General features: G+C 69.1%; 57 protein-coding genes (2 of these 57 only partly in view). 30 read left to right on the top strand and 27 right to left on the bottom strand.

Annotated features, from left to right (window positions below; genetic code table 11):
- Positions 1-222 carry the 5' end (the start) of an ion channel gene (locus tag F804_RS0101135; protein ID WP_040595449.1) on the bottom strand. It extends 222 nt beyond the left edge of the window, so only the first 222 of its 444 coding nucleotides appear in the window; the start codon lies at positions 220-222; its stop codon lies off the left edge, out of view.
- Between the two features lie 72 nt (positions 223-294).
- Here F804_RS0101135 and smpB point away from each other — a divergent pair, with 72 nt between their 5' ends.
- The 3 genes from smpB (at position 295) to F804_RS0101120 (ending at position 2,874) form a co-directional block, all read left to right on the top strand.
- A complete protein-coding gene (smpB, locus tag F804_RS0101130; RefSeq protein ID WP_022705904.1) occupies positions 295-768 on the top strand; it encodes an SsrA-binding protein SmpB in 474 nt (157 codons plus the stop codon).
- A 68-nt stretch (positions 769-836) separates the two neighbouring features.
- Positions 837-1,691 carry a 3-mercaptopyruvate sulfurtransferase gene (sseA, locus tag F804_RS0101125; protein ID WP_022705903.1) on the top strand — a complete coding sequence of 285 codons (855 nt, stop codon included), beginning with the start codon at positions 837-839 and terminating at the stop codon, positions 1,689-1,691.
- Between the two features lies 1 nt (position 1,692).
- Positions 1,693-2,874, top strand: coding sequence for an amino acid aminotransferase (locus F804_RS0101120; RefSeq protein WP_022705902.1), 1,182 nt, complete (start codon positions 1,693-1,695; stop codon positions 2,872-2,874).
- 58 nt (positions 2,875-2,932) lie between these two features.
- Here F804_RS0101120 and F804_RS0101115 read toward each other — a convergent pair whose 3' ends face one another.
- From F804_RS0101115 to ubiA, 3 genes are read right to left on the bottom strand one after another with little or no spacing between them, the layout of a single operon-like run.
- The gene (locus tag F804_RS0101115; protein ID WP_022705901.1) at positions 2,933-3,262 is read right to left on the bottom strand and encodes a hypothetical protein; all 330 of its coding nucleotides are present in this window, start codon (positions 3,260-3,262) and stop codon (positions 2,933-2,935) included.
- Entirely contained in the window at positions 3,259-5,451 is a 2,193-nt protein-coding gene (locus F804_RS15250) for an OmpA family protein (protein WP_084686357.1), read from the bottom strand. The genes F804_RS0101115 and F804_RS15250 overlap by 4 nt, the downstream gene beginning before the upstream one ends.
- Before the next feature lie 60 nt (positions 5,452-5,511).
- Complete coding sequence (gene ubiA / locus F804_RS0101105) at positions 5,512-6,450, bottom strand: 4-hydroxybenzoate octaprenyltransferase (protein ID WP_022705899.1); 939 nt, start codon at positions 6,448-6,450, stop codon at positions 5,512-5,514.
- A gap of 13 nt (positions 6,451-6,463) precedes the next feature.
- Between ubiA and F804_RS0101100 the strand changes: the two genes are divergently transcribed.
- Positions 6,464-7,189, top strand: a complete 726-nt coding sequence (locus F804_RS0101100) for a 16S rRNA (uracil(1498)-N(3))-methyltransferase (protein ID WP_022705898.1) — start codon at positions 6,464-6,466, stop codon at positions 7,187-7,189.
- A gap of 177 nt (positions 7,190-7,366) precedes the next feature.
- Complete coding sequence (locus tag F804_RS0101095) at positions 7,367-7,573, top strand: DUF1127 domain-containing protein (RefSeq protein ID WP_022705897.1); 207 nt, start codon at positions 7,367-7,369, stop codon at positions 7,571-7,573.
- 82 nt (positions 7,574-7,655) lie between these two features.
- On the opposite strand, the gene F804_RS0101090 is transcribed toward F804_RS0101095, so the two are convergent.
- The 5 genes from F804_RS0101090 to fsa all read right to left on the bottom strand — a co-directional run bounded on the left by F804_RS0101090 (position 7,656) and on the right by fsa (position 11,482).
- Positions 7,656-8,522, bottom strand: a complete 867-nt coding sequence (locus F804_RS0101090; protein WP_022705896.1) for a 50S ribosomal protein L11 methyltransferase — start codon at positions 8,520-8,522, stop codon at positions 7,656-7,658.
- Entirely contained in the window at positions 8,522-9,097 is a 576-nt protein-coding gene (gene msrA / locus F804_RS15245) for a peptide-methionine (S)-S-oxide reductase MsrA (protein WP_022705895.1), read from the bottom strand. Before msrA ends, F804_RS0101090 begins: the two co-directional genes overlap by 1 nt.
- A gap of 55 nt (positions 9,098-9,152) precedes the next feature.
- Positions 9,153-10,082 (bottom strand): tyrosine recombinase XerC, encoded by a 930-nt coding sequence (locus F804_RS0101080; protein ID WP_022705894.1) that lies wholly within the window; start codon positions 10,080-10,082, stop codon positions 9,153-9,155.
- Complete coding sequence (locus F804_RS0101075) at positions 10,079-10,762, bottom strand: DUF484 family protein (RefSeq protein WP_022705893.1); 684 nt, start codon at positions 10,760-10,762, stop codon at positions 10,079-10,081. Before F804_RS0101075 ends, F804_RS0101080 begins: the two co-directional genes overlap by 4 nt.
- 66 nt (positions 10,763-10,828) lie before the next feature.
- Entirely contained in the window at positions 10,829-11,482 is a 654-nt protein-coding gene (gene fsa, locus F804_RS0101070; protein WP_028725463.1) for a fructose-6-phosphate aldolase, read from the bottom strand.
- Positions 11,483-11,593: 111 nt separating this feature from the next.
- Between fsa and F804_RS0101065 the strand changes: the two genes are divergently transcribed.
- Complete coding sequence (locus F804_RS0101065) at positions 11,594-13,795, top strand: primosomal protein N' (protein WP_022705891.1); 2,202 nt, start codon at positions 11,594-11,596, stop codon at positions 13,793-13,795.
- A gap of 16 nt (positions 13,796-13,811) precedes the next feature.
- On the opposite strand, the gene F804_RS0101060 is transcribed toward F804_RS0101065, so the two are convergent.
- From F804_RS0101060 to F804_RS15240, 3 genes are all read right to left on the bottom strand, one after another.
- A complete protein-coding gene (locus tag F804_RS0101060; protein WP_022705890.1) occupies positions 13,812-14,750 on the bottom strand; it encodes a lytic transglycosylase domain-containing protein in 939 nt (312 codons plus the stop codon).
- Positions 14,751-14,781: 31 nt separating this feature from the next.
- Positions 14,782-15,636, bottom strand: a complete 855-nt coding sequence (locus tag F804_RS0101055; protein ID WP_022705889.1) for a hypothetical protein — start codon at positions 15,634-15,636, stop codon at positions 14,782-14,784.
- 128 nt (positions 15,637-15,764) lie between these two features.
- Positions 15,765-16,730, bottom strand: coding sequence for a L,D-transpeptidase (locus F804_RS15240; RefSeq protein WP_084686388.1), 966 nt, complete (start codon positions 16,728-16,730; stop codon positions 15,765-15,767).
- 396 nt (positions 16,731-17,126) lie between these two features.
- On the opposite strand from F804_RS15240, the gene F804_RS0101045 reads away from it, so the two are divergent.
- Positions 17,127-18,770: an MFS transporter gene (locus F804_RS0101045; RefSeq protein WP_022705887.1), complete on the top strand. Its 1,644-nt coding sequence runs from the start codon at positions 17,127-17,129 to the stop codon at positions 18,768-18,770.
- A 4-nt stretch (positions 18,771-18,774) separates the two neighbouring features.
- Here F804_RS0101045 and F804_RS15235 read toward each other — a convergent pair whose 3' ends face one another.
- A complete protein-coding gene (locus F804_RS15235; RefSeq protein ID WP_245540286.1) occupies positions 18,775-19,605 on the bottom strand; it encodes an HNH endonuclease in 831 nt (276 codons plus the stop codon).
- Positions 19,606-19,742: 137 nt separating this feature from the next.
- Positions 19,743-21,401 carry an NAD+ synthase gene (locus F804_RS0101035; RefSeq protein WP_022705886.1) on the bottom strand — a complete coding sequence of 553 codons (1,659 nt, stop codon included), beginning with the start codon at positions 21,399-21,401 and terminating at the stop codon, positions 19,743-19,745.
- 132 nt (positions 21,402-21,533) lie between these two features.
- Here F804_RS0101035 and F804_RS0101030 point away from each other — a divergent pair, with 132 nt between their 5' ends.
- On the top strand, positions 21,534-23,012 hold the full coding sequence (locus F804_RS0101030; protein ID WP_022705885.1) for a 2-isopropylmalate synthase: 1,479 nt from the start codon (positions 21,534-21,536) through the stop codon (positions 23,010-23,012).
- Positions 23,009-23,455, top strand: coding sequence for a GNAT family N-acetyltransferase (locus F804_RS0101025; protein WP_022705884.1), 447 nt, complete (start codon positions 23,009-23,011; stop codon positions 23,453-23,455). The genes F804_RS0101030 and F804_RS0101025 overlap by 4 nt, the downstream gene beginning before the upstream one ends.
- Here F804_RS0101025 and F804_RS0101020 read toward each other — a convergent pair.
- Positions 23,434-24,465 (bottom strand): YcjF family protein, encoded by a 1,032-nt coding sequence (locus F804_RS0101020; protein ID WP_022705883.1) that lies wholly within the window; start codon positions 24,463-24,465, stop codon positions 23,434-23,436. The two genes, F804_RS0101025 and F804_RS0101020, sit on opposite strands and share 22 nt — an antisense overlap.
- Positions 24,462-25,832 (bottom strand): YcjX family GTP-binding protein, encoded by a 1,371-nt coding sequence (locus F804_RS0101015; protein ID WP_022705882.1) that lies wholly within the window; start codon positions 25,830-25,832, stop codon positions 24,462-24,464. The genes F804_RS0101020 and F804_RS0101015 overlap by 4 nt, the downstream gene beginning before the upstream one ends.
- A 106-nt stretch (positions 25,833-25,938) precedes the next feature.
- On the opposite strand from F804_RS0101015, the gene hrpB reads away from it, so the two are divergent.
- Entirely contained in the window at positions 25,939-28,350 is a 2,412-nt protein-coding gene (hrpB, locus tag F804_RS0101010; protein WP_022705881.1) for an ATP-dependent helicase HrpB, read from the top strand.
- On the opposite strand, the gene F804_RS0101005 is transcribed toward hrpB, so the two are convergent.
- From F804_RS0101005 to F804_RS16800, 4 genes are all read right to left on the bottom strand, one after another.
- Positions 28,347-28,679 (bottom strand): DUF2794 domain-containing protein, encoded by a 333-nt coding sequence (locus tag F804_RS0101005; protein WP_245540285.1) that lies wholly within the window; start codon positions 28,677-28,679, stop codon positions 28,347-28,349. The two genes, hrpB and F804_RS0101005, sit on opposite strands and share 4 nt — an antisense overlap.
- Before the next feature lie 34 nt (positions 28,680-28,713).
- Positions 28,714-28,923: an I78 family peptidase inhibitor gene (locus F804_RS0101000; RefSeq protein ID WP_245540284.1), complete on the bottom strand. Its 210-nt coding sequence runs from the start codon at positions 28,921-28,923 to the stop codon at positions 28,714-28,716.
- A gap of 61 nt (positions 28,924-28,984) precedes the next feature.
- Positions 28,985-29,467: a hypothetical protein gene (locus F804_RS17480; RefSeq protein WP_022705878.1), complete on the bottom strand. Its 483-nt coding sequence runs from the start codon at positions 29,465-29,467 to the stop codon at positions 28,985-28,987.
- Between the two features lie 102 nt (positions 29,468-29,569).
- A complete protein-coding gene (locus F804_RS16800; RefSeq protein ID WP_022705877.1) occupies positions 29,570-30,196 on the bottom strand; it encodes a TetR/AcrR family transcriptional regulator in 627 nt (208 codons plus the stop codon).
- A gap of 228 nt (positions 30,197-30,424) precedes the next feature.
- Here F804_RS16800 and F804_RS0100985 point away from each other — a divergent pair, with 228 nt between their 5' ends.
- Positions 30,425-31,852: a Glu/Leu/Phe/Val family dehydrogenase gene (locus tag F804_RS0100985; protein WP_022705876.1), complete on the top strand. Its 1,428-nt coding sequence runs from the start codon at positions 30,425-30,427 to the stop codon at positions 31,850-31,852.
- Here F804_RS0100985 and F804_RS0100980 read toward each other — a convergent pair whose 3' ends face one another.
- Complete coding sequence (locus tag F804_RS0100980) at positions 31,853-32,803, bottom strand: L-threonylcarbamoyladenylate synthase (protein ID WP_022705875.1); 951 nt, start codon at positions 32,801-32,803, stop codon at positions 31,853-31,855.
- 111 nt (positions 32,804-32,914) lie between these two features.
- Between F804_RS0100980 and F804_RS0100975 the strand changes: the two genes are divergently transcribed.
- The 4 genes from F804_RS0100975 to F804_RS0100960 are packed head-to-tail and all read left to right on the top strand — an operon-like array spanning position 32,915 to position 36,473.
- A complete protein-coding gene (locus F804_RS0100975; RefSeq protein ID WP_028725459.1) occupies positions 32,915-34,612 on the top strand; it encodes an acyl-CoA dehydrogenase in 1,698 nt (565 codons plus the stop codon).
- Positions 34,609-35,631, top strand: a complete 1,023-nt coding sequence (locus tag F804_RS0100970) for an MBL fold metallo-hydrolase (protein WP_022705873.1) — start codon at positions 34,609-34,611, stop codon at positions 35,629-35,631. The genes F804_RS0100975 and F804_RS0100970 overlap by 4 nt, the downstream gene beginning before the upstream one ends.
- 55 nt (positions 35,632-35,686) lie before the next feature.
- Complete coding sequence (locus F804_RS17075; protein WP_022705872.1) at positions 35,687-35,839, top strand: aa3-type cytochrome c oxidase subunit IV; 153 nt, start codon at positions 35,687-35,689, stop codon at positions 35,837-35,839.
- A 7-nt stretch (positions 35,840-35,846) separates the two neighbouring features.
- Positions 35,847-36,473: a hypothetical protein gene (locus tag F804_RS0100960; RefSeq protein WP_022705871.1), complete on the top strand. Its 627-nt coding sequence runs from the start codon at positions 35,847-35,849 to the stop codon at positions 36,471-36,473.
- Here the strand turns inward: F804_RS0100960 and F804_RS0100955 are convergent.
- The gene (locus F804_RS0100955; RefSeq protein WP_022705870.1) at positions 36,458-36,787 is read right to left on the bottom strand and encodes an AzlD domain-containing protein; all 330 of its coding nucleotides are present in this window, start codon (positions 36,785-36,787) and stop codon (positions 36,458-36,460) included. The two genes, F804_RS0100960 and F804_RS0100955, sit on opposite strands and share 16 nt — an antisense overlap.
- A 1-nt stretch (position 36,788) precedes the next feature.
- Positions 36,789-37,565: an AzlC family ABC transporter permease gene (locus tag F804_RS0100950; protein ID WP_084686355.1), complete on the bottom strand. Its 777-nt coding sequence runs from the start codon at positions 37,563-37,565 to the stop codon at positions 36,789-36,791.
- 76 nt (positions 37,566-37,641) lie between these two features.
- Here F804_RS0100950 and F804_RS15220 point away from each other — a divergent pair, with 76 nt between their 5' ends.
- Positions 37,642-38,115: a GNAT family N-acetyltransferase gene (locus tag F804_RS15220; protein ID WP_022705868.1), complete on the top strand. Its 474-nt coding sequence runs from the start codon at positions 37,642-37,644 to the stop codon at positions 38,113-38,115.
- Here F804_RS15220 and F804_RS15215 read toward each other — a convergent pair.
- Positions 38,112-39,032, bottom strand: coding sequence for a hypothetical protein (locus F804_RS15215; RefSeq protein ID WP_022705867.1), 921 nt, complete (start codon positions 39,030-39,032; stop codon positions 38,112-38,114). The two genes, F804_RS15220 and F804_RS15215, sit on opposite strands and share 4 nt — an antisense overlap.
- Before the next feature lie 4 nt (positions 39,033-39,036).
- Positions 39,037-39,507: a transcription elongation factor GreA gene (gene greA / locus F804_RS0100935; protein WP_028725458.1), complete on the bottom strand. Its 471-nt coding sequence runs from the start codon at positions 39,505-39,507 to the stop codon at positions 39,037-39,039.
- Between the two features lie 282 nt (positions 39,508-39,789).
- Here greA and F804_RS0100930 point away from each other — a divergent pair, with 282 nt between their 5' ends.
- The 10 genes from F804_RS0100930 (at position 39,790) to recO (ending at position 49,119) form a co-directional block, all read left to right on the top strand.
- On the top strand, positions 39,790-41,412 hold the full coding sequence (locus tag F804_RS0100930) for an electron transfer flavoprotein-ubiquinone oxidoreductase (protein ID WP_425413859.1): 1,623 nt from the start codon (positions 39,790-39,792) through the stop codon (positions 41,410-41,412).
- Between the two features lie 88 nt (positions 41,413-41,500).
- Complete coding sequence (locus F804_RS15210; RefSeq protein ID WP_022705864.1) at positions 41,501-43,315, top strand: tetratricopeptide repeat protein; 1,815 nt, start codon at positions 41,501-41,503, stop codon at positions 43,313-43,315.
- Between the two features lie 99 nt (positions 43,316-43,414).
- Positions 43,415-44,149 carry a pyridoxine 5'-phosphate synthase gene (locus tag F804_RS0100920; protein ID WP_022705863.1) on the top strand — a complete coding sequence of 245 codons (735 nt, stop codon included), beginning with the start codon at positions 43,415-43,417 and terminating at the stop codon, positions 44,147-44,149.
- Positions 44,146-44,559, top strand: coding sequence for a holo-ACP synthase (acpS, locus tag F804_RS0100915; RefSeq protein ID WP_022705862.1), 414 nt, complete (start codon positions 44,146-44,148; stop codon positions 44,557-44,559). Before F804_RS0100920 ends, acpS begins: the two co-directional genes overlap by 4 nt.
- Before the next feature lie 75 nt (positions 44,560-44,634).
- Positions 44,635-45,429 (top strand): signal peptidase I, encoded by a 795-nt coding sequence (gene lepB, locus F804_RS0100910; RefSeq protein WP_022705861.1) that lies wholly within the window; start codon positions 44,635-44,637, stop codon positions 45,427-45,429.
- The gene (rnc, locus tag F804_RS0100905) at positions 45,426-46,115 is read left to right on the top strand and encodes a ribonuclease III (protein ID WP_022705860.1); all 690 of its coding nucleotides are present in this window, start codon (positions 45,426-45,428) and stop codon (positions 46,113-46,115) included. The genes lepB and rnc overlap by 4 nt, the downstream gene beginning before the upstream one ends.
- Positions 46,112-47,032 (top strand): GTPase Era, encoded by a 921-nt coding sequence (era, locus tag F804_RS0100900; protein WP_022705859.1) that lies wholly within the window; start codon positions 46,112-46,114, stop codon positions 47,030-47,032. Before rnc ends, era begins: the two co-directional genes overlap by 4 nt.
- Positions 47,025-47,360, top strand: a complete 336-nt coding sequence (locus tag F804_RS0100895) for a DUF1491 family protein (protein ID WP_022705858.1) — start codon at positions 47,025-47,027, stop codon at positions 47,358-47,360. The genes era and F804_RS0100895 overlap by 8 nt, the downstream gene beginning before the upstream one ends.
- A 40-nt stretch (positions 47,361-47,400) precedes the next feature.
- On the top strand, positions 47,401-48,333 hold the full coding sequence (gene rarD, locus F804_RS15205) for an EamA family transporter RarD (RefSeq protein ID WP_022705857.1): 933 nt from the start codon (positions 47,401-47,403) through the stop codon (positions 48,331-48,333).
- Between the two features lie 57 nt (positions 48,334-48,390).
- A complete protein-coding gene (gene recO / locus F804_RS0100885; RefSeq protein ID WP_022705856.1) occupies positions 48,391-49,119 on the top strand; it encodes a DNA repair protein RecO in 729 nt (242 codons plus the stop codon).
- Between the two features lie 3 nt (positions 49,120-49,122).
- Here the strand turns inward: recO and F804_RS15200 are convergent, their stop codons facing one another.
- Both F804_RS15200 and F804_RS0100875 read right to left on the bottom strand, forming a co-directional pair.
- A complete protein-coding gene (locus F804_RS15200; RefSeq protein WP_022705855.1) occupies positions 49,123-49,596 on the bottom strand; it encodes an META domain-containing protein in 474 nt (157 codons plus the stop codon).
- A gap of 74 nt (positions 49,597-49,670) precedes the next feature.
- Positions 49,671-51,269 carry an acyl-CoA dehydrogenase family protein gene (locus tag F804_RS0100875; protein ID WP_245540291.1) on the bottom strand — a complete coding sequence of 533 codons (1,599 nt, stop codon included), beginning with the start codon at positions 51,267-51,269 and terminating at the stop codon, positions 49,671-49,673.
- Positions 51,270-51,435: 166 nt separating this feature from the next.
- Here F804_RS0100875 and F804_RS0100870 point away from each other — a divergent pair, with 166 nt between their 5' ends.
- The 4 genes in view from F804_RS0100870 to rnr are tightly spaced (at most 39 nt apart) and all read left to right on the top strand, a layout consistent with a single transcriptional unit that may run on beyond the window.
- Complete coding sequence (locus F804_RS0100870; RefSeq protein ID WP_022705853.1) at positions 51,436-52,203, top strand: sulfite exporter TauE/SafE family protein; 768 nt, start codon at positions 51,436-51,438, stop codon at positions 52,201-52,203.
- Positions 52,200-53,342: a succinyl-diaminopimelate desuccinylase gene (gene dapE, locus F804_RS0100865; protein ID WP_028725457.1), complete on the top strand. Its 1,143-nt coding sequence runs from the start codon at positions 52,200-52,202 to the stop codon at positions 53,340-53,342. Before F804_RS0100870 ends, dapE begins: the two co-directional genes overlap by 4 nt.
- Complete coding sequence (locus F804_RS0100860; protein WP_022705851.1) at positions 53,339-53,755, top strand: GNAT family N-acetyltransferase; 417 nt, start codon at positions 53,339-53,341, stop codon at positions 53,753-53,755. Before dapE ends, F804_RS0100860 begins: the two co-directional genes overlap by 4 nt.
- A gap of 39 nt (positions 53,756-53,794) precedes the next feature.
- A protein-coding gene (gene rnr / locus F804_RS0100855; RefSeq protein WP_022705850.1) for a ribonuclease R crosses the window boundary here: on the top strand, positions 53,795-55,137 show its 5' portion. 901 nt of this gene lie beyond the right edge of the window; 1,343 of the gene's 2,244 nt are visible here — the first part of the coding sequence; its start codon is at positions 53,795-53,797; the stop codon falls past the right edge of the window.

The raw sequence follows: 55,137 nt of genomic DNA, 5'->3' as shown, positions 1-55,137 counted from the left end.
AAGATGGAACGCCACTGCCCACAGCCAGACCGACATGGTCACCATCGCAAGCACTGCAAGGCTGGACGCGCCGACGATCAGGATCAGCTTGGGCCGATGGGGCGCGCGCAGCAGCCAACCCTCGTAGCGGGCATAGGCCCATTCCAGAAGCCACATCCACAGGCCCGCGATGGCGATGCTGCCCAGCATCAGCATCGAGCCCAACGCGATCTGTCCCGTCATGACCGCCCTCCCGATCCGCAACAGCGCGGCGCATCTTTACAGGACCCGCGCGCGCACCTATCTGACATCGTCATGGCCAAGGAACCGGAAAACAAGAACTACAAGGTGATCGCCGAGAACCGGCGCGCACGCTTCGACTATTTCATCGAGAGCGATCTCGAGGTGGGCATCGTGCTGACCGGCTCCGAGGTGAAGTCCCTCCGCACGGGGCAGTCGAACATCGCCGAAAGCTATGCCAGCATCGAGGATGGCGAATTGTGGCTGATCAACGGCTATATCGCCACGCTGCTGAATGCGGGCGTCTTCGGGCATGACGAACGCCGCAGGCGCAAGCTGCTGGTCAATCGCCGCGAACTGGCCCGCCTGTGGCAGGCCGTCGGCCGCGAGGGGATGACCCTCGTGCCGCTGGTCATGTATTTCAACCACAAGGGCCTGGTGAAGCTGAAGATCGGCGTCGCCAAGGGCAAGAAGGTCGCCGACAAGCGCGAAACCAGCGCCAAGCGCGACTGGAACCGCCAGAAACAGCGCCTGCTCAAGCAGGGCTGACGCGGCTGCGCCATTGCGCCCCCGCGCCGCGGTCTGTAAGTCAGGACTGCATCAGCGAAGGGGGGCACATGCAGGACGACCCGAGGACGCTTGTCTCGACCGATTGGCTGGCCGCCCATCTGGGCGACCCCGACCTTCGCATCATCGATGCCAGCTGGCACTTGCCCGCATCCGGGCGCGACGCGCGTGCCGAATATGACGGCGCCCATATCCCCGGCGCGCGGTTCTTCGACATCGACGCGATCAGCGACCGCCGCAGCGCGCTGCCCCACATGGCCCCCCCGCCCGAGATGTTCATCAGCCGCATGCGCGCGATGGGCGTGGGCGACGGGCACCAGGTGGTCGTCTACGACAATTCCGACGTGCACAGCGCCGCCCGCGTCTGGTGGACCTTCCGCCTGATGGGCAAGAAGGACGTGGCCGTCCTGGATGGCGGTCTGCCCAAATGGCTGGCCGAGGGGCGCCCGACCGAGGACATGCCCCCCGTCATGCGCGACCGCCACATCACGGTGCAGCGGCAGGCCGGGCTGGTGCGCGACGTCACGCAGGTCGCATCGGCCTCGAAGCTGCGCGACCACGAGATCATCGACGCCCGCGCCCCCGGGCGTTTCCGCGGCGAGGCGGACGAGCCGCGCCCCGGCATGCGCAGCGGCCATATTCCCGGATCGCGGAACCTGCCCTTCGCGCGGCTGTTGAACGACGACGGAACCATGAAGGACGAGGGCGCCCTGCGCGCCGCCTTCGAGGATGCGGGCGTGGACCTGTCCAAGCCCGCGATCACCACCTGCGGCAGCGGCGTGACCGCCGCGATCCTGTCGCTGGCGCTGGAGCGGATCGGCCATCGCAACCATTCGCTCTATGACGGCAGCTGGTCCGAATGGGGCAGCTTCGCCGACCTGAACATCGCAACCGGAGACGCCTGAGATGCTGTCCAACCTCAAACCGCAAGCCGCCGACAAGATCCTGATGCTGATCGAGGAATACAAGGCCGACACCCGACAGGGCAAGGTCGACTTGGGCGTCGGCGTCTACAAGGACCCGCAGGGCGTCACCCCGGTCATGCGCGCCGTCAAGGCCGCCGAGAGCCGCATCTGGGAAACCCAGACCACCAAGACCTATACCGGTCTGGCGGGCGAACCCGAATACCGCGCCGCCATGGCCCGCCTTGTCCTGGACGAGGTTCCGACCGACCGCCTGGCATCGGTTGCCACCGTCGGCGGCACGGGTGCCGTGCGCCAGGCGCTGGAGCTGGCCCGCATGGCGAACCCGGACCTGACGGTGCATGTCTCGGACCCGACCTGGCCGAACCACCTGTCGATCATGAAGTTCATGGGCCTGCCCTTCGTCGAATACCGCTATTTCGACAATGACAGCCGCGGCGTCGATTTCGACGCGATGAAGGAAGACATCGCGCGCGCCAAGAAGGGCGACGTGGTGCTGCTGCACGGCTGCTGCCACAACCCGACCGGCGCGAACCTGACCATGGACCAGTGGGCCGAGGTCGTGGCGATCCTGGAAAAGACCGGGGCCATCCCGCTGATCGACCTTGCCTACCAGGGCTTCGGCGACGGTCTGGACGCCGATGCGCAGGCCACGCGCCTTGTCGCCAAAAGCCTGCCCGAGGTGCTGATCGCGGCATCCTGCAGCAAGAATTTCGGCATCTATCGCGAGCGCACCGGCATCCTGATGGCGCTGGCCGAGAACGGCGCGGCGCGCGACCTGGCGCAGGGCTCGATGGCCTATCTGAACCGCCAGACCTACAGCTTCCCGCCCGATCACGGCGCACGCATCGTCTCGACCATCCTCGACGACCAGGCGCTGCGGGCCGACTGGCAGGCCGAACTGGAAGAGGTGCGCAACACCATGCTGGGCCTGCGCGACCAGCTGGCATCCGAACTGCGCGACCTGTCGGGCAGCGACCGCTTCGACTTCATCGCGCGCCATCGCGGGATGTTCTCGCGGCTGGGCGCCACGCAGGAACAGGTCGAGACGATGAAGCGCGAGGCCGGCATCTACATGGTGGGCGATTCGCGCCTGAACATCGCGGGCCTGAACAGCGACACCGTTCCGGTCCTGGCGCGCGCGATCATCGACGCCGGCGTCTGAACGCCTGGGACGCGAATGTCGAAAGGGGGGTGCCGCGGCGCCCCCCTTTTTTCATGGCTCAGCGCGTGGCCAGCCGCTGTTCGATATAGTCGCGCAGCTCCTCGACCTCGGAGCGGCTGTCCCGCAGGCCCTCCATCGCGGCGCGCAGCTCGGCCTCGGCCCCGGCGACGCGGGATGCCAGCACGGCCTCGCGTTCCTCCAGCAGGGCGATGGCCGCGTCGCGCTCTTCCTCGGCCTCGTGCAGGGACTGGGCCATGCGGTCCAGGTCGGACATGTCGGCCTGCGCGGGGCGGGTGAAGCGATGGACCAGCCAGCTGCAGAGCCAGCCCAGAAGAAAGGCCCCGAACAGGATGATGGCGGTTACGGCGATGAATTCGGATCGGTTCATTCGGCAGGGGTCTCGTCGGTCGGTTCCGCATCCGCCCGGTCCGAGACGCTTGCAGGACGCGCGCCGGGGCGCGGCGTGTCCTCGTCCGGGGTCAGCACCGGCACCCTAATGTTTTCCTCGCGTTCGTCCAGCGTCTCGAACTCTTCGCTGACGCCGACGGTCATCGGGACCATGCCCGCCGCCTCGGAGGCGTGGGGCAGCTGGGGACCCTGCATCTGCGGGGGCATCATGCCGTGGCGGGGCAGGTCGGGGCCGAAGACGGGCGGCAGCTGCGGCCCCTGCATCGCGGCATCGTCGGCAGGCGCATCGTCGGGTTCGTCGGGCGCCGAGGTCACGCCCGAGATGGTGACGGGCGGTTCCAGCGCGTCGGTCTGCACGGGGCGCGGGGTCAGCAGGCGGAACTCGATCCGGCGGTTCGCCTCGCGGCCGGCCTCGGTCTCGTTCGTGTCGATGGGCTGGCTTTCGCCATAGCCGCGAGAGGTCATGTTGGCGGTGTTGATCCCGGCATCCGACATGGCCTGCACGATGGCCTGCGCGCGGCCCCGCGACAGTTCGGCGTTGAAGCCCTCGGATCCCTGGCTGTCGGTATGCCCGCCCGCCTCGATCTGGAAATCGGCGCAATCGGCCATCACGTCCGACAGCAGGGCCAGCGTGGGGGCGGGATCGCCGGCGATGGTGGACTTGCTCGGCTCGAAGCCGATCTCGCTCTCGCTCATGATGCGGTTCAGCTGGGCCACGCATTCCTCGCCGTCGGGCAGGCCCAGTGCCGGGTCCAGCCTGCGGTCATAGCGGATCGCCAGCTGATAGCGCGCACCCGCGCCCAGCCTGCGCGACAGGATGGCGGCGGCGCGGTCGGTCGCGCTCGGGTCGCCGGACATGCCGGTCAGCGCGACCATGTCGGGGGTGACGCGGGTGCTGCCCGATTCCAGCGCGTCCATCGCCTCGAGCGCGGCGATCACGCGGACGGTCCAGCCGCCCGGCACGGTCTCGTCGTCGCGAAGGCCGCTTTCGGCGATGTCGAAGCGGCTGGCGGCAAAGCTGGAGACGGCCTGCCGCATCTGTTCGTCGGCCATGCGGCCACGCATCGACAGCGTGCCCTGGTCGGTCAGGGTCGCCAGGAACTCGATCGGGGCGGCGGCGCGCGGCTCGGCCTGCTCCAGCGTCGCATCCAGCGAGAAGACGGCGGGCAGGCGCTGTTCCAGCCGCGCGACCGCCTGCTCGAACAGGGCGGGGTCCACGCCTGCGGGCGCGACCAGCGCGACATCGGCATCCGACAGCGTGACATCGCCCTGACCCAAGGCTGCGACCGTCTCGATCGCGGCGGCGGCGGCCTCGCCCCATTCCGGGGTGGGCGCACCCAGCCCCAGGGTGCAGTTCGCAGGCCCCGCAAGACCCGCCTTGCGCGCGGCATCGGTGATCAGCGTGCGCGCATCCTCGGTCTCGGCTGCGCAGGCGTCGAAGCGCGGGCCGGTGCCATCCATGACATAGCGCAGCGTGAAGGGCGCGATGACCGGGCGCGGGGCCGAGATGGTGGCGTCCAGCGTCACGCCCTGCGGACGCGCGCGCTGCAGCGCGGTCTCCATCCGGCCCTTGTCCTGCCGGCTGTCGGCCAGCGCCGCGACCGCGACCTTGCCCGGCGCGATCGAGATCTTGGCCTGGGGCGCAAGGCGCGCGGCCTCGATCCCGAAGCGCAGCGCGGCGTCCCAGCCGTCGGGCACCGGATAGTCCGCGCTCTCCAGAAGGTCGGTGACCGGCAGGCCGCCCGTCTCCAGCCCCGCCAGCAGCGAGGCGCGGTCCAGCGCGGCGGGCACCAGCCCGATCAGCGACAGGCCCTGGTCGTTGCGCAGCAGCTCGATCTCGAATTCGGGGGGGCTGAGCGCGTCGATGGCGGCGACGGTCATGTCGTCGATGACGCGGCTGGCATCCACCGCGGTCGAGGCGTCGGTCATCGCGCGGAAGCGGTCCACCTCGGTCGGGGCGGTGCCGGTCAGGCGCACCTGCAGCCCGTCGGTGGTGACGTCGGCCCAGTCGTGGCCGGACAGCTGCAGCGCGCGGGTCACGTCCTGGGCCGAGCGTTTCTCGATGAAGCTGGAAGCGGCCTCGGCCCCCGCCCATGCAAGCCCCCCGGCCGCCCCCAGCAGCAGGACGGTGGCCATAGAGGTCGATATGCGGGATCGCTTGCGCGCCATTGCTCAGCCTTGACTTGTTTCCAGCGTCGAACCGATAGCCACGCGAACCCCGTCACGCAATCATGCGAGGCCCGCCACGGCAAGAAACAGCGCAAGGATCAGCCCCGCATCGCGGTTGGACCGGAACAGGCGCAGGCAGGTATCGCCCTGATCCGGCTGGAATTTGCGAAGCTGCCAGCCTAGGTGCAGGCCGAAACCCGCGACGCCCGCCCAGGCAATCAACAGATTGCGACCGGGCAGCGCGGTGGCCAGCATCAGCACCAGGACCGCGCCCAGGGCGAATCCCGCAAGGATGCGCGGGCTTTTGTCGCCGAACAGCCGCGCGGTGGATTTCACCCCGATCAGGGCGTCGTCCTCGGCGTCCTGGTGGGCATAGATGGTGTCGTAGAAGATCGTCCAGGCGATGGCCCCCAGCCATGCCACGACAGGGGCCGCATCGACACGGCCCGCATGCGCGGCATAGGCCAGCATGACGCCCCAGTTGAAGGCCAGCCCCAGGAAGATCTGCGGCCACCAGGTGAAGCGTTTCGCGAAGGGATAGATCGCGACCAGCGCCAGCGAGGCGACGCCCATCCAGATCGCGGCCTGCCCCAGGGTCAGCAGGATCGCCAGCCCGATCAGCCCCTGCGCGATCAGCCAGCCATAGGCGCCCCGCAGCGTGACCTGTCCGCTTGGCAGCGGGCGCGAGCGGGTGCGTGCGACCTGCGCGTCGATCCGGCGGTCGGTGATGTCGTTCCAGGTGCAGCCCGCGCCCCGCATGACGAAGGCGCCGATGGTGCAGGCCAGCGCGATCCACGCATCGAACCAGCGCGGCCCGTCTGCCATCATCGCCAGCCCGATCCCCCACCAGCAGGGCAGCAGCAGCAGCCATGTCCCGATGGGCCGGTCCGCGCGGCTGAGCCGCAGCCAGGGGCGCGACCATGGCGGGGCGATCTCATCGACCCAGTTTCCCTTCGGCGCGTCGACGACCGCGTCTGGTCTTTCCGTGCTGCTTTGCATAGCGTTGCCCATCATGGCGAAGATACGATTGTTCATAGATCACCCCCTTGCCGCGGGACAACCCGTCCCGCTGGATCAGGGCCAGGCACATTACCTGTCGGGCGTCATGCGCCAGCGCGAAGGGGCCGAGGTCGCCGTCTTCAACGGGCGCGACGGCGAATGGACCGCGCGCATCGACCGGCTGGCCAAGCGCGAGGGCACGCTGATGCCCGTCGCGCAATCGGCCCCGCAGCAGGACCCGCCCGACCTGTGGCTGATCTTCGCGCCGATCAAGAAGGCCCGCACCGACTTCATCGTCGAAAAGGCCGCCGAGATGGGCGCCGCCCGCATCATGCCGGTCCAGACCGATCACACCAATTCCGAACGCATCCGGCAGGACCGCCTTCAGGCCCATGCCGTCGAGGCCGCCGAGCAATGCGGCGGCACCTTCGTCCCCGAGGTGACCGACCTTCAGCCCCTGCAGCGCATGCTGTCGGACTGGGATCCGGCGCGGCGCATCCTCTGGGCCGACGAATCGCGCGTGGGGGTGGCCGAAACGCTGGCGGGCCTGCCGGCGGGCCCCTGGGCCATCCTGATCGGCCCCGAGGGGGGATTCTCGGGGAACGAGCGTCGTCAGCTGGCAAATCTTGATCACGTCGTTCCGATCAGCCTGGGACCGCGCATCCTGCGCGCCGATACGGCAGCGGTGGCCGCGATGGCCCTGTGGCAGGCGGCGCTTGGGGATTGGGGCGGGGGCTGATCGGTCGATTCGCCGGTCCTTCATGACAAAATGATGGCCGATCCGTCATTTTCGCCTGCAAAAACTGCATAGCGGGGTTGAGGCTTTGACGCCTACTGTTTTCGGACTGCCCGAAATATATCCCCGGCATCCGCAACATTGCCCCAGGAAGGGGCAGTCTGAAAACAGGTGATACAGATGGCGACGATCGAAACGAACCGCAGCATGACCGCTGGCGTGGCCGGCTGGGGCGTGGGCAATGTCGTCGCGTCGATTGTCTCGGCCTTTGTCGGCTGGCGCGAAACCCGCCAGACCCGCAAGGAGCTGAGCCGCCTGTCCGACCGCGAGCTGGACGATATCGGCCTGTCCCGCGGCGACATCGAGCGCATTGCACGCGGCCACTGAGCCCATCGACCCGACGGATGAACGAAACCCCCGGCAGGATTGCGCGGGGGTTTTTTCATGTCCGGCGAGGCGGTGAGGGCCTTCAGCGGCCCATCACCAGCGTGGACCATTCCACCAGGTCGTCGCGGCGGATCAGGGCAAAGCCCGCGGCCTCGTAGGCGGCGACGACTTCGTCGGCCTGCGTGGTCAGGATGCCCGACATGACGATGCGCCCGCCTTCGGCCACATGTTTCGCCATGTCGCCCGACAGGTCGATCAGCGGCTGCTTCAGGATGTTGGCAAGCACCAGGTCATAGGGCGCGGCCTCGTGCAGGGTCGGGTGATCGAAGCCCGCGGCCTCGAGGCAGACGACACGACCGTCCAGCCCGTTCGCGATCACGTTCGCGGCAGCGGTGTCCACGGCGACCGGGTCGATGTCGCTGGCAAGCACCGTCACCGGCCAGACGCGCGCGGCGCCCATGGCCAGAACGGCGGTGCCGCAGCCGATATCGGCGATGCGATGCGGCGCGAACCCGTCATTCGCCAGCCGGTCCACGGCCTCGAGGCAGCCCTTGGTGGTGTTGTGGTGACCGGTGCCGAAGGCCATCGCGGCCTCGATGCACAGGGCCTCGACGCCTTCGGGGACGTTCTCGGCGTCGTGGCTGCCATGGACATAGAAGCGCCCCGCGCTGACCGGCGTCAGTTCGCGGCGCACATGGGCCACCCAGTCCACCTCGGGCAGTTCCGACACGACGAAGGGGTTGGCCCCATGCGCCGCCGCCAGCAGCGCCAGCGAGATCTCGTCCGGGGTCTCGGTGAAATAGGCGCCGACCTCCCACCGGTCGGACCCGTCCTCGATCTCGAAGACGCCGGTGCCGACGGGTTCGGGGGTCAGGTCCTCGCAGGCCTCGGCCAGCGCCTCGGCGGCCTCGCGGCCCTTGGTGTGGGTCAGTGCGGTATAGGTGGGCATCAGATCGCGTCCGGGTTGGGAAGGCTTGCCTCTACTCCGGTGCCCTTGAGCCCGCAATAACCTTCGGGGTTCTTGTGCAGATACTGCTGATGGGCCTCGTGGGCGGGCCAGAAGGGGCCGGCATCGACGATCTGCGTGGTGATGGCACCGAAGCCCTGCACGGCAAGGCGGTTGTCGAAATCGACCTTCGCGGCCTCGGCGGCGGCGCGCTGATGATCGCTGAAGGTCATGATCAGGCTGCGATACTGGGGCCCTACGTCGTTGCCCTGCCGGTCGCCCTGCGTCGGGTCGTGGTTTTCCCAGAACAGCTGCAGCAGGTGGTCATAGCTGATCAGCGCCGGGTCGAAGACGATGCGCACGACCTCGGCATGGCCGGTATCGCCGCGCTTGACCTGGTCGTAGGTCGGGTTCTGGACGGTCCCCCCGGCAAAGCCGACCTCGGTCAGCCAGATGCCCTCCTGCTTCCAGAACAGCCGCTCGACCCCCCAGTAGCAGCCCATGCCGAAGATCGCCTGTTCGTGGCCGGCGGGCGGGTTGGCGCCAAGGGGGCGGTGGAATATCGCGTGTTCGGTCATGGATCTGCCTGTTCGTGCTGTTTTCGGTCCGGAACGCATGGGGCGGGGTCGCGGTTCAGCCGCGCGGATGGGCGGCACGATAGACCGCCATCAGCCGGGCGTCATCCACCCCGGTATAGACCTGCGTGGTCGACAGGCTGGAATGGCCCAGCAATTCCTGGATGGTGCGCAGATCGCCGCCTTCGGCCAGCAGATGCGTGGCGAAGCTGTGGCGCATCGCGTGGGGCGTGGCGCTGGCGGGCAGCCCGAGCGAGGCGCGCGCATCCCGCATCACCTTGGACACCGCCGCATGGGACAGCGCGCCACCGCGCACGGCGCGGAACAGCGGCAGGTCGGGCGCGACCTGCCACGGGCAGAGCCGCACGTATTCCGCGACGGCCTGCTGCGTCACCGGAAGGATCGGCACGCGGCGTTCCTTGTTGCCCTTGCCGCGGATCGTCAGCGCATCGGCCATGGGCCAGTCGCGCCCGGTCATGGCCAACACCTCGCCCACGCGCAGGCCGGACCCCCACATCAGCGTCAGCACGGCAGTGTCGCGCGCGGCGATCCAGTCCACCTCGTGCAGCGATGCGCGGTCCAGCGTGGCCTGCGCCTGTTCGGGCGTCAGCGGGCGGGGCAGGGATCGCGCGTATTTCGGGCTGCGGGCCGACAGCGCGGGCGACAGGTCCATCTCCTCGCGGTCCGAGATCCAGCGCAGGAAGCTGCGCACCGCCGACTGCCTGCGCGCCAGCGACCGCGCCCCCAGGCCCCGCGCCCGTTCCGAGGCCGCGAAGGCGCGCATGTCCGATTGCGTCAGGCGTTCCAGCGCGCGGGGGGCCGGCGCCTCGCCCCAGTGGCTGCCGATGAATTGCAGGAAGGTCAGCAGGTCGCCGCGATAGGCGGTGATCGTATAATCCGAGCGGTCGCGGGTCGAGGCCTCGGTTTCCAGCCAGCGTTTCAGCGCGTCGCTGGTCGCGGGCGACAGCGCGAGGGGCTGGCCGGTCATGCCCGCAGCCGGTCCAGCAGGACCAGCCGGAAGACCTGCGCGAAGAACCGCAGCAGGTCGGTGCCGTGGGCGGGCTGGAACCGCGAGGGGTCGGCGCTGCCCATCAGGATCAGCGCGGGCGGGCGACCCTGGCCCAGGTCCAGCGGGATCAGCGCCTCGGAGGCGACGCGGCGGCCATGGGCGGGTTCGGTGACGATCGCGGCGCGGCGCAGCTGGATATCCTCGCCCCGAGGGGCGCGTCGGCCCGCGGCCAGTGCCAGCTCGACCGCGCCTTCGGGCAGGACGATCACGTCCTCGGGCAGGCGTGGCAGGCCGGGGCCGTGTTCGACCAGCAGGCGCAGCGTCTCGATGCGCAGAAGGGGGGCGATGTGAGATTGCAGCGCGCCGACAAGATCGGCCAGGTCGGTGCATTCCAGAAGACCCAGCACGGCGCGATGCACGACCGCAGTGCCCGACTGGTTGTCATAGGCGGCGGCGATGACGGTCTCGTGCGCGGATTCCAGGCGGTCCAGCCGGGATTCCAGCGCCTCCATGGCGCGGCCTCGGATGTCGATGACGTTGTCGCCCAGATCGGCCTCTCGGGCGTCGACCAGGGCGCGCATCAGGTCTCGGTCGGACAGGATGGCCTCGGGGCTGGCGATCAGCTTCGCCTTCGTTTCCGGATCCAGCCCTGCCTCCATCGCGGCCCCCTTGCGCCTGTGTCGCCCGGCCCCGTCATGCGGGGCGCGGGCCGTGTTCGCGAAGGCTCAGACGATCTTCTGACCGGTCTGCGCCCAGTCGGCATTGAACTGCGCCAGACCCTTGTCGGTCAAGACGTGGTTGGCCATCGCCTTGATGACGGCGGGGGGCGCGGTGATCACGTCCGCGCCGATCTTGGCGGCATCGGTGATGTGGCTGACGCTGCGGATCGAGGCCGCGAGGATCTCGGTCTCGAAGCCGTAATTGTCATAGATCTCGCGGATGTCGGCGATCAGGTCCATGCCGTCCAGGTTGATGTCGTCCAGGCGGCCGATGAACGGGCTGATGAAGGTCGCGCCCGCCTTGGCGGCCAGCAGCGCCTGCGCCGCGCTGAAGCACAGCGTGACGTTGACCATGTGGCCTTCGTCCGACAGGACGCGGCAGGCCTTCAGGCCGTCCCAGGTCAGCGGGACCTTGACGGTGATGTTCTCGGCGATCTTGGCCAGGTGACGGCCTTCGCGGATCATGTCCTCGGCCTTCTCGGCGACGACTTCGGCGCTGACGGGGCCGTCGACCAGATCGCAGATCTCCTTGGTGACTTCCGCGATGTCGCGGCCCGATTTCAGGATCAGCGACGGGTTCGTGGTGACGCCGTCCACCATGCCCAGATCGTTGAGTTCCTTGATGGCGGCGACATCGGCGGTATCGACGAAGAATTTCATGACCTGCTCCCTCAGATGCGGTTCGGCATGGTGATAGCGCAGAAGCATCCCGCCCGAAAGGGTCGGGATGGTCTTGTCAGCCGACCCCTTGCGGGTATTCATGCAGGTGCAATGTCGAAGCTTCCCGAATTCCTTCCGCCACGCGCGCGCATCGCGGTCCTGACGACCGAACCGGTGGGGGTGCTGGATTACCTTGCCCCGGACGAAGGCGTGCGCGTGGGCGCGCTGGTCCTCGTGCCGCTCGGGCCGCGCCGGACGCTCGGGGTGGTGTGGGGGCCGGGCATGGGCGATTTCGACCTGGCCAAGCTGCGGCAGGTCGTGCGGGTGCTGGACGCCCGGCCCTTCGATCCGGGGTTCCTGGAATTCCTGACCCGCGCCGCCGATTACACCCTGACACCGCCGCCCCTGATGCTGCGCATGGCGACGCGCGCGCCCGATCTGGACCAGCCCCCCGCCGCGCGGCGCGTGATCGTGCCGGGCGATGCGCAGCCGCAGCGCATGACCGAGGCCCGAACCCGCGTGATGCAGGTCGTCGCCGATCACGGCGGGGCCAGCTTCGCGCCGTCCGAACTGGCGCAGTTGGCGGGCGTGGGCACGTCGGTGGTCAAGGGGCTGGTGGCCCAGGGCGCGCTTGCGGAAATCGAGGCCCCGCGCGATCTGCCCTATCCGCGGCTGGACCCCGACCTTCCGGGCAAGGAACTGGGCGCCGACCAGCAGGTCGCGGCGGACGATCTCTGCGCCCGCATCCGGGCGGGCGGATACGGCACGACCCTGCTGCGCGGCGTCACCGGGTCCGGCAAGACCGAGGTCTATCTCGAGGCCGTGGCCGAGACCCTGCGCGCCGGTCGGCAGGCGCTGGTCCTGCTGCCCGAGATCGCGCTGTCGTCCGAATTCCTCGACCGGGTCGAGGCCCGCTTCGGCGCGCGCCCCGGCGAATGGCACAGCGGCATCACCCGCACCGAACGCAGGCGCCTGTGGCACATGGCCGGCCGAGGAGAGGTCGGGCTGGTCGTCGGCGCCAGATCGGCGCTGTTCCTGCCCTTCCGCGACCTTGGCCTGATCGTCGTCGACGAGGAGCATGACGGCAGCTACAAGCAGGAGGATGTCGTCTTCTACAGCGCCCGCGACATGGCGGTGCTGCGCGCCTCCATGAACAAGGCGCAGGTGGTGCTGGCCTCGGCGACGCCCAGCCTGGAAAGCTGGGTGAACGCGGGGGCGGGCAAATACGCCCGGCTGGACCTGCGGTCGCGATACGGCGCGGCCGAGCTGCCCGACATGGCCGCGATCGACCTGCGCTCCGAGGCGATGGAGCAGGGGCGCTGGATCTCGCCCACGCTTGCCCGCGCGGTCGAGGAGCGGCTGGCCAAGGGGGAACAGTCGCTGCTGTTCCTCAACCGGCGCGGCTTCGCGCCCGTCACCGTCTGCCGTGCCTGCGGCGAACAGATCGGCTGCCACCAATGCGATGCGCGCATGGTGGAACACCGCTTCCAGAACCGCCTCGTCTGCCACCAATGCGGCGAAACCCGCCCCATCCCCCCCGCATGCCCGTCTTGCGGGGTCGAGGGCAAGCTGGCCCCCGTCGGCCCCGGCGTGGAACGCATCGCCGAAGAGGTCGCCGCCCGCTTTCCCGATGCGCGGGCGGAGATCCTGTCCTCGGACCTGTTCCAGTCGGCCCGCGCGCTGAAGGAAAGCATCGCGCGCATCTCGGACGGGGCCGCCGACATCATCATCGGCACGCAGATCGTGGCCAAGGGGCACAATTTCCCGAAGCTGACGCTGGTCGGCGTGATCGACGCGGATCTGGGGCTGCAGGGGGCCGACCTGCGCGCGGCGGAACGCAGCTTCCAGCTGATGCGCCAGGTCGCGGGCCGTGCGGGACGGCAATCGGGGGCCGCGCCGGGGGTGGCGCTGCTGCAGACCCACCAGCCCGATCACGCGGTGATCCGCGCGATCCTGTCGGGTCAGGACGAGACGTTCTGGGATGCCGAGGCCGCGGGCCGCCAGGCGGCGGGCATGCCGCCCTTCGCAAGGCTGGCCGGGATCATCCTGTCCCATCCCGACCAGGCGGCGGTCGCGGATTTCGCGCGGCACCTGGCGGAACGCGCGCTGCCTTTGGGGCAGATCGGCGCCGATCTGTGGGGGCCCGCGCCCGCGCCCATCGCCCGCGTGCGGGGCCGGTTCCGCATGCGCATGCTGATCCGCGCGCCGCGACAGGCCCCGTTGCAGCAGGCCATCGCGGATTGGCTGGAGGGGATCAAGCTGCCCACGAACATGCGCCTTTCGGTCGATATCGACCCGCAAAGCTTCCTGTGACGCTTTCTGTTAGGGATCAGTTCCGCAGGACGATGCAGCGCCCGCCGAGGCGCTTGAACTGGGTGCAGAAGCGCGCGGCCTCGGCCCGGCTGCCATAGCCCACCTGCGCGGTATAGACCGCGCGCGGCATCCCGTTCAGGCGCTTGCGGACATATCCGACCTGCGCGCCGTTCAGGATCGGACGCAGCGTGCGGTTCAGCCGCGCGACTTGCTGCGCCGCGCCTGCCTGGCTGGGATGGCTGGCCACGATCACGCCCCAGGGCATGACCGGCGGCTGGGTCGAGAATTCGCGCAGGCTGCGGTTCCCGGCCATCTCCTCGCAGGCGGGGCGGAAGGCCGTGTCCTCGGCCAGGGCCAGCTTCAGTTCATCCGCGCCGGGCGGGTTGTCGCGCCAGCGATGGGCGCTGAAGCCGGTGATGGCCTCGACGTAATCGACGGTCTCGTAGGGCAGGGTCGTCTGCTGCGCGCGGAACCGGGCGGCGCGGTTCTCGCCGCCGTTATAGGCGACGGCGGCCATGCCGATATTGCCGAAGCGGTCTGACAGCTGGGCCAGGTACCACGCGGCCTTGCGGATCGCCTGCGCGGGGTTGAACGGGTCGTCCAGCCAGTACAGGTCCGCCGTCCCCGGCATGAACTGCGCGATGCCAAGCGCACCGGCGGGGCTGACGGCGGACGGCTCGAACCGGCTTTCCTTCCACAGAAGGCGCGCAAGGAAGGCGGGGTCGAGGTCCTGCTCGGTCGCGCTGCGTTCGATCAGCTTGCAGACATCCGCGACATAGTGGTCCTTGCGGATGCAGTCGCGCCCGTCCGCCGAACAGCGGATATCGTCGGATTGCGGGGGCGGGCGGCGACCCGCCACCGCGTCGATCGCGGGATAGGACAGCGCGGGCTGGGCGGCCATCAGCGTAGCGAATGCCAGCGCGGCCACCCGGCGGATCGTCCGAATTGCGTTCATCTGATCGCGCCTTCCGTCCCCTTGCGCCCGGTCAGGCGTCCTTCTTCTTTTTCTTCTTGCGCGGCTTGTCGGCATCGCCGCCCAGGACGGCTGCCGCAGCGGCCAGCGCCTCGGCCGCCTTCGCCTCGGCTGCGGCGGCGAGTTCACGGGCCTCGGCCGCCAGTTCCTCGGCGCTGTTCGACTTGCGCTCGGCCTTGCGGGCGGCCTTGTTCTCGGCCTTGCGGGCCGCCTTGGCGGCGTCCTTCTCGGCCTGGTTGGCGGCCTTGCGGGCGGCGCGGCGTTCCTCGCGGGCGGCGTCCTTCTCGGCCTGCTTCTGTGCCTGACGCTCGGCCCGACGGGCTTCGCGGGCGATGTTCTTCTCGGCTTCCTTCGCCGCTTCCTTCTCGGCCTTGCGGGCTGCCTGGCGTGCCTGCTTCTCGGCTTCGGTGGTCTGCATCGCGTCTGTTCCTGTATCGGCCTTGGTTGTGGTTTCCGGCGCATGCCCCGGCAAGCTTGCCGGCTTCGAGGGCGGGCGCGGGATCCGGTGCGGTTCCGTCCGCTGGTCGGTCTTGCGCGGCTTGGCGGGCTTGCGACCATTGGCGGGGCGCGCCTTAAGGGTCTTGGCGCTGCGGGGGGCGGGGGCCGCGACGGGCGCGGCTGCGGCTGCGCCGCGCTTGCGGCGCTCGGCCTCGGCGCGGCGACCGGCGGCGCGCAGCAGGCTGGCGGGGCTGGCCCCGGTGTCCGCGACCTCGTCGGATGCGGTCAGGCGGGCCTTCTCGATCGCGGCGATCAGCTGGCGCAGTCGCGTGGCGCTCAGCTTGCTTAGCCGGGGCTGGCGGCTCTCCTCGGCCAGCGCAAGCTGGTCGGGCGTCAGCAGTTCGCGTTCCTGCTTGGCATAGTTCGGCATCGAAGCACCCTTACAGCGGACAGCGACGTTCTGGCAGCAGAATGGCGCGGTTTCCAGCGCTTTTGCAAACGGAAAGGGGGCCGGATCGCTCCGGCCCCCATGGGTGCGTCAGGTTCGTGCGCGGGCGATCAATAGCCCGGCACCGCGCTTTCTACGGGCGAGACGAAGCTGGCTTCGGTCGCGAAGGGGTCGGTGACCGTGGTGGTCTGCGCGGGTTGGCCGAAGCCCGAATAGGGGTCGTTCGGCAGGCTGGCGGCGGTCGTCGCGGCGGCGACCTGCGTGGGCGCAGGGGCCTGGGCGACAGGCTCGGCCCCGGCCGCGACCGCGGTCGAGACGGCGCCCGCAGCCGCCGGATCGGCGGCCTGCTGCAGCTCGGCTGCCGGCACGACATAGCCTTCCGGCGTCTCGACCAGGCGGCCTTCCATGCGCAGGCTGTCCGAGGGCGAGCGCACGATCACCTCGGTCCCGGTCGGCACGCTTTCGAACAGGTCGATGACGTCCTGGTTGAACAGGCGGATGCAGCCTGCCGAGGTCGCCTTGCCGATCGAGCTGGGATCCATCGTGCCGTGGATGCGGTAATAGGTGTCGCGGCTGCCCTGATAGAGATAGAGCGCGCGCGACCCGAGCGGGTTGTTCGGGCCGCCCTGCAGGCCGCCGGCGAACTGGCCGTACAGCTCGGGCTGGGTGCGGAGCATGTTGTCGGTCGGGCGCCAGCTGGGCCATGCCGCCTTGCGGGCGATGGTCGCGCGACCCTCGAAGCCGGTGCCGGCACGGCCCACGGCCACGCCGTAACGCATCGCCTGACCGCCTTCCTGGACGTGGTACAGCACGCGCGCATAGGGATCGACGACGATCGTGCCTGCCGGTTCCGACCCGTTATAGGGGACCAGCTGGCGGCGGTTGCGTTCGGTCAGGTATGCGGCGCGGACGGCCGGGATCTCGATCGTGCCGCCGTTCGGGCCGGCATCGGTGCGGGCGCGGTAGATGTCGGGGATCGTGGTCGGCTGTTGCACGGCGGGGGCGGTGGCCTGTTCGGTCGGCGCGCAGGCCGCCAGCCCAAGGGCAACCGCCGCGAAGAGGGGAGCGAGGCGCATCTTGTCACATTCCTTGTTCATCTTCGGACCGGCCTGAGGCGGCGCGAACCGAGGCAGCATTTCGTCTGTCGCACGCCGGTCCCGAAGGGTCCGTGCGCGATTCGTACCTGATTGCATGAGGCCTGTCGGCGCGCGGCGTCAAGGCTTAGCGGCGGATCGCCGAGATATCGCCCCGCCCCGCGCCGCTCATGTGGCATGGGCGCTTCAACGCCATCAACTTTCCGCGTCGATGGAACAACTTGGCGTGTGTTTCGGTTTCATGGCAATCGCGCGAATGTGCCGTCTTGCGGCATCTTCGTGCCGGAAATGCCCTGTTGCGTGGCACGTCGCGTTGCACGTGGCCGCGGGCGGGCCTAGCGTGGCCCCGCAGGGCGCAAGGGACGGGGACGGCTGGACGTGACACAGGGCAGGACGAACCGCCGCGAGGGGGCGCTCGCGCCCTTCGGCTATCCCGATTTCCGCAGGTTGTGGGCCGCGACGCTGGTGTCGAATTTCGGCGGCCTCGTGCAGGCGGTGGGTGCGGCCTGGCTGATGACGCAGCTGACCGACAGCGCGACGCTGATCGCGCTGGTGCAGGCGTCGAACACCCTGCCGATCATGCTGCTGGCCCTGGCCTCGGGCGCGCTGGCCGACATCTTCGACCGCAAGACCCTGCTGATCGGGGCGCTGTGCTTCATGTCGGTGATGTCGCTTCTGCTGGCGGGTGCGGCCTTCGCGGGCTGGCTGACGCCGTGGATGCTGCTGGCCTTCACCTTCCTGCTGGGGGCGGGGCAGGCGGTCTACAACCCGCCCTGGCAGGCCAGCATGGGCGACCTGGTGGAACGGCGCGACCTGCCCGCGGCGGTCAGCCTGAACTCGGTCGGGTTCAACATGATGCGCAGCGTGGGGCCCGCCGCGGGTGGCCTGATCGTCGCGGCCTTCGGTGCGGCTGCGGCCTTCGCGGTCAACGCGCTCAGCTATCTGCCGCTGATGGGGGCCATGGCGCGCTGGCGCCCCCGGATCGCGCCCCGCACGACCACCCCCGAGCCCTTCCTGCCCGCGATCGGCGCGGGCCTGCGCTATGTCGCGCTGTCGCCGAACCTGATGCGGGTGATCCTGCGCGGCGCGCTGTTCGGCTTTGCCGCCATCGCCGTGCTGGCCCTGCTGCCGCTGGTTGCCAAGAGCCACCCCGAGGGGGGATCGTTCCTCTTCGGGTTGCTGCTGGGCTGCTATGGCATCGGCGCGATCGCGGGGGCGCTGCTGAACCCGCGCATCCGCGCCCGCTTCGACAACGAGCAGGTCGTGCGGCTGGCCTTCACGGGGTTCGCCGTCGCGGCGCTGGCCCTGGGGCTGACCGATATCGTCTGGCTGCAGGCGCTGGCCCTGCTGCCTGCGGGCGCGTCCTGGGTGATGGCGCTGTCACTGTTCAACGTGACGGTGCAGCTGTCGACGCCGCGTTGGGTCGTGGCGCGGGCGCTCGCGCTCTATCAGACGGCGACGTTCGGGGGGATGGCCGCGGGGTCATGGGCCTGGGGCGGGGTCGCGGGGCAGCACGGGCTGGACCGCGCGCTGATCGCGGCGGGGCTGCTGCTGCTGTTCGGCGCGGCGATCGGCGCCTGGCTGCGCGCGCCGGAATTCGGCACGGCCGATCTGGACCCGGTGAACCGCTTTCGCGAACCGGCGCTGCGGCTGGACCTGAGGGGGCGCTCGGGCCCGATCATGGTCATGGTGGACTATCAGATCGACCAGGGCGACGTCCCCGAGTTCCTGCGCCTGATGCGTCAGCGCCGCGCGATCCGCCGCCGCGACGGGGCGCGCAACTGGGCGCTGCTGCGCGATCTGGAACATCCCGACCGCTGGAGCGAGAGCTATCACATCGCGACCTGGGACGAATATGTCCGCCACAACCTGCGCCGCACGAAATCCGACGCCGAGGTGACGACCGCCCTGCACGCGCTTCACCGGGGCGAGGGCGATCCCGCCGTCCACCGCATGATCGAGCGCCACAACGTCACCCCGCAGGACGACGTGCCGCTGGTCGGCAAGATCGAGGTGCCGTGACGGCCTAGTCCCAGGGCGCGACCTCGTCCCCGAGAGATCGCCCGAAGACGTTCTCGCGGTGCCAGCGCAGGTTCTCGGGATGCGGGCAGTCCCTCGGGTCGTCCGGCGCGATCAGTCTGCCGCCCGGAGCGATCAGGCGTCCGACCACGTCGCCGGGCACCTTGTTGTGCGATATCAGGATGGTGCTGTTGTCGTCGGCGACCGAGATCAGGCCCCGGTCGAACATCCAGTGAAGGGTCCCTGACAAGGCAAGCCCGTTCCGCACGGAATCGCTGCCCTGATGTTCCACGGGACGGATATGGGCGGCCTGAACCTCGGGGCGGCCGCCGCCATTTCGCAGCCGCAGGCCCGACATCGCGCAGCGATAGCCATATGCCTCGCGCACCTTCCGGCGGAAGGCCGCGTCGCGATAGGGGCGGCGGGTCAGGCGCTCCAGCACGGGACGTTCGAACAGGGCCGCGCCCTCGTCCAGCTGCGGGGCCGCGGGGTCATAGCGGGTGGCCTCGATCCGTTCCAGGTCCTGCGGCAGGCCAAGATTGACGATACGGGCGAATTCGCGGTCGGGCAGGCGGCGCACGGCGGATTGCACGATGCCGCCGCTGCGGGGTGTGCCGTCGGGATGGGTCAGCGCCGATTCCAGCGGGCTGCCGTCCCGAAGGCGGGGGACATCGTCTACGAAGCGTAGGAAACTGTCCGGTGCGATCCGTGCCAGATACCTGCCGGGGGCGCGGGGATTGGGCACGACCTCTTCGATGCGTGCTACGGCATGATAGCCGCGCGGCCCGGCCTTGACCGGTTCGTAATAGACGATCCAGTCGCCCACGGCCTCGGTCACGGCCTTCAAATATCTATATGGGAAATCGTATTCACATCGGGGACGTCGTCATAGATTGAGTCGGCCTTGTGCATCAGAACCAGTTTAACCATGCGCCCAGGAAACCCCGGGCGCCGGAAAATGCAAGCGCGATCCCCCTAGATCTTGTCGCGCCAGCGGTTCACCAGGGGATAGCGGCGGTCCAGCCAGAAGGCGCGGGTCGAGATGCGGGGACCGGGCGCGGCCTGGTACCGCTTCCATTCGCTGATATACAGCAGCTTCTCGACGCGCCGGACGGTTTCCTCGTCGAAGCCCTGCGCCACGAGGTCCGCCAGCGCCAGGTCCTTCTCGACCAGCCCCTCGAGGATCGCGTCCAGCACCTCGTAGGGGGGCAGGCTGTCCTCGTCCTTCTGGTCGGGGCGCAGCTCGGCCGAGGGGGGCTTCGAGATGATGCGCGGGGGGATCACCTCGCCCGGATTGCCCATCATCCAGTCGCGGTGATTGGCGTTGCGCCAGCGGCAGGTCTCGAAGACGCGGGTCTTGTAGAGATCCTTGATCGGGTTGTAGCCGCCCGCCATGTCGCCATAGATCGTGGCATAGCCGACCGCGACCTCGGACTTGTTGCCGGTGGTCAGCAGCATCTCGTTGAACTTGTTGGAAATCGCCATCAGCATCACGCCGCGCAGGCGGGACTGGATGTTTTCTTCCGTGACATCGGGCTGCGTGCCCTCCATCAGGTGGGCCAGCGCGCCGCCGACCGCATCGCGCGCGCCGTCGATGCGCACCGTGTCCAGCCGCGCGCCGATCCGCGTCGCGCAATCGGCGGCATCGTCCAGGCTGGTCTGCGAAGTGTATTCCGAGGGCAGCATCACGCAGCGCACGTTTTCCGGCCCGATCGCGTCGGCGGCGATGGTGGCGACCAGCGCGCTGTCGATCCCCCCCGACATGCCCAGCAGCACCTTGCGGAAGCCCGACTTGCGCAGATAGTCGCGCAGGCCCAGCATCATCGCGTGGTAATCCTGCTCCCATGCGTCGGGCTGGGGTGCCATCGGGCCGGGCTCGGCCTGCCAGCCGTCGGGCCCGCGCGTGAAATCGACATGGGCGATCGCTTCCTCGAAGGCGGGCAGCTGGACGACCTTCCGCCCGCCGGGGTTCAGCACGAAGCTGGCCCCGTCATAGATCTGGTCGTCCTGACCGCCCACCATGTTCACATAGGCCAGCGGCAGGCCGGTCTCGACCACGCGGCCGACCATGTGGCCCATGCGCAGGTCCAGCTTCTCGCGGTGATAGGGGCTGCCGTTCGGCACGACCAGGATCTCGGCCCCGGTCTCGGCCAGCGTCTCGGCCACGTCGGGATACCAGCTGTCCTCGCAGATGGGGCTGCCGATGCGGGCGGACCCGACGGCATAGGGGCCGCTGATCGGGCCGGACTGGAACAGGCGCAGCTCGTCGAACAGCTGCTGGAACGGCAGGTGGTGCTTCAGCACCCGCGCGACCAGCCTGCCGTCGCGGAACACCCAGTAGGCGTTATAGAGCTTGCCGTCCTCGGCCCAGGGGGCGCCGATGCCGATGGCCGGGCCGTCGGTCAGTTCCGCCCCGAGGGCCATCACGGCCTCGATCGCCTGCGCGGTGAAGGCGGGCTTCAGCACCAGATCCTGCGTCTGGTAGCCGGTGATGAACATCTCGGGCAGGGCCAGCATGTCGGCGCCCGCGTCGCGCGCGGTCCGCCATGCCTGCCGCGCCTTCTCGGCATTGCCGGGCAGGTCGCCCACGGTTGCGTTCAGCTGGCCGATGGTCAGGCGGAAACGTTCGGTCATGGTGTCGTCCTTCGTGCGGGCCCCTGCGGGTCATCCAACGACATAGGTGATCGGACCCCAAAGGAAAAGTCGGGCTTTGCCCCTGCAGGGCGATGGGTTAAACCCGAAGCCAAACGACTTGAGGGCAGAGGCATGAAGCGGGCAACTCGGGCGCAGACGGCCCTTGGCGCGATCGCGCTGGCGGGGATGGCATGGACCGCCCCCGTGGCGGCGCAGGTCATCACCAAGCAATACGACGATGGCGGCGTCTACGAAGGGACGTTCCGCAACGGCGTGCAGCACGGGCAGGGCAGCTACGAGCTGCCGAACGGCTATCGCTATGACGGCGACTGGGTCGAGGGCCAGATCATGGGCCAGGGCCGGGCCGAGTTTCCGAACGGGTCCGTCTATGAAGGCCAGTTCGCCGCGGGCAAGCCCGACGGGCAGGGCAAGATCACCTATGCCGATGGCGGCACCTACGAGGGCGACTGGGTCGCGGGCGAGATCACGGGCCAGGGCATCGCGAACTACGCCAACGGGTCGGTCTATGACGGGCAGTTCGCGCGCGGGCTGCACCAGGGCAAGGGCGTGCTGACCCAGCCCAACGGATACCGCTATGAAGGCGACTGGAATTCCGGCGTGAAGGAGGGGCAGGGCAAGATCACCTATCCCGACGGATCGACCTATGAAGGCGGCATGATGGCCGGGCAGCGCGCGGGCCGCGGCAAGCTGACGATGACCGACGGGCTGACCTATGACGGGGTCTGGGCCGCGGGGCAGATGTCGGGGCGCGGCGTGCTGGTCCAGCCTTCGGGCGACCGCTACGAGGGCGAATTGCGCGGCGGGCGCAGGCAGGGCGCGGGTGTCGCGACCTATGCCAATGGCGATGTCTATGACGGCCAGTTCAAGGACGACCGCCGCCACGGCGAGGGCGTCTTCACCGGCGCCGACGGCTATGTCTATGAAGGCCAGTGGGTCGAGGGCCGGATGGAGGGGCGCGGCACGATCACCTATCCCGACGGGTCGATCTATGCGGGGCAGATGCGCGCCGACCGCCCCGACGGGACGGGCAAGATCACCTATGCCGACGGTTCCACCTATGAAGGCCAGTGGTCCGAGGGCGTGATCGAGGGCGACGGCAAGGCCAGCTATGCCAACGGCATGGTCTACGAGGGCGGCTTCCGCAATGCCCGCAACGAGGGGCAGGGCCGCATGTCCTATCCCGACGGCTATGTCTATTCCGGCGCGTGGAAGGACGGGCAGCGTCACGGCGAAGGTCAGGCGACCTATCCCGACGGGACCGTCTATACCGGCGGCTTCGTCGATGGCCTGCGCGAGGGGCAGGGCCGCCTGACCACGCCCGACGGCTTCGTCTATGAGGGCGGCTGGAAGGGCGGAGAGATCGACGGCAGCGGTGTCGCGACCTATGCCAATGGCGATGTCTACGAGGGGACCTTCTCGGGGGGGAAACGCCAGGGGCAGGGCGTCATGCGATATGCCACCGGCCAGGTCGCCGCCGGCACGTGGGAGGACAACCGCCTGATCGAGGCCGACGAGGGCGCGGCGGATGCCGAGGGCACGCCCGATCCCGATCTTGCCGCCCCCGACCTGCCCGACGACGCCGCGCCATGATCGCATTCCGCAAGGCACGGGCCGGGGATCTGCCCCGCCTGGTCGAGATGCTGGGCGACGATGTCCTGGGCGCGACCCGCGAGGGTGCCGACATGGCCGCCTACCGGGCGGCCTTCGACCGCATCGACGCCGATCCGAACCAGCTGCTGGTCGTGGCCGAAACGGATGGCCGCGTCGTCGGCCAGTTGCAGCTGAGCTTCATCCCCGGCCTGTCGCTGCAGGGCACGACGCGTGGCCAGATCGAGGCCGTGCGCGTCGCCTCGGACATGCGCGGGGCGGGCATCGGCGGGCAGATGATCGAATGGGCCATCGCGTGCTGCCGCGAACGCGGCTGCGGGCTGGTGCAGCTGACGACCAACCGCCAGCGCACCGACAGCCAGCGCTTCTACGAGGGGCTGGGGTTCCAGCCCTCTCATGTGGGTTACAAGCTGTCCCTCGACTGATCGTCGCTGCCGAACAGCCCGGCAAGGCCGCGACTGACGAGGTTGCCGACCTTCGGGCGCGGCTGCGCGATGAAGGGCAGCGGGCGGCAGACCTCCATCGCGGCGATGCCGACGCGGGCGGTCAGGGCGCCGTTCACCAACCCCTCGCCAAAGCGGCGCGACAGCTTTGCAAGGACGCCCCCGCCCGCGACGGTCTGGATCAGGTCGTCGCCCGCCGCGACCGCGCCGGTCGCGATCAGGTGGGTCATCACCGTTCGGGCCAGCCGCCAGCCGCCGATCGTGCCTGCGCGCCCGCCATAGATCTCGGCCATGCGGCGGATCATGCGCAGGTTCGCGGCCAGCGCGGCCGCGACATCGGCCAGCGCCAAGGGCACCAGCGCGGTGGTGGCCGCGACGGTGCGGGCGGCGGCCTCGATTTCCCGGCGGGCCAGCTGGTCGAGGCCCGCCAGAAGCTCGGCCTCGGCATGGGTCAGGACGGTTTCGGCATCGAACCCCTCGTCATGGCGTTCGGCCAGACGCTCGCGCTGCCACTGCATCTCGGGGCGGTCGGCATAGAGCGACAGCAGGCCGCGCGTCACGACCTTCGCGCCCGCCAGATCCTCGTCCGCAAGCGCGGCGCCCGCCTGCCGCTGCAACCCGTCGATCCTGGCCAGCCGCCGGAAGGCCCGCCATTCGCGGAACGCAAGGCCAAGCGCGGCCAGGGTGAAGGTCGCGAATAGCGCCACGGCGATCCAGCCCAGCAGGGGATATCGCGTCAGCAGCCCGTCGATGAATTCCAGCGCGGCCACGCCCAGCAGGAAGGTCAGAAGCGCCGCGCCCGCATTGACGAACAGTCGCGTCAGGCGGGACGGGGGGCGCCCGACCAGCCGGGTCACCATCTCCATCGTGCGGGGGCGGGGAAGGGGGCTGTCATCTGCGTCGATGCGCGGCGCGTCGGCGGGGTTCGCGGGGCCGTCCTCCAGCTCGATCAGGACGGGGCCGCGCGGGCGCTTGGGCGTGTCGGTCGTCACAGGCGGTCTCCGATCAGGAATTCGGCGGCGCGGTCCAGCCGGACATGGGGCGGCCCGTCGCCCGGACGCGCGGTGCCCGGCGCGGGGGCGAAGTTCATGATGGCATAGTCGTCATCCAGCCATGCCGTCGCGCCCTGACGCGCGGGATGCAGCAACTGCCCCGGATCGGCGGGCAGATCGCCCGCGTGGAAGGCCGCCTGCCGCCCGTCCAGCAGCCGCCCGCGCACGGCGGGCAGATCCTCGCCCTGATGGGCGATCATCTCCTCGGTGGTGGCGCGAAGGGCGGCGATGGCCATGGCCTCGGTCCGGGCGCCCTGGAAATCGGCGCGGTCGCGGGCCTCGCGCAGCATGGCGGTCAGGATCGCGGTCAGGCGCGGATGCTGGACGTGGTGCAGGTGATCGGCCTTGGTCGCGGCGAACAGGATGCGTTCCACGCGCCGCGTGCCCAGGATCTGCGCCAGCCAGCCCGCGCGGCCGGGGCGGAAGGCGGTCAGGATGTCGGCCATCGCGCGGCGCGTATCCTCGACCGCCTGCGGGCCCTGGTGGATCGCGCCCAACACGTCGACCAGCACCACCTGCCGGTCGATCCGCGAGAAGTGGTCCCGGAAGAAGGGCCGCACCACGCGGGACTTGTAGGATTCGAAGCGGCGGCGGAATTCGCGGCCCAGCTTGCCGTCCAGCAGATGCGGGGGCAGCGGCGCGAAGGTCAGCGCGGGGGATCCTTCAAGCTCGCCCGGGATCAGGAAGCGCCCCGGCGTGCAATCGGCCCAGCCTGCCTCGCGCGCGGCGATCAGATGCGCGGTATAGAGATCGGCCAGCCCCTGCGCGCGGGGTTCGGCAAAGGGCGCGCCCGCATCCTCGGCCCCGATGGCGGCCAGGAAGGCCTGCGCGCCGGGGCGGTTCGGCAGACGCTCCAGCACCTCGGCGGACCATTGCGCGAAATCGCGTTCCATCAGGCGCAGGTCCAGCAGCCATTCCCCGGGATAATCCACGATGTCCAGATGCAGGTTGCGCGGCCCGCGCAGCCCCGACAGCAGCCCCGAGGGTTCCAGTCGCAGCGACAGGCGCAGCTGGCTGACATGGCGCGTCCCCTCGGGCCAGCGCGGCTGGGGTCCGGTCAGCGCGGCCAGGTGGCGTTCATAGTCGAAGCGCGGGATCGTGTCGTCCGGCTGGGGTTGCAGCCAGACGGCCTTCAGCCGCCCGTCGGCCGCCGCCCGCAGCGCATGCATCCGCCCACGCTCCAGAAGGTTCGCGACCAGCGAGGTGATGAATACCGTCTTGCCCGCGCGCGACAATCCCGTCACGCCCAGCCGCAGGACCGGATCGCCCAGACCCAAGCCCTCGATCACGTCGCTGCCGATGCCCATGCCTGCCCTTTTCGTTCTGCCTTTTCCAGATAATAGGTACGCGCCGCCGGTATTGATAGGGCGGGGGTGATTGCAAGCCGCGCGGCAGGGGCGCTATCACGCGGCGATGACCGCACGGCTGCCCATCGACGACGCCCTTCCCGCGCTTCTGGACGCGATGACCACGCATGGCCGGGCCGTGCTGACCGCGCCGCCGGGGGCGGGCAAGACCACGCGCGTGCCGCTGGCGCTGATGGACCGCGTGCGGGGCCGCATCCTGATGCTGGAGCCACGCCGCCTTGCCGCACGCGCCGCAGCCGAGCGCATGGCCGAGACATTGGGCGAACCCGTCGGGCGCAGCGTCGGTTTCCGCATCCGCGGCGAATCCGTGCCCGGCACCCGGATCGAGGTCGTGACCGAGGGCATCCTGACCCGCATGATCCAGTCCGATCCCGAATTGCAGGGCATCGGCTGCGTCATCTTCGACGAATTCCACGAACGCAGCCTGAACGCGGATCTGGGCCTCGCCCTCGTCTGGGAGGCACGCGGCGCGCTGCGCGACGATTTGGCCGTGCTGGTGATGTCGGCCACGCTGGATGCCGGTCCCGTGGCCGCGCTGCTGGACGATGCGCCCATCGTCGCCTCGGACGGGCGCAGCTTCCCGGTCGAGACGCGCTGGCTGGACCGCCCGCTGCCCGCCGCGGCGCGGCCACTGGACCAGATGGCCGCCCTGATCGCCCGCGCCGCATCCGAGACGGGCGAGACCGGCGGCACCATCCTGGCCTTCCTTCCCGGAGAGGGAGAGATCAGGCGCGTCGCGGCCCAGCTGGACGGGCAGGGGCTGGAGATCGCGCCCCTGTTCGGCGCGTTGGACCACAAGGCGCAGCGGGGTGCGCTGGCCCCGCCGGGGGACCGGCGCAAGCTGGTGCTGGCGACCTCGATCGCGGAAACCTCGCTGACGATACCGGGGGTGCGGGTCGTGGTGGACATGGGCCGCGCAAGGCGGGCGCGCTTCGATCCGGGCAGCGGCATGTCGCGGCTGGTCACCGAACGCGCCAGCCGTGCCGAGGCCGAGCAGCGGCGCGGTCGCGCGGGCCGCGTGGCGCCCGGCATCTGCTATCGCATGTGGGCGCGGACCGAGGAGGGTGGCTTCCCCGCCTTCGCCCCGCCCGAGATCGAGGTCGCGGACCTGACCGGCCTTGCGCTGGAACTGGCCGCATGGGGCGCCGCGCCCGGCGACCTGGCATTCCTGACCGCGCCGCCCGAAGGCGCCCTGTCCGAGGCGCAATCCCTGCTGGCGGGGCTGGGGGCGCTGGACGCCGGCGGTCGCATCACGCCCCACGGCAAGGCGCTGGCCCGCCTGCCGCTGCACCCCCGGCTGGCGCATATGCTGCTGATGGCGGGCCCGCAGGCCGCCGATCTGGCCGCGCTGCTGTCCGACCGCGACCCGCTGCGCGGTGCCCCCGCCGACCTTGCACTGCGCATGGCTGCGCTGCGCGATCCCTCGGGGCGTCACCCGTTCGAGGTGAACCGCCAGTCCGTCGCGCGGATCAGGCAGGAATCCACGCGCCTGCGCCGGATGGCGGGCAAGGGCGGGGACGCGCTGTCGATGGGGGCCATCGCATCGCTGGCCTATCCCGACCGGATCGGGCAGCGGCGCAAGGGCGATCAGCCGCGCTATGTCCTGTCGGGCGGCAAGGGCGCGGCGCTTCCCCCCGAGGATCAGACCGGGCGCGCGGCCTTTCTCGTCGCGCTGGACCTCGATGGCGATCAGCGCGAGGCCCGCATCCGCCTGGCCGCCCCCCTGACCGAACCCGAGATCCGCGACCTGCATGGCGACCGGATCGTGGCCGTCGATTTCTGCGAATGGTCCCGCCGCGAGGGGCGCGTGATGGCCCGCAGCCAGGAACGGCTGGGCGCGCTGGTCCTGTCGGATCGCGCCTGGGCCGACGCCCCGGACGACCAGATCGCGCTGGCCGCGCTGGAAGGGGTGCGCCAGGACGGCATCCCCTGGTCGCGCGGCGCGGCCCGCCTGCGCGCCCGCATCGCGCTGGTGCCCGAACTGGGGCCGGTGGACGACGCGGCCCTGCTGGCCGATCCCGAATGGCTGCTGCCCTGGCTGACGCGCATCCGCAATCGCGGCGACATCCGCGCGCTTGACCTGGCCGAGGCGCTGAAGGCCCGTATCGGCTGGGACGGCCAGCAGGCGCTGGACCGTGCCGCGCCCGCGCATTTCACGACCCCCCTGGGGCGCCGCGTGCCCATCGATTACGACGCCGAGGATCCCTCGATCGAGGTGAAGCTGCAGGAGATGTTCGGCGTCACGCGCCATCCGGTCGTCGGCGGCAGGCCCCTGCGGATCGCGCTGCTGTCGCCCGCCGGGCGTCCGGTGCAGGTGACGATGGATCTGCCGGGTTTCTGGGCCAGCAGCTATGGCGATGTCAGGAAGGACATGCGCGGCAGGTATCCCCGCCATCCCTGGCCCGAGGATCCGACCGAGGCCGACCCCACGACCCGCGCCAAGCCGCGCGGGACCTAGTCCACGCCTCGGATCAGCTTGCGGTCCAGCACGCGCAGGACCTGGGCCAGATCGTGCCCGCGCTTCAGGATCTGTCCGTCCATGCCGATCACGGCATAGGCCCCCTGGGCGTTCCGCAGGCGCGGGCGCTTCTCGATCCGGTAGAGCGGGTGTTCCGTCGCGCGGCGAAAGACGCTGAACACCGCGACATCCCTGAGGAACGACATCGCATAGTCGCGCCATTCGCCCGCAGCGACGAAGCGGCCATAGGTGGACAGGATCAGGCCCAGCTCGCGGCGGTCGAAGGTGACGCGATCGGGATCTGCATGAAACGGCGGCGTGGCGTTCATCATGTCGGAATGGTGACAGCGCCGCCGCCGCAAATCAATAGCAGGCGACCTTCTCGATCCGGTCGTTCGGCGCGTATTCGATGTTCAGCCGGTCGGGACGGAAATCCGCCGTCACCGCATCCTCGGGGCCGATGACGCGGGTGCCGAGCGGGAAGTTCATGTTTTCCAGCACCGAGCGCGGCTGGCCGATCAGCCCCTGGTAACCGGCGGCGCCGCAGGCATCCTCGGGTTCGGGGGGTGCCACGGGCTCGCATGCGGCAAGCAGCCCTGCAAGGGGAAGGAGGAGAGCGATCTTCTTCATGCTGTCACCCGCAATCGACGTTGGAGATGTTGCCCGCCTCGTCCAGTCGGAAGACGATGCGGTTGGGGTCGTAGTCCTGCGGCTCGATCCCGCGATATTCGACCACCCGATAGGACCGGTCCAGCCCCAGCGAGGGGATCGTGCTGCCGGGCTGGCCGATCGCGCCGCGATGGGTCTGCGCCTTGCACAGGTCGGGCTTGCGTTCCTCCAGCCCCTCGATGCCGCTGGCGGCGGCGGGGGCCGCGGGCGTCGCCTGCACCGGTGCCGCGACCGGTGCAGCGCCCTGCGCATAGGCCGTCCCGGCATAGGGGTCGCCATAGGCGGGTGCCGCCTGCGCCGGATAGGGCTGATAGCCCTGCGCCTGCTGCTGATCCACCACCGCCTGGGGATAGCTGTCGATGGCCAGGGGTGGCGTGCGCGAGAAGGGTGCCGCACATCCGCCAAGCGCGATCAGCGCCGCCCCGCCCATGAGAACATGGCTGTTCATCTGAAATCTCTTCCTGCCGATACTGCCCTCGGGACGCTTGGATGCGTCCGGCTTATGGCGGGATGATACGATGCGTCGGGGCGTCTGAAAAGACACGGACGATCAGGCTGTCGTGTCCTGGCGGATGCCGTGGACCAGCGTGAACAGCCAGGCGCAGTCGCGGGCGGTCGCGCGGATGCGGCCCTCGTCGGGGACCTGGCCCAGCAGCGCCTGCGGGATGGCATTGCCCAGCAGCATCGCGGCGACGTTCCGCGACGACCGGTCGCTGTCATGTTCGCGGATGCTGCCCTGACTGATCCACAGATCGATCTGCGCGCGGATCGGCTGGACGATGCAGGCCTCGCGCAGGCGCAGATAGTTGCCGACGCAATCGGGGAAGCGGTGGGCCTCGGCGATGGCAAGGCGGTGGAGGCGCAGGCATTCGGGGTCCAGCGCCCAGCTCAGCACGTCGGCCAGCATGTCCGCGAAATGCCCGTCGGGCGGCAGATCGACCGGTTCCAGGTTCATCCGGGGGTCGAACAGTTCGGCCGCACTGGCGCTCATGACCTCGCGGAACATGACCGACTTGTCGGTGAAGTAGGTATAGAGCGTGGCCTTGGAGACCTGTGCCGCGCGGGCAATGTCGTCGACGCTGGCACCTGCGAAGCCGTCCCGAAGGAAGATCGCCGAGGCGCCGCGCCGAACCTGCTCGAACTTGCGACCGCGGGTGATGTCCGGATCTGGCGTCATGAAAATCGTCTTCTTCGTTATATCGCAGGGTTCTATAATCGCTTCCGACCAAATGTCGTTCCCGACCATATTTGTACATTCAAATTTAAGCAGGTTTTCACCGATATCTCGGCGACGTGATTAAATTATGTGCAGAACCCTGTCGATCCCCTGTGGTTAACGGCTTGGAATCACCCTAGTTTGGCGGCGCCATAACCAACATACGCGCCACCCAGGAGGACAGCGATCATGGCCCACAACCTTCTTTCGTTCCGTGATTCGGTCGATCAGATGTTCACGAAGGCCGCCAGCCTGATGGAATTGTCGCCGGGACTCGAGGAAAAGATCCGGGTCTGCAACTCGACCTATGTCGTTCGCTTCGGGGTCCGGCTTCGCGGCCAGATCCACACCTTCACCGGCTATCGCGCGGTCCATTCCGAACATATGGAGCCCGTGAAGGGCGGCATCCGCTATTCGCTGGACGTGAACCAGGACGAGGTCGAGGCGCTGGCCGCCCTGATGACCTATAAATGCGCACTGGTCGAGGTGCCCTTCGGCGGGTCCAAGGGCGGGCTGTGCATCGACCCCCGCGCCTGGAACGAGGACGAGCTGGAGCGCATCACCCGCCGCTTCACCTACGAGCTGTCGCGCCGCAACCTGATCTCGCCCAGCCAGAACGTGCCGGCCCCCGACATGGGCACGGGCGAGCGCGAGATGGCCTGGATGGCCGACGCCTACAAGCGCCTGCACCCCGACGACATCAACGCCAAGGCCTGCGTCACCGGCAAGCCGCGCCACGCGGGCGGCATCGACGGACGGGTCGAGGCCACGGGCCGCGGCGTGCAATACGCGCTGCGCGAATTCTTCCGCCATGACGACGTGATGAAGAAGGCCGGGCTGACCGGCGATCTGGGCGGCAAGCGCGTCGTCGTGCAGGGTCTGGGCAATGTGGGCTATCACGCCGCGCAGTTCCTGTCGGCCGAGGACAAGGCGCTGGTCACCTGCGTCATCGAGCGCGACGGCGTGATCCGCAACCCGCAGGGCATCAACATCGACGCGCTGCGCGGCCATATCCGCGCGACGGGCGGCGTGAAGGGCTTTGCCGGCGGCGATTTCACCGAGGACGGCCTGCGCGCGCTGGAAGACGATTGCGACATCCTGATCCCCGCCGCGGTCGAGAGCGTGATCGACGCGACCAATGCCGACCGCATCCGCGCCAGGCTGATCATCGAGGCCGCGAACGGTCCCGTCACCGCCGATGCCGACCGCATCCTGCGCGAGAAGGGCACCGTGATCATCCCCGACATGTATGCCAACGCGGGCGGTGTGACGGTCTCGTATTTCGAATGGGTCAAGAACCTGTCGCAGATCAGCCTCGGCCGGCTGGAGCGTCGCCACGAGGAGGCCCGCGCCCGCATGATCGTCGAGGAGCTGGAGCGCCTGTCGGCCGATACCGGCCTGAACTGGACCCTGTCCAAGGGCTTCAAGGAAAGCTTCCTGACCGGCGCGGACGAGCTGGAGCTGGTGCGCTCGGGTCTGGACGACACGATGCGCGAAAGCTTCAAGAAGATGAAGGAGGTCTGGGTGAACAACCCGCGCGTCGACGACATGCGCACGGCCGCCTATGTCGTGGCGATCCGCCGGATCTCGAACGTCTACAACTCGCTCGGGTTGTGATCAGTCGCGGGGGGCCGCGGCACGGCGCAGGCGGTCGTTGATCGCCGCGCCAAGGCCCCCTTCCGGGATCGGCGCGACCGAGATCGGACGCCCCGCCAGGTCGGCGCGGCGCAGCATGTCGAACAGGCGGGCGGCGGCCTCGGACAGGTCGCCGCTGGCCGACAGGGTGAAGGGCCCCGGCTGACCGAAGGCGATATGCGTCTCGTGGGGCAGGGGGTCGGTCACGTCCAGCCGCAGGGCCGCGTTCGGCGCGTAATGGCTGCTCAGCTGACCCGGCGCACTGGGGCGTGAGGGGTCGCCCTGGTGCCGCGCGACGGGGGCGCCCAGCACGGTCTCGATATCCTCGGCGGCGATGCCGCCCGGACGCAGCAGCGTCGCCGTGCCCTCGGGCCAGCCCATGATCGTCGATTCCACGCCCACCGCGCAGGGGCCGGCATCCAGCACCGCGGCGATGCGCCCGTCCAGCCCGCCATCGGGCGACAGGACGTGATCCGCGCTGGTCGGGCTGATCCGGCCCGAGGCATTGGCCGAGGGCGCGGCCAGCGGTCCGCCGAAGCGGCGCAGCAGGTCGCGCGCCGCCGGATGGGCGGGCACGCGCAGCCCGATCGTGTCCAGCCCCGCCGTCACCAGCGAGGCGATGCCCGCATCCGCGCGCAAGGGCAGCACCATCGTCAGCGGACCCGGCCAGAAGGCATCGGCCAGCGCGCGCGCCTGCGGGGCCAAGTCCGCGATGGCCGCGGCAGCATCCGCATCGGGGACGTGCACGATCAGCGGGTTGAAGCTGGGCCGCCCCTTGGCGGCATAGATCCGCGCGACCGCCTGCCCCTGTCGCGCATCGGCGGCAAGGCCGTAGACGGTCTCGGTCGGGATGGCCACGCATTCGCCCGCCGACAGCAGATCCGCTGCCGACTGCATGCCGGTATCGTCGGGGTTCAGCCTGAGGGTGTTCATCCGTGACGCGGGGTTTCGGTTGAGCCGGTTTCGTTGGCGGCCCAAGATGCCGCTGAACGCATTTGATAGTCGCGCCGGCCCCGGATGCCAAGGCGCATGGAGGAGACCCCGATGTCCTACAAGGCGCCGGTCGCGCAGATCGACTTCATCCTTCGCCATGTCGTGCCCTTCGCGGATGTCGCCGCGACCGAACGCTTCGCCGAGGCGACGCCGGAAACCGCGACCGCGATCCTGGACGAGGCCGGCAAGCTGTGCTCGGAGGTGCTGGCGCCGCTGAACATGGCCGGCGATCACACCCCCGCGGTGCTGGAGAACGGCGTCGTCAGATCCTCGCCCGGCTTCGCGGACGGGTTCCGGGCCATCGCCGAGGGCGGCTGGGTCGGCGTCTCCGCCGATCCCGAACATGGCGGCATGGGCCTGCCGCAGGCGCTGAACATGTCGGTCGCGGAAATGATGTCGGGCGCGAACCTTGCGCTGCAGCTGAACCCGCTGCTGACCCAAGGGCAGATCGAGGCGCTGGAACATCACGCCAGCGACGAGCTGAAGGCCCTGTACCTGCCCAAGCTGATCAGCGGCGAATGGTCGGGCACCATGAACCTGACCGAGCCGGGCGCGGGCAGCGACGTGGGCGCGCTGGTCACGCGGGCCGAACCCGCGGGCGACGGCACCTACCGGATCACGGGGCAGAAGATCTACATCACTTGGGGCGACAGCGACGTCACATCGAACGTGTGCCACCTGGTGCTGGCCCGCCTGCCGGGGGCGGACAAGGGCACGCGCGGCATCAGCCTGTTCATGGTCCCGAAATTCATCCCCGACGATCAGGGCAACCCGGGCGTGGCCAACGATCTCAAGGTCGTCAGCCTGGAGGAAAAGCTGGGCATCCACGGCAGCCCGACCTGCGTCATGTCCTATGACGGTGCGACCGGCTGGCTGGTCGGTGCGGAAAACAAGGGCATGGCCGCGATGTTCACGATGATGAACTGCGCGCGGCTGGGCGTCGGCATGCAGGGCGTCGGCGTGGCCGAGGCCGCGCTGCAGAAGGCCGTCGCCTATGCGCAGGACCGCAACCAGATGGGCCCGATCATCCGCCACCCCGACGTGCGCCGCATGCTGGCCACCGCGCGGGCCGAGGTCTTTGCCGCCCGCGCCATCGGCCTGGCCTGCGCCACGGCCATCGACATGGAGCGCGCGACGGGCGATGCCGATCACGCCGCCCGCGCGGCCTTCCTGACGCCGATCGCCAAGGCATATGGCACCGACACCGGCATCCGCGTGGCCGACATGGGCGTGCAGGTCCATGGCGGCATGGGCTATGTCGAGGAGACGGGCGCCGCGCAATATCTGCGCGACGTGCGCATCACCTCGATCTACGAGGGGACGAACGGCATCCAGGCGATGGACCTGGTGGGGCGCAAGCTGGCCGATGGCGGCGATGCCGCGATGCGCCTGCTGGACGAGGTGCTGGACGGCGCGAAGGCCGCGCAGGCCGACAACCCGGAACTGGCCCATCAGCTGTGGCAGGCCGCCGAGACCCTGCGCGAGGCGACGATCGCGTTGCTGGATCGCGACCTTCCCGTGCGCTTCGCCGGGGCCGTGCCCTATCTGACCGCCTTCGCGCGGGTGCTTGGCGGGCATTACCACCTCAGGGCGGCGCTGCGCGGCGGGGAATCGCACCGGGCGCTGGCGCGGGTCTTCATGGCGCGCGTGCTGCCCCGCAACGCGGGCGACCTGGCCGAGGCGCTGGCAGGGCTGGACGATCTGACCGGCATCGCCGACGAGGCGCTGGCGGGCGATTTCGCCGCGTGATCCGCACGCCCTTCGACACCCCGCCCGAGGAAGGCGCGGCCATCGAGGTCGCGCCCGGCATCCTGTGGATGCGCCTGCCGCTGCCGATGCGGCTGGACCATGTGAACGTCTTCGCGCTGGATGACGGGGACGGCTGGACGGTGATCGACACCGGCTTCGACAGCAGGCGGGGCCGTGCGATCTGGGAAGGGCTGCTGGCCGGACCGCTTGGCGGGCGGCCCGTCACCCGCGTGATCGGCACGCATCACCACCCCGACCATATCGGCCTTGCGGGCTGGCTGATGGCCAGGCAGGGCGCATCGCTTGCGATGACGCGCACCGCCTGGCTGATGGCGCGGATGCTGGTGCTGGACGACCAGCCGCGCCCGCCTGCGGAATCGCTGGACTTCTGGCGCCGCGCAGGGATGCCCGTCGAGCTGCTGGCCAAGCGCGCCGCCGAACGTCCGTTCAACTTCGCCGACGTGGTGCATCCGCTGCCCCTTGGGTTCGATCGCCTGTCCGAGGGGCAGGTGATCCGCATGGGCGGGCGGGACTGGCGCATCGCGATGGGGCATGGCCATGCGCCCTGCCACGCGACCTTCTGGTCGCAGGATGACGGGCTGGTCATCGGGGGCGATCAGCTTCTGCCCTCGATCTCGCCCAATCTGGGGGTCTATCCGACGGAACCCGGCGCGGATCCGGTGGGCGAATGGCTGGACAGCTGCGAACGCCTGCTGCCTCTGTCGCGCGACGACCAGCTGGTCCTGCCGGGGCACAAGCTGCCCTTTGTCGGGCTGCCCTTCCGCCTGCGCCAGCTGATCGAGAATCACCGCGCCGCGCTGGACCGCCTGGCCGCGGCGCTGGCCGAAACGCCCCGCAGCGCGGTCGACTGCTTCGACATCCTGTTCCGCCGCCGCATCGGCGAGGGCGAGTTCGGCCTGGCCCTGGTCGAGGCCGTCGCCCACCTGAACCGGCTGGGGCGTGACGGTCGTGCAAGACCCGTGGGCGAAAGGGACGGCGCGGTGCTGTGGGGGGCGTGACAGGGCAACGCGCTTCGGCTATCGCAAGGACAGGATACTGACCAAGGGGGCAGGAATGGCCGATCTCGACAACAAACCCGAAGCCACTCAGGGCACCATGGACGTGACCGCGCAGAAGCGCGCCTTCGCCGGCCTGATGAGCGGCATCACCTGGGTGACCATCGGGTCGCTCGTGGTGCTGATCTTCATGGCGCTGACGAATATCTGAGCCGGCGATGAAACGCAGGACATTCCTTGCCGCCTCGCTTCCGGCGGCCCTTGCGGCATGCGGCGCCGACAATGTCTGGGCACCCGACCAGACGGTGCGCGCGGCGCGCTTCGTGTCCGACCAGCCGCCCTCGATCACGCTGTTCACGGTGATCGGCATTCCGCGCGGGCAGGGCGGCCATTCGGCGCTGATGATCAACGGCAGCCAGCGCGTGGTCTTCGACCCGGCGGGCAGCTGGAACCACCCTCGCATCCCCGAACGGCATGACGTGCTGTACGGGATCACGGACAACTACAAGAACTTCTACATCGACTATCACGCCCGCTCGACCTGGTGGGTGGCCGAGGACAGCATCCCCGTCACGCGCGAGGTGGCCGATATCGCCATCCGGCGCGCCGAGGCCCACGGCCCCGCCAACAAGAGCTTCTGCGCGGTGTCGGTGGGCAGCGTCCTGCAGGGCGTTCCGGGCTTCGAGGATGCACCGCGCGGCTTCTCGCCCCTGCGGCTGCGCGACTGGTTCCTGTCGCGTCCGGGCGTGGTGTCCAAGCGGCACCAGGACGGCGATCCGGCCAACAATCACGACGTCCTTCTGCAGCAGAAGGACGGCCAGATCACCGGCTACGCCAGAAGATAGAGCATCAGCGCCAGGGTCGCGGCCCCCGCCGCGATCGAGGCGAGGACATTGCGGGTCCACAGGCCCGCGATGACCGTCGCCAGCGCGGCGGCCATGCGCGCCGGATCGGGCTGCCCACCCGTAGCGGCGGGCCAGACGACCAGCGGCGCGACCAGCGCGGGCAGCACCGCCACCGGGGTATAGCGCAGCATCCGCAGCACCCATTCGGGCAGGTCGCGACCGCCCAGCACCCCCAGGAACGACCACCGGATCAGATAGGTGAAGACCCCGAGGATCAGGATGACGATCCAGATGGTCAGGTCGGATACCGGCATCTCAGGCCTCCTTCGGTGCCATGCGCGCCTCGACGACGGCGCCTGCGATCATGCCCAGGGGCGATGCGATCAGCAGCCCCAGCCCCGAGGGCAGCCCCGCCAGAACCAGCGCCAGCACGATCGAGGTGAAGCAGGCCGCCATATGCGCGACCGTGCGCAGCATCGGCGCGATCATCGCGAGGAAGGTGATCGGCATGGCGAAATCCAGCGCGATGCCCTCGGGCATGGATTGCCCGATGATCGCACCCACCGCCGTGGCGATCATCCAGGGCACGCAGATCAGCACCGCGCAGCCCGCGAAATAGGCCAGCCGCTGCATCATGCTCAGGCGCGGGTGGCGTTCGTAATGCTGGATCGACAGCGCATAGCTTTGATCGACCAGCACATAGGACAGCCACGCCTTGTGCTTGGCCGGCGCATCGCCCAGCCACGGCACCAGCGAGGCCGAATACATCGCCATGCGCAGGTTCACCGCAAGGCTGGACAGGATGACGATGATGGCGGGCGCGTTGTCGGACATCAGCTGCACCGCGGTGAATTGCGACGCCCCCGCCAGCACCAGCACCGAGAAGCCCATGATCTGCGCAAGGTCCAGCCCGGCCTCGGAGGCGACGACCCCGAACAGCAACGAGAACGGCACGATGACGATCAGGAAGGGCAGCGACTGCCACATCCCGTGCCAGAAGGCCTGCAGGGGCGTGCGCGCCAATGCGCGTGCGGTGATCGGATCGGCGGTTTCCTGCGCGGGATCCGGGCGTGGTTCCGGTGTCGGTGACATGAGGCTTTCGTCCAGCTTCGCTTCGCGCCACCTTGCTTGCATGATGCGCAACCCGACACAAGACCGTGACATCCGCATGGCCAGCCCCATCCCGGCCCACGCGCTGGAGGATGCCGCAGCACTCTGGTGGCGTCATTTCGGCGGCTGGGGTGGGGTCGATCCCTGCCGCGCCGAACGGGGCGTCGTGGCGCTGGACGATGCGGGGCGCGTGCTGGGCGTGGCGGGTCTGCGCGATGCGGGCGGGGGCTTTGCGCCCGAACGCGGCGGCCTGCTGCGGCACCTGTTCCGCGCGGCGCCCGCGACGGGCGACCTGGTCGTCGATGGCATCGCGGTGGTGCAGGGGCGGCGCGGCATCGGTCGCGCGCTTCTGGCCGAGGCCGACCGGCAGGCCGTCCTGCGGGGGCGTCCCGGCCTGCGGGTCGAGGTGCGGGCCTCGAACGCGCCGGCGCGTGCTTTCTATGAGGCGACTGGGTTCCAGGAGGAAACGCGGGGCAGGTTCGGCCTGCCCTGGTGGGGGCAGGTCCTGGTGCTGCGCCGCGACGCGGCCTAGCCGAAGGCGCCCGCGACGCGCCCCAGCAGCATGAATGCCCGGCCCGAGCGGCTGTCGGCCATCACGGCGATCTGCAGGTCGTCCAGTTCCGGAACCAGCCGCGCCAGCAACCCGTCGAAATTGCGCAGGAAGTGATGCGCCGTGTCGCGGAACACGTCGTCGTCATGCAGCATCGCCGAGACCGCCTCCAGCGCCTGGTCGTCATGGACCGCCCCGAGCGAGGCGACCGCGCTGCCACGCTCGCCCGCGGCGAAGCGGCGCCACGCATCGGCCTGCGCCGCGTCGGGCGGCAGGTCGTCCATGTAGATGTCGCGCCCCGCCAGCAGGGTCACCACGTCCTGGGCGCTGCGCAGCACGCGCGAATTGGTCGTGTCGCGCAGGGCCTGGCGCAGCGCGTCGATCGCCTCGTGATCGTCGGGTCCGTCGGGGAAGTTCAGTGCCCGGATCAGGGTCGCCGCATCCACGGACTGGGACGGCGGGGCGTCCAGCGCCATCGAGGGCTGGGCATCGGGGCGCGGCGCATCGGGGCGCGGCGGTTCGGGCAGGCGCGGACGGGATTGCGGGCGCGGTGCGTCGGGCGCGGGTGCGATGCCGCCATGCAGAGGCTTCGGCGCGGGGGGCGGTGCCTCGGGGATGTCGCGGCCCATGCGGGCCAGCGTGGCGCGCAGATCCTCGGCCTCGGCGCGCAGGACGGCGATGCTGCGGGCCAGCGACACCGCCAGCCAGATCAGCGCCAGCGGCAGGGCCACGCCCACCACGGCCATCAGCCGCGCGATGCCGCCGCCCCCGCCTTCGCCGCCGGGGGCCAGCATCCAGAACAGCGCCACGAGGAACAGCCACACCCCGCTGAGGGCATAGCCCACCGACGAGATGCGGTCCCGGCGCGACAGGCTTGCAATCTTGGCGATCACGGACATGGGATCAGACGTATTTGATCGAGAGGATCTCGTAGCTGCGCTCGCCGCCGGGGGTCTTCACCTCGACGCTGTCGCCCTCGTCCTTGCCGATCAGGGCGCGGGCCAGGGGGGAACGCATGTTCAGCAGGCCGCGCTCGATATCGGCCTCGGCCTCGCCCACGATCTGGTAGGTGCGTTCCTCGTCGGTATCCTCGTCGACCATGGTGACGGTGGCGCCGAACTTGATGCTGCCCGACAGTTTTTCGGGGTCGAACACCTCGGCCCGCGACAGCAGGCCCTCCAGTTCCTTGATGCGGCCCTCGATGAAGCCCTGCTTCTCGCGGGCGGCGTGGTATTCCGCGTTCTCGGACAGGTCGCCATGCTCTCGCGCTTCGGCGATGGCGCGGATGACGGCGGGGCGCTCTTTCGTCTTCAGATCGGTCAGTTCGCGTTCCAGCGCCTGAAAGCCCTTCCGGGTCATCGGTATCTTATCCATCGCTGCCCTGTCCTTCATGGGATGCGGTTCTTGGTCATTCGCTGCCAAGCCAACGCCCCCGCCATGGGGATGGCAGGGGCGTGGTCGGCATCAGGCATTCATCGTGAACCCAATTCCGCGACCTTTGCAAGCCTGCTTGGTGGGCAGTCGCCCCATCGGCGGATTTCTTCGCGGCGTCACGATTGCCCCCGGCATCCCGTCAAGCTACCAATTTGTCCAAAGCCAGACATCACGGGAGGATGCGAGCCGATGACCGACGACGCCACGATCGAACGAGAATCAATGGAATACGACGTCGTGATCGTCGGCGCGGGCCCGTCGGGGCTGTCCGCGGCGATCCGGCTGAAGCAGATCGACCCCGAGATCTCGGTCGTGGTTCTGGAAAAAGGTTCCGAGGTCGGCGCGCATATCCTGTCGGGCGCGGTCCTCGATCCGTCGGGCCTCGACCGCCTGATCCCCGACTGGAAGGAGAAGGGCGCCCCCCTCAACACCGAGGTGGTGGACGACAACTTCTTCGTGCTGGGCGAAAGCGGGCAGGTGCGCGTGCCGAACTGGCCGATGCCGCCGCTGATGAACAATCACGGCAACTATGTCGTCAGCATGGGCAATGTCTGCCGCTGGATGGCCGAGCAGGCCGAGGAACTGGGCGTCGAGATCTTCCCGGGCATGGCCGCCAGCCAGCTGGTCTGGGACGGCGATCGCGTGAAGGGCGTCGTCGCGGGCGAATTCGGGCGCAATCCCGACGGCACGATCGGCGACGGCTACGAGCCCGGGATGGAGCTGCACGGCAAATACGTCTTCATCGCCGAGGGCGTGCGCGGCAGCCTGTCCAAGGAGATCATCGCCAAGCTGGGCCTCGACGCCGGATCCGAGCCGCAGAAATACGGCATCGGCATGAAGGAGATCTGGGAGGTTTCGCCCGAGAAGTTCAAGAAAGGCCGTGTCGTCCACACGATGGGCTGGCCGCTTGGCAAGAACGCGGGCGGCGGCAGCTTCATCTATCACTTCGAGGACAACCAGGTGCTGGTCGGCTTTGTCGTGCACCTGAACTACAAGAACCCGCATCTGTATCCCTACATGGAGTTCCAGCGCTTCAAGCACCACCCGATGGTCGCGGAACTGCTGGAGGGCGGCAAGCGTGTCGCATACGGCGCGCGCGCCATCAGCGAGGGCGGCTTCCAGTCGCTGCCGCAGCTGTCCTTCGCGGGCGGCGTGCTCTTGGGCTGCAGCGCGGGCATGGTCAACGTGCCGCGCATCAAGGGCAACCACAACGCCATGCATTCGGGCATCGAGGCCGCCGAGGCCGCGGCCGCCGCGCTGAAGGCGGGCCGCGAGGGCGACCGGCTGGAGGATTACGACGCCGCTGTCCGCGACGGCGCGGTCGGCACCGACCTGAAGCGCGTGCGCAACGTCAAGCCGATCTGGTCGCGCATGGGCCTGACCGCCAGCCTGATGCTGGGCGGCATCGACATGTGGGTGTCGAACCTGACCGGCTGGAACCCGATGGGCACGTGGAAGCACGGCAAGACCGACGCCGCGGCGACCGGCAAGGCCGCGGACTTCCCGGTGATCGACTACCCCAAGCCCGACGGCAAGCTGTCCTTCGACCGCCTGACGAACGTGGCCTTCAGCTTCACCAACCACGAGGAAAGCCAGCCCTGCCACCTGAAGCTGCGCGACCCTTCGGTGCCGATCGCGGTCAACCTGCCCGAATATGCCGAACCGGCGCAGCGCTATTGCCCGGCCGGCGTCTACGAGGTGGTCGAGGATGCGGACGGGCCGCGCTTCCAGATCAATTTCCAGAACTGCGTCCACTGCAAGACCTGCGACATCAAGGATCCCAGCCAGAACATCGTCTGGACCACGCCGCAGGGCGGTGACGGGCCGAATTACCCGAACATGTGATGACGGGTTCGGCGGGGGGCGTTGCGACCCCCGCCTTCCCTGGTCTAGGCTGGACCAAACGTGAATGTGACCAGCGGACCTTTCTGACGTGAACATCCTGCACAGCGACCTGCCCCTTGCCGGCCCCCTCAAGACCGCGCTGATCGCCATGCTGATGGCGGGTGCGGCCCATGCGCAGGACAGCCGTCCGCAGCCGCGCCCCGCCCACGAGATGGCAGCGCCGCTGACCCACGGGCTGGCCGGTCCCTACCTGGCCGCCCGGCTCGCCACGGTCGAGAACGACTTCAGCGCGGCGGCGGAATATTTCGCCCGCTCGGCGGATGCGCTGCCCGACGACGTCTATCTTCAGGACAACGCCATCCTCGCGCTGATCTCGGCGGGGCGGCTGGACCGGGCCGGGCAGATCACCGACGACCTGTTCGACGACGGAAACGAGACCGAGCTTGCGGCCCTCGTGCGGCGCGGGCAGCTGATCCGCGCGGGCGACTGGCAGGGGCTTCTGGCGCTGATCGACGCGCATCGCGATCCCGACGCCCCCGTCAACGAGGATCTGATGGACGGCATCATGCGCGGCTGGGCGCTCCTGGGGGCGGGGCGCGCGCAGGACGCGCTGGCCGCGTTCCAGGCGCTGGCCGACGACCCCTCGCTTGCGCCGGTCGTGAACTATCACCTGGCCCTGGCACGCGCACTGGTCGGCGATTACGAGACCGCCGAGACGCTGCTGGAGGAATCGGACGGAATTGCCGACCTGATGGGTCTTGTCACCCGCGTGCAGATCCTTGCGCAGCTCGACCGCCGCGACGAGGCGCTGGCCTTGCTGGATCAGGTGGAGGGGATCGAGGCCGAACCGCAGCTGGTCGCCCTGCGCGACGCGCTGCAAGCGGACGCCCCGGTGCCCTTCGACGTGGTCGGCGGTCCCGGCGACGGGATCGCGCATCTGCTGCTGTCCTTCGCCTCGGCGCTGGCCTCCAGCCCCGATCCCGAACCGCTGGCGCTGATCCACGCGCGGGTCGCGTCCTGGATCGCCCCCGAGGATGCCGAGGCGCGGCTGATGGTCGCCCAGCTTCTGCAGGAACGCCAGCAGCTGGACCTGGCCGAGGCCGAGTTCGCCGCCGTCCGCCAGATGGGCGAGATGCGCCCCGTGGCCGAGATGACGCGCATCGACGCCCTGTCCCGCGCCGATCGCAACCCCGAGGCCGAGCAGGCCGCGCTGGCCCTGACCGCCGCCTATCCCGATCTTGCGCAGGCCTGGATCGCGCTTGGCGACGTGCTGCGCCAGCAGGAAAAGTTCGACAGCGCCGTGCCGGCCTATGACCGCGCGCTGTCGCTTCTGGCCGATGCGCCCGAAGGGGCGCGGTGGTTCCCGCTCTATGCGCGGGGGATCGCGCTGGAACGTGCGGGCCAGTTCGACCGCGCCGAGAAGGACCTGCTTGCCGCGCTGGAAATCCGGCCCGAACATGCAAGCTGCCTCAACTATCTCGGCTACAGCTGGATCGACCGGAACCAGAACCTGGATCGCGCGCTGGCGATGATCCAGAAGGCGGTCGAGCTGTCGCCCGGCGACGGCTACATCCTCGATTCGCTGGCATGGGCCTATTTCCGCATGGGCCGCTATCAGGACGCGGTGGCCCCCATGGAGGAAGCCGTCGCCAGCATGTCGGCCGATCCCCTGGTGAACGATCACCTGGGCGACATCTACTGGAAGGTGGGCCGTCAGCGCGAGGCCGAGATCCAGTGGCAGCGCGCCCTGTCGCTGGAGCCGACCGACACGGGCGATGTCGATCCCGACCGCATCCGCGCCAAGCTGGATCGCGGGCTGGATCGCGTCCTGGCCGAGGAAGCCGCGCGCGGCGACACCGACGATGCGCCCTTGCCCGATGTCCGCGACACCGCGTCCGAATAAGCGGCGGGGCTGCACCCCCCGAAACTGCGACGCCTCGTAACTGGCATCCGCCGGGCGGCGGCGCTAGATTGCGGGAAATTGCTGCAAAGGGCCTCTCTCATGCTTCGTCTGGGCGTCAATATCGATCACGTCGCGACCCTTAGGAATGCGCGGGGGACGCCCTGGCCGGACCCGATGCGCGCGGCCGAACTGGCGCAGGCCGCGGGCGCGGATGGCATCACCGCCCATCTGCGCGAGGATCGCCGCCACATTCGCGACGAGGATATCGACACGCTGATGGCGCGGCTGACCCTGCCGCTGAACTTCGAGATGGCGGCCACCCCCGAGATGCAGGCCATCGCGCTGCGCCACCGCCCCCATGCCGTCTGTATCGTCCCCGAGAAGCGCGAGGAACGCACGACCGAAGGCGGGCTCGACGTCGCGGGACAGGAGGACGCGCTGGCGGCCTTCATCGCCCCCCTGCGCGAGGCTGGCTGCCGCGTGTCGCTGTTCATCGGCCATCAGCCCGAACAGATCCGCGCCAGCGCCCGCGTGGGCGCCGCCGTGGTCGAGCTGCATACCGGCGCCTATTGCGATCTGGACACCGAAGGGCGGCATGACGAACGCGATGCCGAACTGCAGGCGCTGCAGCAGGGCGCGCGTCTGGCCGCCGATCTGGGCCTCGAGGTGCATGCGGGCCACGGGCTGACCTTCGGCACGGTCGGTCCTATCGCCGCGATCCCGCAGCTGGCCGAGCTGAACATCGGGCATTTCCTGATCGGGGAATCGGTGTTCCTCGGCCTCGACGGAGCCATCCGCGAGATGCGCCGCCGCATGGACATGGCGCGCGCATGATCCTGGGCATCGGCACCGACCTGGCGAATATCGACCGGATCCAGGGCACGCTGGACCGCTTCGGCGACCGCTTCCGCAACCGGGTCTTCACCGAGCGGGAACTGGCCAAGGCCGCCCGCCGCGCCGACGAGGCCGGGACCCTGGCCAAGCGGTGGGCCGCGAAGGAGGCGTGTTCGAAGGCATTGGGAACGGGGCTTGCGATGGGCATCGCCTGGAAGGACATGGCGGTGTCGAACCTGCGGTCCGGCCAGCCGATGATGGAACTGACGGGATGGGCCGCCGACCGCCTGCGGGGGATGACCCCGCCGGGGCACCGGGCGGTCGTCCACGTGACGCTGACCGACGATCACCCCTGGGCGCAGGCCTTCGTCGTGATCGAGGCCCTGCCCGAGGCGGGTGCCAAAGCTTGACTTTGGCCCGCATGCGGGACCATGAACGCCCGACCGGGGCCGCTGGCCCCCTGCGATTGCAAAGGATGACGCGGTATGGCCGAAAGCGCAGCCCCGAAGAAGAAGGATGGCATCTGGGAGACGATCAAGACGATCTTCTGGGCGCTGGTCATCGCCGGCATCTTCCGCACCCTGTTCTTCCAGCCCTTCTGGATTCCGTCGGGCTCGATGAAGGACACGCTGCTGATCGGCGACTTCCTGTTCGTCAACAAGATGGCCTACGGCTATTCGCAGCACAGCTGCCCCTTCTCGGTCTGCCCGATCTCGGGGCGGATCCTGGGGTCGGACCCCGAACGCGGTGACGTGGTGGTCTTCCGCCACCCGGTCCGCAACGTCGATTTCATCAAGCGCGTGATCGGCCTGCCGGGCGATACCGTGCAGATGCGCGGCGGACGCCTGTTCCTGAATGGCGAGGAGGTCCAGACCACCCCCGCCGGCGATTTCGTCGAGACCAAGGAACAGCAGGGCCCGCAGGGCCTGATCCCGCGCTGCGTCAACGACCCCGTCGATGCGGGCGGCGAGTGCGTCAAGACCCGCACGACCGAGACCCTTCCCGGCGGCCACAGCTATGACGTGCTGAACATCACGGATGGCTGGGTCGCGGACGACACGCCGACCTACACGGTCCCCGAAGGGCATTACTTCTTCATGGGCGACAACCGCGACAATTCCGAGGATTCGCGCTTCCCGACCGAGATCGGCGGCCTGGGCTTCGTGCCCGCCGAATACCTGATCGGGCGCGCGGACCGGATCATGTTCTCCTCGGCGGGTCGCTCGCTTCTGTATTTCTGGACCTGGCGTCCCGATCGTTTCCTCAAGGCGGTGAATTGACCCCCTCTGCAGACATACGCGCCTTCATGACCCGGCTGGGTCATGAATTCACCCGACCCGAACTGCTGGTGCGGGCGCTGACCCATGGCTCGATCGCCTCGGTCACGCGGCCCGACAACCAGCGGCTGGAATTCCTGGGCGACCGCGTCCTCGGGCTGATCATGGCCGAGGCGCTGTTCCAGGCCGATACCGAGGCCAGCGAGGGTCAGCTTGCCCCCCGCTTCAACGCGCTGGTCAAGGGCGAGACATGCGCCGCCATCGCCCGCGATATCGGGCTGGGCGAGGTGCTGAAGCTGGGCCGTTCGGAAATGCTGTCGGGCGGGCGGCGCAAGGATGCGCTGCTGGCCGACGGGATGGAGGCCGTGCTGGCCGCGATCTATCTGGATGCCGGGCTGGAGGCCGCGCGCGGCGTCGTGCTGCGTCTGTGGAAGCAGCGGCTGTCCTCGGTCGCGGATGACGCGCGGGACGCCAAGACCGCATTGCAGGAATGGTCGCAGGCGCAGGGCATGCCGCCCCCGTCCTATGACCAGACCGACCGGACCGGGCCGGATCACGCCCCGGTCTTTCACATCACCGTCAGCCTTGCCGATGGGCGCAAGGCCGAGGCCCGTGGCGCGGGGACCAAGCGCAGCATCGAACAGGCCGCCGCGAAGGCGCTGCTGGAACGTCTGGAAGGACAGGAATGACCGACGAAACCCAAACCCGCGCAGGCTTCGTCGCGCTGATCGGCGAACCCAATGCTGGCAAGTCCACGCTGCTGAACCAGATGGTCGGCGCCAAGGTGTCCATCGTGACCCACAAGGTGCAGACCACCCGCGCCCGCATCCGCGGCATCGCGATGGAGGGGGACAGCCAGATCGTCTTCGTGGACACGCCGGGCATCTTCCGCCCGCGTCGCCGCCTGGATCGCAGCATGGTCGCCGCCGCATGGGGCGGTGCGTCCGATGCCGACCTGGTGCTGTTCCTGATCGAGGCGCATCGCGGCCTGACGGAAGGCGCCATGGCCATCATCGAGCAGCTGAAGGAAAGCGCCCAGAACCGTCCCGTCGCGCTGATCATCAACAAGATCGACCGCGTCAAGGCCGAGACCCTGCTGGCCCTGTCGGCCAAGGCGAACGAGGCCTTCCCCTTTGCCGAGACCTTCATGATCTCGGCCGAGAAGGGTTACGGCACCCAGGAACTGCGCGGCTGGCTGGCCGCCAGCCTGCCCGCAAGCCCGTGGCTGTATCCCGAGGACCAGATCGCCGATCTGCCCATGCGCATGATCGCCGCCGAGATCACCCGCGAGAAGCTGACCCTGCGCCTGCATGAGGAAATCCCCTATCAGCTGACGGTCGAGACCGAGCAGTGGGAGGAGAAGGGCGACGGCAGCGCGCGGGTCGAGCAGGTCGTCTACGTCATGCGTCCGGGCCACAAGGGCATCGTGCTGGGCAAGGGCGGCGAGACGATCAAGGCCGTGGGCCAGGCCGCCCGCGCCGAGCTGGAAGAGTTCATGGGCCGCCGCGTGCACCTGTTCCTGCAGGTCCGCGTCCGCGAGAACTGGCTGAACGAATCCGAACGCTACGACGAGATGGGCCTGAACTTCCGCGACGGTGATGGCTGAGGCACGGCTGGCCGCCGGCCTCTGGGTCGGCGCCTATCTTGCGCGGCTGGGGCTGGCGAACATCCCGGCCTATGTGATGGCGCGCGGCGACGACACGGCGGGCGCCATCGCCGTCAAATGCGCCCATCTGGACGGGCGCGCGACCCTGTGGCGGCGGGAATGGGACTTCGAGACCGACACCCGCCCCTGGATCGCCACCGATGCCGGCCCCGAACCCGAGATCGACGCGACCATCGCGCGCGCCCGCGCCAGCGACCCCGACCTGTGGGTGATCGAGATCGAGAGCCGCGACGGCGCGACCCTTCTGGACCAGGAGGGGCTGTTCTAAGCCTCTGGCGCGGGGCGGGGCTGCAGCTTATGCAATTCCCATGAGCAGCGCACCCGATCCCCAGACCGATTCGCCCATAGGCCTCGTCTATGCCCTTTCCGCCTATCTGTGCTGGGGTGCGCTGCCGATCTACATGAAGGCGCTGTCGGATGTCCCCGCGGCCGAGATCATCGCCCATCGCGTGATCTGGTCGCTGCCCATCGCGGCGGCGGTGCTGATCTGGCAGGGGCGGCAGGACCAGGTGCTGGCCGCGCTGCGCCAGCCGCGCCTCTTGGCGATGGCCGCGCTGACGGCGGTGCTGATCTCGGCCAACTGGCTGATCTATGTCTGGGCGATCACGCATGACCACGCGCTGGACGCGGCGCTCGGCTACTATATCAACCCGCTGTTCAGCGTGCTTCTGGGGGCGCTCGTCCTCAAGGAGGTGCTGTCGCGCAGCCAGCTTCTGGCCATCGCGCTGGCGGCGGGGGCGGTGGTGATCCTGACCGTGCAGGCCGGGCGCCTGCCGATGGTCGCGATGGGACTGACGCTGTCCTGGGGGACCTATGCCTATTGCAAGAAGCGCCTTCCGCTTGGACCCAACCAGGGCTTCACGCTGGAGGTGCTGCTGCTGATGCCGCTGGCGCTGATCTATCTTGGCTGGATGGGCGCCACGGGGCAGGGTCTGTCCTATGATGCCGGCACCTGGGCGCTGCTGCTGGGCTGCGGACCCGTCACGGCGATCCCGCTGCTGTTCTATGCCAACGGGGCCAAGCTAATCCGGCTGTCCACCATCGGCATCCTGCAATACGTCACGCCCACGCTGATATTCCTGTGCGCCGTGATCGTCTTCGGCGAACCCTTCGAGGGTGCGCGCCTCGTGGCCTTCCCGATGATCTGGGCGGCGCTTGCGATCTATACCGCCTCGCTCTTGCGGCAGGCGGGGCGCAGGCGGCGCGATCGCAGGCTGGCGGCCACGCGCCGGATGCAGTGATCTGGCATCTTCGCGGCGCTTCCCGCATCCTGCCGTGATGGCAAGGGGGATCGGCTGATGGAGTGGCAGGCACAGGGCACCGTCATCGCACGCCGCGCGCATGGCGAAACCGCCGTCATCATCGACGTGCTGACCGCCGAACACGGGCGCCATGCGGGCATCGTGCCGGGGGGCGCGTCGTCGAAACGCGCGGCCATGCTGCAACCGGGCACGCGGCTGGACCTCCGCTGGCGCGCGCGGCAATCCGATCAGTTGGGCAATTTCGCGATCGAGCCGGTGCGCATGCGGTCGGGCCTGATGTCCGACCCGGCCGGGCTGGCGGGGCTGAACGCGATCTGCGCGCTTCTAGTCTTCGCGCTGCCCGAACGCGATCCGCATCCCGCGCTGGCCGCCCGGACCGAGACGCTTCTGGACGCGATCGAGGCGGGTAATCCCGACTGGCCCGCAGGCTATCTGCTGTGGGAGATGTCGCTGCTGGACGAGATGGGCTTCGGGCTGGACCTGTCGGCCTGCGCGGTGACGGGGGCCGCCGATAGGCTGGCCTTCGTCAGCCCGCGTTCGGGGCGGGCGGTGTCGCGTGACGGGGCGGGGGATTACGCGCCGCGCCTGCTGCCCCTGCCACCGCTGATGGGCGGCGAAGAACCGGGCAGGGGGCGCGATCTGGCCGAGGGGCTGGCCCTGACGGGCCATTTCCTGCAATCGCGGCTGGCCGAGGATCTGGTCGGCAAGCCGCTTCCCGCCGCGCGGGGCCGTCTGGTCGGACGGCTGACCCGCGCGAGGGGCTAGGGCTTACTGGTTGCCGCGCGCGGCCGACAGCGCGTCGGTCACCTGATCGGCGGGACGACCGCTTTCGAAGATCAGCCAGGTCGGGCCCTTGATCTTCAGCACGCCGCCATAGAACTCCATCTCGGTCGCGTTCTGAAGGGCTTCGAAGAAGCGCTGTTCGACGGCCAGGTCCTTGCAGTCGGTGACGCCGCTGGTCTGCAGCGGCTCGAACGCGACGGCGGGCAGCTGGACGGTGTTCTTGGCGGCATAGCCGTTGCACGGGCCGCGGCCGGACACGCCTTCGGGGCGCAGCGTCAGGGTGATGTTGCGCAGCGGCACGGTGCCGTTGCCGATGCCGACCAGCACGTAGTCGTTCGCGGGCAGGCCGCCCATGGGATCGCCCGCAGGTTCCGAGGAACAGGCGGCAAGCGTCAACGCGGCGGCACCGAGCGCGACGAGCGGCATCTTGCGGCGCGTTTGGAAGACGGAACGGAACATGGCAGAACTCCTTGGCGGAAAGCGGACCGGAACGGATTATCCTTAAACCATTTCCCGTTCCAGTCCGATCCCGTTCATCCCAGAAGACGCCGCGCGATGACCTGTGCCTGAATTTCCGCCGCGCCCTCGAAGATGTTGAGGATGCGGGCGTCGCACAGCACCCGGCTGACCTGGTATTCCAGCGCGAAACCGTTGCCACCGTGGATTTGCAGCGCGTTGTCCGCCGCCGACCAGGCCACGCGGGCCCCCAGCAGCTTGGCCATCCCGGCCTCGAGGTCGCAGCGGCGGTCGTGATCTTTCTGCCACGCGCTGAAATAAGTGAGCTGCCTTGCGATCATGATTTCGACAGCCATCATCGCCAGCTTGTCGGCCACGCGGGGAAATTCGACCAGCGGCTTGCCGAACTGCTTGCGGTCCAGCGCATAGCGCAGGCCCAGCTCCAGCGCGTTCTGCGCCACGCCGATGGCGCGGGCGGCGGTCTGGATGCGCGCGGATTCGAAGGTCTGCATCAGCTGCTTGAAGCCCTGGCCCGTCTGCCCGCCCAGAAGGTTGCCGCCCGCCACGCGGAAGCCGTCGAAGCCCAGCTCGTATTCCTTCATCCCGCGATAGCCCAGCACCTCGATCTCGCCCCCCGTCATGCCGGGGGTGGGGAAGGGGTCGGCATCCGTGCCGGGGGTCTTTTCGGCGATGAACATCGACAGGCCGCGATAATCCGTCGTGTCGGGGTCGGTGCGGGCCAGCAGCGTCATGACATGGGTGCGGGCCGCGTGGGTGATCCAGGTCTTGTTGCCGGTCACGACCCAATCGTCGCCGTCCCGCACCGCGCGGGTGCGCAGGCTGCCGAGGTCGCTGCCCGTATTGGGCTCGGTGAAGACCGCGGTGGGCAGCGTCTCGCCGCTGGCAAGGCGCGGCAGCCAATGGGCCTTCTGCGCATCAGTGCCGCCGCAGAGGATCAGCTCGGCCGCGATCTCGCTTCGGGTGCCGAGGGATCCCACGCCGATATAGCCGCGCGACAGTTCCTCGGACACGACGACCATCGCGGCCTTGGGCATGCCCAGCCCGCCGAATTCCTCGGGGATGGTCAGGCCGAAGACGCCCAGCTCGGCCAGCTCCTCGATCACCTCCATGGGGATCAGCTCGTCCTTCAGGTGCCAGTCATGGGCATGGGGGACGACCTTGTCCTCGGTCCAGCGGCGGAACTGGTCGCGGATCATCTCCAGGTCCTCGTCCAGGCCCGAGGCCCCGAAGGTGGGGGCGCCCTGAGCATCCGCGATCAGGCGCGCAAGCTCGGCCCGCGCGGCGGGGGTGTTGCCGCCCATCAGGTCGCGCGCGGCGTCCGACGGCGTCCATTCGATGCCAAGATCCGACAGGCGGGCGAATTCGGTCTGGCTCATGGGGATGCCATGGGCGATCTGGGTCAGGTATTCGCCCATTCCGATGGCGGCGATCAGATCCTCGACCCGGCCCGAGACGCGGCCCGACCATGCATGCAGCTGCCGGATGGATTCGACATAGGTGGCCAGCCAGGACAGCGCATGGGCGGCGTGCTGATGCACCTCCAGCAATTGCGGATCGGGTTTGCCCGAAGGTGCGACCAGCGCCCGCAGCGCCTCGGTCGCGCGGGTCTGCAGATCGTCAAGCTCGGACAGGACGGCCTCGGACCGGTGCTGCATGTCTTTCATCGCTTTCCCCTTTGCGGCGTTGCAGCATGGGTAGCGCCTTTGCATCCGCAGCGCAACAATTATGCGCCAAGTGATCCCCAAAGGTTCTAAAATGTCGCAACGGAATCGCTGCCGTATTTGTCTTTTCCTTTCCGAACCCCGCGTTTAGCGTGCGCGCATGTTCGGATTAGAGCTTTGGCAATTCGTCGCGGCCCTCGGGGTCACGCTGTTCGCGGGATTCGTGAAGGGGGCGATCGGCTTTGCCATGCCCATGATCATGATCTCGGTCTTCGGATCGATCATGCCCGCCACCACGGCGCTGGCGGCGATGATCCTGCCGACGCTGTTCACCAACATCCAGCAGGCGATGCGCGACGGGGTGCCGGCGGCTGCCGGGTCGATCCGGCGGTTCCGGCTGCATATCGCGATGGTGGGCGTCTTCATCTGCGTCTCGGCGGGGTTTGCCAACATCATCCCGCAATGGCTGATGTACGCGATCCTGGGTCTGCCGATCACGCTGTTCGCGCTGTGGCAGCTGTCGGGCCGCCCCATGACCATGAGCCTGCGCCACCAGAAGCGGGCCGAGGCCGTGTCGGGCGTGATCGGGGGTCTGTACGGCGGGATCTCGGGGATCTGGGGGCCGCCGCTGATCGTCTATCTGCTGTCCATCGGGATCGAGAAGAAGGAACAGGTCCGCGTGCAGGGCGTGGTCTTCCTGATCGGCGCGGTGGTGCTGACGGTAGCGCATCTGTTCTCGGGCGTGCTGAACGCGCAGACGGTGCCCCTGTCGCTGATCCTGTGCCTGCCGGGCTTCGTCGGCATGAAGCTGGGCTTCGCCTTGCAGGACCGGTTGGATGTGGGGCAGTTTCGCCGCTGGACGCTGGTCCTTTTGATCCTGACCGGCCTGAACCTGATCCGCCGCGCGCTTGAACTCTGGAGCATGTGATGATTGACGCCGCCGACCTGACCGCCCGCCTGATCCGCTGCCCCTCGGTGACGCCCGACGCGCACGAGGCGCTGGAACTGCTGGAGGGCATGCTGTCCGAGGCGGGCTTCGAGTGCCACCGCGCCGACCGCAACGGCACGCCGAACCTGTTCGCGCGGTGGGGCGCGAAGGGGGCGAAGACCATCGGCTTCAACGGGCATGTGGACGTGGTGCCGACCGGCGATCCGGCATCCTGGACGCATCCGCCCTTTTCCGGGCATGTCGATGCCGATGGCACGATCTGGGGGCGCGGGGCCACGGACATGAAATCGGGCGTCGCGGCCTTCGTCGCCGCCGCCATCGACTTCGTCCGCGACACGCCGCCCGAGGGCGCGATCATCCTGACCATCACCGGCGACGAGGAAGGCCCCTCGAAGGACGGCACGCCCGCGCTGCTTGACTGGATGGACGCGAACGGGGAGCGCATGGATGCCTGCATCGTGGGCGAGCCGTCGAACCCCGAGGTCATGGGCGAGATGATGAAGATCGGGCGTCGCGGCTCGATGACCTTCAACATCCGCGCGACGGGCAAGCAGGGGCACGCGGCCTATCCGCACAAGGCCAACAACCCGCTGCACGCGCTGACGCGGTTCCTGTTCGAACTGACCGCCGAGCCGCTGGACGAGGGGACCGACCATTTCGACCCCTCGGGGTTGCAGGTCACCTCGGTCGATTGCGGGAACCCGGCATCGAACGTCATCCCCGAACGCGCGACGGCAGTGGTCAACATCCGCTTCAACGACCTGCACACGGGCGCATCCCTGACCGAGCGGCTGCAGGCCCATGCCGACCGCATCACGCACGAGACCGGCGTGCGGATCGACCTGTCGGCCGACATCTCGGGCGAGGCGTTCCTGACCGCGCCCGGCCCCTTCGTCGACATGATCCGCGAGGTCGTCACACAGGAAACGAACCGCCAGCCGGTGCTGTCCACCTCGGGGGGGACCTCGGACGCGCGCTATGTCAAGAACCACTGCCCGGTGGTCGAATTCGGGCTGGTGGGCCTGTACATGCACCAGATCGACGAACGCGTGCCCGCAGCGCAGGTCAACCAGCTCAAGACCATCTATGGCCGCATGCTGGAAAGGTTCTTCGCATGAGGATCGAGGAAACCGACGATCTGGCCGCCTGCCACATGCTGCGCCGCAGGGTCTTCATCGACGAACAGGCCGTCCCCGAGGCCGACGAGATGGACGACCTGGACGACCTGGCGATCCACCTTCTGGGTCAGGATGAGGACGGCCCCTGGGGAACGGCGCGGCTGTTCGTGCAGGGCGATACCGGCAAGATCGGGCGCGTCTGCGTGCTGCCCCGGATGCGCGGGACGGGCGCGGGCGCGGCGCTGATGCGGGCGGCGCTGGATGCGCTGCGTGCAAGGCCGGGGGTTGTGCGCGCCAAGCTGAGTTCCCAAGTCCATGCCATCGGCTTTTACGAGAAACTGGGATTTGCGGCCCACGGCCCGGTTTACGACGATGCCGGCATTCCCCATCGTGACATGAGCCGCGAACTCTGACAACGCAGGCGCGTTGGCGACTGATGAAGGCATGACGCGATGAAGACGATTCCCAGCAAGGCCCAGATCCTCGAATGGGTGAACGACCACCCCGAGGCGAATTCCAAGCGCGACATCGCCAAGGCGTTCGGCATCAAGGGCGCCGCCCGGATCGAGCTGAAGCGCCTGCTGAAGGAGCTGGAATCCGAAGGCCAGCTGGAACGCCGCCGCAGGCATTACCTGGACGCCGAGAAGCTGCCCCCCGTCACGGTGCTGGAACTGCTGGCCCCCGACGGGTCGGGCGACCTGTTCGCCAAGCCGATCGAGTGGCGCGGCGACGCCCCCGCGCCGCGCATCCTGTTCGCCCCGCGAGAGGCCGATCCGGCACTGGGTCGCGGCGACCGCTTCCTTGGCCGCCTGATCGAGGTCGCGGGCGAGGATCACCAGTACCAGGCCCGCCTGATCCGTCGCATCACCGCCAGCCCCAACCGCATCACCGGCATCTTCCGCAAGGAGACGCAGGGCGGTCGCATCGTGCCCGTGGACAAGGGTCAGGACCGCGAATGGCGCGTGCGCGAGGACGCGACCCAGCATGCCGAGGATGGCGAGCTGGTCCAGGCCGAGCAGATCGGCCCGCGCGGGCGGATGGGTGTGCCCTGGGCGCGCATCACCGACCGGCTGGGCGATGCCTCGGCCCCGCGCGCCGTCAGCCTGATCGCGATCCACCAGCACGGCATCCCCGACGAATTCCCCGACGCCGTCCTGCGCGAGGCCGAGGCCGCCAAGCCCGCCGCGGAAAAGAACCGCGAGGATCTGCGCGACCTGCCGCTGGTCACCATCGACCCGTCGGATGCGCGCGACCACGACGATGCCGTCGCGGCCCATATCGAAGAGGATGGCGGCGCGACCATCTGGGTCGCCATCGCCGATGTCGCCCATTACGTCACGCCCGGCAGCGCGCTGGACCGCGAGGCATGGAAGCGCGGCAACTCGACCTATTTCCCCGACCGCGTGGTGCCAATGCTGCCCGAGGCGCTGTCGGCCGATCTGTGTTCGCTGCACGAGGGTGTGGACCGCGCCGTCATCGCCGTCCGGATGCGGCTGGATGCGCAGGGCAACAAGATCAGCCACCGCTTCCATCGCGGGATCATGAACAGCCGCGCCAGCCTTGCCTATGAACAGGCGCAGGCGGGGGCGGACGGCAATCCGGACGAGCAGACCGAACCGCTGATGGACAACGTGATCCGTCCGCTGTGGCACGCCTATGGCCTGCTGCGCGATGCGCGCAACCGCCGCCAGCCGCTGGAGCTGGACCTGCCCGAACGTCGGATCGAGCTGACGCCCGAGGGGCGCGTGAAATCGGTGAACTTCCGCGACCGGCTGGATGCTCACAAGCTGATCGA

The organism is Paracoccus zeaxanthinifaciens ATCC 21588 (assembly GCF_000420145.1).
GTDB classification, from domain to species: Bacteria; Pseudomonadota; Alphaproteobacteria; order Rhodobacterales; family Rhodobacteraceae; genus Paracoccus; species Paracoccus zeaxanthinifaciens.
Note: the sequence above shows the minus strand (reverse complement) of the source record. Positions and strands in the feature narration are given on the sequence as shown.

Bases quoted from the DNA above. Each gene is read 5' to 3' on its own strand.
- F804_RS0100975 (WP_028725459.1), top strand. From the start codon at position 32,915: ATGTCCTACAAGGCGCCGGTCGCGCAGATCGACTTCATCCTTCGCCAT.
- era (WP_022705859.1), top strand. From the start codon at position 46,112: ATGACCGACGAAACCCAAACCCGCGCAGGCTTCGTCGCGCTGATCGGC.
- lepB (WP_022705861.1), top strand. From the start codon at position 44,635: ATGGCCGAAAGCGCAGCCCCGAAGAAGAAGGATGGCATCTGGGAGACG.
- rarD (WP_022705857.1), top strand. From the start codon at position 47,401: ATGAGCAGCGCACCCGATCCCCAGACCGATTCGCCCATAGGCCTCGTC.
- hrpB (WP_022705881.1), top strand. From the start codon at position 25,939: ATGACCGCACGGCTGCCCATCGACGACGCCCTTCCCGCGCTTCTGGAC.
- F804_RS0100955 (WP_022705870.1), bottom strand. From the start codon at position 36,787: ATGCCGGTATCCGACCTGACCATCTGGATCGTCATCCTGATCCTCGGG.
- F804_RS0101015 (WP_022705882.1), bottom strand. From the start codon at position 25,832: ATGGGCATCGGCAGCGACGTGATCGAGGGCTTGGGTCTGGGCGATCCG.
- F804_RS0101005 (WP_245540285.1), bottom strand. From the start codon at position 28,679: ATGAACGCCACGCCGCCGTTTCATGCAGATCCCGATCGCGTCACCTTC.
- F804_RS15250 (WP_084686357.1), bottom strand. From the start codon at position 5,451: ATGGCGCGCAAGCGATCCCGCATATCGACCTCTATGGCCACCGTCCTG.
- F804_RS0101095 (WP_022705897.1), top strand. From the start codon at position 7,367: ATGGCGACGATCGAAACGAACCGCAGCATGACCGCTGGCGTGGCCGGC.
- F804_RS0101075 (WP_022705893.1), bottom strand. From the start codon at position 10,762: ATGGAGGCAGGGCTGGATCCGGAAACGAAGGCGAAGCTGATCGCCAGC.
- recO (WP_022705856.1), top strand. From the start codon at position 48,391: ATGGAGTGGCAGGCACAGGGCACCGTCATCGCACGCCGCGCGCATGGC.
- F804_RS0101055 (WP_022705889.1), bottom strand. From the start codon at position 15,636: ATGCCGAACTATGCCAAGCAGGAACGCGAACTGCTGACGCCCGACCAG.
- F804_RS0101065 (WP_022705891.1), top strand. From the start codon at position 11,594: ATGTCGAAGCTTCCCGAATTCCTTCCGCCACGCGCGCGCATCGCGGTC.
- ubiA (WP_022705899.1), bottom strand. From the start codon at position 6,450: ATGCAAAGCAGCACGGAAAGACCAGACGCGGTCGTCGACGCGCCGAAG.
- F804_RS15215 (WP_022705867.1), bottom strand. From the start codon at position 39,032: ATGTCCGTGATCGCCAAGATTGCAAGCCTGTCGCGCCGGGACCGCATC.
- F804_RS0101100 (WP_022705898.1), top strand. From the start codon at position 6,464: ATGGCGAAGATACGATTGTTCATAGATCACCCCCTTGCCGCGGGACAA.
- F804_RS0101120 (WP_022705902.1), top strand. From the start codon at position 1,693: ATGCTGTCCAACCTCAAACCGCAAGCCGCCGACAAGATCCTGATGCTG.
- F804_RS0100895 (WP_022705858.1), top strand. From the start codon at position 47,025: ATGGCTGAGGCACGGCTGGCCGCCGGCCTCTGGGTCGGCGCCTATCTT.
- acpS (WP_022705862.1), top strand. From the start codon at position 44,146: ATGATCCTGGGCATCGGCACCGACCTGGCGAATATCGACCGGATCCAG.
- F804_RS15200 (WP_022705855.1), bottom strand. From the start codon at position 49,596: ATGTTCCGTTCCGTCTTCCAAACGCGCCGCAAGATGCCGCTCGTCGCG.
- F804_RS17075 (WP_022705872.1), top strand. From the start codon at position 35,687: ATGGCCGATCTCGACAACAAACCCGAAGCCACTCAGGGCACCATGGAC.
- F804_RS0101080 (WP_022705894.1), bottom strand. From the start codon at position 10,082: ATGACCGGCCAGCCCCTCGCGCTGTCGCCCGCGACCAGCGACGCGCTG.
- F804_RS0100870 (WP_022705853.1), top strand. From the start codon at position 51,436: ATGTTCGGATTAGAGCTTTGGCAATTCGTCGCGGCCCTCGGGGTCACG.
- F804_RS0100920 (WP_022705863.1), top strand. From the start codon at position 43,415: ATGCTTCGTCTGGGCGTCAATATCGATCACGTCGCGACCCTTAGGAAT.
- F804_RS0100860 (WP_022705851.1), top strand. From the start codon at position 53,339: ATGAGGATCGAGGAAACCGACGATCTGGCCGCCTGCCACATGCTGCGC.
- smpB (WP_022705904.1), top strand. From the start codon at position 295: ATGGCCAAGGAACCGGAAAACAAGAACTACAAGGTGATCGCCGAGAAC.
- F804_RS15240 (WP_084686388.1), bottom strand. From the start codon at position 16,730: ATGCGCCTCGCTCCCCTCTTCGCGGCGGTTGCCCTTGGGCTGGCGGCC.
- fsa (WP_028725463.1), bottom strand. From the start codon at position 11,482: ATGAAATTCTTCGTCGATACCGCCGATGTCGCCGCCATCAAGGAACTC.
- F804_RS0100960 (WP_022705871.1), top strand. From the start codon at position 35,847: ATGAAACGCAGGACATTCCTTGCCGCCTCGCTTCCGGCGGCCCTTGCG.
- sseA (WP_022705903.1), top strand. From the start codon at position 837: ATGCAGGACGACCCGAGGACGCTTGTCTCGACCGATTGGCTGGCCGCC.
- F804_RS15220 (WP_022705868.1), top strand. From the start codon at position 37,642: ATGGCCAGCCCCATCCCGGCCCACGCGCTGGAGGATGCCGCAGCACTC.
- F804_RS0100985 (WP_022705876.1), top strand. From the start codon at position 30,425: ATGGCCCACAACCTTCTTTCGTTCCGTGATTCGGTCGATCAGATGTTC.
- F804_RS0100930 (WP_425413859.1), top strand. From the start codon at position 39,790: ATGGAATACGACGTCGTGATCGTCGGCGCGGGCCCGTCGGGGCTGTCC.
- F804_RS0100875 (WP_245540291.1), bottom strand. From the start codon at position 51,269: ATGCAGCACCGGTCCGAGGCCGTCCTGTCCGAGCTTGACGATCTGCAG.
- F804_RS0101090 (WP_022705896.1), bottom strand. From the start codon at position 8,522: ATGCCCACCTATACCGCACTGACCCACACCAAGGGCCGCGAGGCCGCC.
- msrA (WP_022705895.1), bottom strand. From the start codon at position 9,097: ATGACCGAACACGCGATATTCCACCGCCCCCTTGGCGCCAACCCGCCC.
- F804_RS0101115 (WP_022705901.1), bottom strand. From the start codon at position 3,262: ATGAACCGATCCGAATTCATCGCCGTAACCGCCATCATCCTGTTCGGG.
- greA (WP_028725458.1), bottom strand. From the start codon at position 39,507: ATGGATAAGATACCGATGACCCGGAAGGGCTTTCAGGCGCTGGAACGC.
- F804_RS16800 (WP_022705877.1), bottom strand. From the start codon at position 30,196: ATGACGCCAGATCCGGACATCACCCGCGGTCGCAAGTTCGAGCAGGTT.
- F804_RS17480 (WP_022705878.1), bottom strand. From the start codon at position 29,467: ATGAACAGCCATGTTCTCATGGGCGGGGCGGCGCTGATCGCGCTTGGC.
- F804_RS0101030 (WP_022705885.1), top strand. From the start codon at position 21,534: ATGAAGCGGGCAACTCGGGCGCAGACGGCCCTTGGCGCGATCGCGCTG.
- F804_RS0101035 (WP_022705886.1), bottom strand. From the start codon at position 21,401: ATGACCGAACGTTTCCGCCTGACCATCGGCCAGCTGAACGCAACCGTG.
- F804_RS0100950 (WP_084686355.1), bottom strand. From the start codon at position 37,565: ATGTCACCGACACCGGAACCACGCCCGGATCCCGCGCAGGAAACCGCC.
- F804_RS0100980 (WP_022705875.1), bottom strand. From the start codon at position 32,803: ATGAACACCCTCAGGCTGAACCCCGACGATACCGGCATGCAGTCGGCA.
- F804_RS0101060 (WP_022705890.1), bottom strand. From the start codon at position 14,750: ATGAACGCAATTCGGACGATCCGCCGGGTGGCCGCGCTGGCATTCGCT.
- F804_RS0101025 (WP_022705884.1), top strand. From the start codon at position 23,009: ATGATCGCATTCCGCAAGGCACGGGCCGGGGATCTGCCCCGCCTGGTC.